The organism is Streptosporangium sp. NPDC049644 (assembly GCF_040675205.1).
Classification (GTDB): Bacteria; Actinomycetota; Actinomycetes; order Streptosporangiales; family Streptosporangiaceae; genus Streptosporangium; species Streptosporangium fukuiense.
In genome coordinates this window covers 1-57,338 of the sequence record NZ_JBFAOJ010000006.1, presented here as the reverse complement: position 1 = coordinate 57,338, position 57,338 = coordinate 1, and the positions used below count along the sequence as shown (strand labels likewise).

General features: G+C 68.4%; 50 protein-coding genes and 1 tRNA gene (1 of these 51 running past the window's edge). 18 read left to right on the top strand and 33 right to left on the bottom strand.

Annotated features, from left to right (window positions below):
* The 4 genes from AB0J58_RS04965 to AB0J58_RS04950 all read right to left on the bottom strand — a co-directional run.
* Positions 1-895, bottom strand: the 5' portion of a protein-coding gene (locus tag AB0J58_RS04965) for a ParA family protein (protein WP_326638505.1). Its footprint begins 53 nt before the window's first position; only the first 895 of its 948 coding nucleotides appear in the window; the start codon lies at positions 893-895; the stop codon falls past the left edge of the window.
* Between the two features lie 99 nt (positions 896-994).
* Positions 995-1,921 carry a tyrosine recombinase gene (locus tag AB0J58_RS04960; protein ID WP_364210673.1) on the bottom strand — a complete coding sequence of 309 codons (927 nt, stop codon included), beginning with the start codon at positions 1,919-1,921 and terminating at the stop codon, positions 995-997.
* A 12-nt stretch (positions 1,922-1,933) separates the two neighbouring features.
* Positions 1,934-2,581, bottom strand: coding sequence for an NUDIX hydrolase (locus AB0J58_RS04955; RefSeq protein ID WP_343968825.1), 648 nt, complete (start codon positions 2,579-2,581; stop codon positions 1,934-1,936).
* Positions 2,578-4,248 (bottom strand): CTP synthase, encoded by a 1,671-nt coding sequence (locus AB0J58_RS04950; RefSeq protein WP_364210361.1) that lies wholly within the window; start codon positions 4,246-4,248, stop codon positions 2,578-2,580. Before AB0J58_RS04950 ends, AB0J58_RS04955 begins: the two co-directional genes overlap by 4 nt.
* A 155-nt stretch (positions 4,249-4,403) precedes the next feature.
* Between AB0J58_RS04950 and AB0J58_RS04945 the strand changes: the two genes are divergently transcribed.
* From AB0J58_RS04945 to AB0J58_RS04930, 4 genes are all read left to right on the top strand, one after another.
* On the top strand, positions 4,404-5,219 hold the full coding sequence (locus tag AB0J58_RS04945; protein WP_364210358.1) for a DapH/DapD/GlmU-related protein: 816 nt from the start codon (positions 4,404-4,406) through the stop codon (positions 5,217-5,219).
* A gap of 88 nt (positions 5,220-5,307) precedes the next feature.
* Positions 5,308-6,441 (top strand): nitronate monooxygenase, encoded by a 1,134-nt coding sequence (locus tag AB0J58_RS04940; protein ID WP_343968820.1) that lies wholly within the window; start codon positions 5,308-5,310, stop codon positions 6,439-6,441.
* A 239-nt stretch (positions 6,442-6,680) separates the two neighbouring features.
* On the top strand, positions 6,681-7,289 hold the full coding sequence (locus AB0J58_RS04935) for a DUF4126 domain-containing protein (RefSeq protein ID WP_364210355.1): 609 nt from the start codon (positions 6,681-6,683) through the stop codon (positions 7,287-7,289).
* 52 nt (positions 7,290-7,341) lie between these two features.
* Complete coding sequence (locus AB0J58_RS04930; protein WP_364210352.1) at positions 7,342-7,956, top strand: hypothetical protein; 615 nt, start codon at positions 7,342-7,344, stop codon at positions 7,954-7,956.
* A gap of 45 nt (positions 7,957-8,001) precedes the next feature.
* Here the strand turns inward: AB0J58_RS04930 and AB0J58_RS04925 are convergent, their stop codons facing one another.
* Positions 8,002-9,267, bottom strand: coding sequence for an APC family permease (locus AB0J58_RS04925; protein ID WP_364210349.1), 1,266 nt, complete (start codon positions 9,265-9,267; stop codon positions 8,002-8,004).
* A gap of 222 nt (positions 9,268-9,489) precedes the next feature.
* Between AB0J58_RS04925 and AB0J58_RS04920 the strand changes: the two genes are divergently transcribed.
* The gene (locus AB0J58_RS04920) at positions 9,490-10,239 is read left to right on the top strand and encodes a hemerythrin domain-containing protein (protein ID WP_364210346.1); all 750 of its coding nucleotides are present in this window, start codon (positions 9,490-9,492) and stop codon (positions 10,237-10,239) included.
* A 28-nt stretch (positions 10,240-10,267) separates the two neighbouring features.
* Here AB0J58_RS04920 and AB0J58_RS04915 read toward each other — a convergent pair whose 3' ends face one another.
* Both AB0J58_RS04915 and uvrB read right to left on the bottom strand, forming a co-directional pair.
* A complete protein-coding gene (locus AB0J58_RS04915; RefSeq protein WP_343968811.1) occupies positions 10,268-10,579 on the bottom strand; it encodes a PadR family transcriptional regulator in 312 nt (103 codons plus the stop codon).
* A gap of 135 nt (positions 10,580-10,714) precedes the next feature.
* The gene (gene uvrB, locus AB0J58_RS04910) at positions 10,715-12,826 is read right to left on the bottom strand and encodes an excinuclease ABC subunit UvrB (RefSeq protein WP_343968809.1); all 2,112 of its coding nucleotides are present in this window, start codon (positions 12,824-12,826) and stop codon (positions 10,715-10,717) included.
* 199 nt (positions 12,827-13,025) lie between these two features.
* On the opposite strand from uvrB, the gene AB0J58_RS04905 reads away from it, so the two are divergent.
* Genes AB0J58_RS04905 through AB0J58_RS04895 form a run of 3 tightly spaced genes read left to right on the top strand, consistent with a single transcriptional unit; the run spans position 13,026 to position 16,681 of the window.
* Complete coding sequence (locus AB0J58_RS04905; protein ID WP_343968807.1) at positions 13,026-14,591, top strand: SPFH domain-containing protein; 1,566 nt, start codon at positions 13,026-13,028, stop codon at positions 14,589-14,591.
* Between the two features lie 48 nt (positions 14,592-14,639).
* Positions 14,640-15,890 (top strand): SPFH domain-containing protein, encoded by a 1,251-nt coding sequence (locus tag AB0J58_RS04900; RefSeq protein ID WP_343968805.1) that lies wholly within the window; start codon positions 14,640-14,642, stop codon positions 15,888-15,890.
* A 17-nt stretch (positions 15,891-15,907) separates the two neighbouring features.
* The gene (locus tag AB0J58_RS04895) at positions 15,908-16,681 is read left to right on the top strand and encodes a sporulation protein (protein WP_364210343.1); all 774 of its coding nucleotides are present in this window, start codon (positions 15,908-15,910) and stop codon (positions 16,679-16,681) included.
* Between the two features lie 133 nt (positions 16,682-16,814).
* Here AB0J58_RS04895 and AB0J58_RS04890 read toward each other — a convergent pair whose 3' ends face one another.
* From AB0J58_RS04890 to AB0J58_RS04880, 3 genes are all read right to left on the bottom strand, one after another.
* Positions 16,815-17,687 carry a GNAT family N-acetyltransferase gene (locus AB0J58_RS04890; RefSeq protein ID WP_364210341.1) on the bottom strand — a complete coding sequence of 291 codons (873 nt, stop codon included), beginning with the start codon at positions 17,685-17,687 and terminating at the stop codon, positions 16,815-16,817.
* A gap of 83 nt (positions 17,688-17,770) precedes the next feature.
* A complete protein-coding gene (locus tag AB0J58_RS04885) occupies positions 17,771-18,190 on the bottom strand; it encodes an ATP-binding protein (protein WP_364210338.1) in 420 nt (139 codons plus the stop codon).
* Positions 18,191-18,307: 117 nt separating this feature from the next.
* The gene (locus tag AB0J58_RS04880) at positions 18,308-18,652 is read right to left on the bottom strand and encodes a hypothetical protein (protein WP_364210335.1); all 345 of its coding nucleotides are present in this window, start codon (positions 18,650-18,652) and stop codon (positions 18,308-18,310) included.
* A 318-nt stretch (positions 18,653-18,970) separates the two neighbouring features.
* On the opposite strand from AB0J58_RS04880, the gene AB0J58_RS04875 reads away from it, so the two are divergent.
* Positions 18,971-19,429: a hypothetical protein gene (locus tag AB0J58_RS04875; RefSeq protein ID WP_364210332.1), complete on the top strand. Its 459-nt coding sequence runs from the start codon at positions 18,971-18,973 to the stop codon at positions 19,427-19,429.
* 426 nt (positions 19,430-19,855) lie between these two features.
* Here AB0J58_RS04875 and AB0J58_RS04870 read toward each other — a convergent pair whose 3' ends face one another.
* Together AB0J58_RS04870 and AB0J58_RS04865 are read right to left on the bottom strand one after the other, a co-directional pair.
* Positions 19,856-20,092, bottom strand: a complete 237-nt coding sequence (locus tag AB0J58_RS04870; protein ID WP_364210329.1) for a hypothetical protein — start codon at positions 20,090-20,092, stop codon at positions 19,856-19,858.
* A complete protein-coding gene (locus tag AB0J58_RS04865; protein ID WP_364210326.1) occupies positions 20,089-20,508 on the bottom strand; it encodes an ATP-binding protein in 420 nt (139 codons plus the stop codon). The genes AB0J58_RS04870 and AB0J58_RS04865 overlap by 4 nt, the downstream gene beginning before the upstream one ends.
* Positions 20,509-20,760: 252 nt before the next feature.
* Between AB0J58_RS04865 and AB0J58_RS04860 the strand changes: the two genes are divergently transcribed.
* Positions 20,761-21,588: a helix-turn-helix transcriptional regulator gene (locus AB0J58_RS04860; RefSeq protein ID WP_364210323.1), complete on the top strand. Its 828-nt coding sequence runs from the start codon at positions 20,761-20,763 to the stop codon at positions 21,586-21,588.
* Complete coding sequence (locus AB0J58_RS04855) at positions 21,570-21,788, top strand: DUF397 domain-containing protein (RefSeq protein WP_364210320.1); 219 nt, start codon at positions 21,570-21,572, stop codon at positions 21,786-21,788. The genes AB0J58_RS04860 and AB0J58_RS04855 overlap by 19 nt, the downstream gene beginning before the upstream one ends.
* A 401-nt stretch (positions 21,789-22,189) precedes the next feature.
* On the opposite strand, the gene AB0J58_RS04850 is transcribed toward AB0J58_RS04855, so the two are convergent.
* Together AB0J58_RS04850 and AB0J58_RS04845 are read right to left on the bottom strand one after the other, a co-directional pair.
* On the bottom strand, positions 22,190-27,769 hold the full coding sequence (locus AB0J58_RS04850) for a LamG-like jellyroll fold domain-containing protein (protein ID WP_364210670.1): 5,580 nt from the start codon (positions 27,767-27,769) through the stop codon (positions 22,190-22,192).
* Between the two features lie 240 nt (positions 27,770-28,009).
* Positions 28,010-28,966, bottom strand: a complete 957-nt coding sequence (locus AB0J58_RS04845; protein WP_364210317.1) for a helix-turn-helix domain-containing protein — start codon at positions 28,964-28,966, stop codon at positions 28,010-28,012.
* A 763-nt stretch (positions 28,967-29,729) separates the two neighbouring features.
* Here AB0J58_RS04845 and AB0J58_RS04840 point away from each other — a divergent pair.
* A complete protein-coding gene (locus tag AB0J58_RS04840) occupies positions 29,730-30,752 on the top strand; it encodes a peptidoglycan-binding domain-containing protein (protein WP_364210314.1) in 1,023 nt (340 codons plus the stop codon).
* Here AB0J58_RS04840 and AB0J58_RS04835 read toward each other — a convergent pair.
* The 7 genes from AB0J58_RS04835 to polA all read right to left on the bottom strand — a co-directional run bounded on the left by AB0J58_RS04835 (position 30,733) and on the right by polA (position 40,407).
* Positions 30,733-31,230 carry a GNAT family N-acetyltransferase gene (locus AB0J58_RS04835; RefSeq protein WP_364210311.1) on the bottom strand — a complete coding sequence of 166 codons (498 nt, stop codon included), beginning with the start codon at positions 31,228-31,230 and terminating at the stop codon, positions 30,733-30,735. The genes AB0J58_RS04840 and AB0J58_RS04835 overlap by 20 nt on opposite strands.
* A gap of 410 nt (positions 31,231-31,640) precedes the next feature.
* A complete protein-coding gene (locus AB0J58_RS04830) occupies positions 31,641-32,828 on the bottom strand; it encodes an SLC13 family permease (RefSeq protein ID WP_364210308.1) in 1,188 nt (395 codons plus the stop codon).
* A 151-nt stretch (positions 32,829-32,979) separates the two neighbouring features.
* Positions 32,980-33,579 carry a dephospho-CoA kinase gene (gene coaE, locus AB0J58_RS04825; protein WP_364210305.1) on the bottom strand — a complete coding sequence of 200 codons (600 nt, stop codon included), beginning with the start codon at positions 33,577-33,579 and terminating at the stop codon, positions 32,980-32,982.
* Positions 33,580-33,825: 246 nt separating this feature from the next.
* The gene (locus tag AB0J58_RS04820; RefSeq protein ID WP_364210302.1) at positions 33,826-34,275 is read right to left on the bottom strand and encodes a GNAT family N-acetyltransferase; all 450 of its coding nucleotides are present in this window, start codon (positions 34,273-34,275) and stop codon (positions 33,826-33,828) included.
* 246 nt (positions 34,276-34,521) lie between these two features.
* Entirely contained in the window at positions 34,522-36,018 is a 1,497-nt protein-coding gene (gene rpsA, locus AB0J58_RS04815) for a 30S ribosomal protein S1 (protein WP_343968763.1), read from the bottom strand.
* 221 nt (positions 36,019-36,239) lie between these two features.
* Entirely contained in the window at positions 36,240-37,361 is a 1,122-nt protein-coding gene (locus tag AB0J58_RS04810; RefSeq protein WP_364210299.1) for a polysaccharide deacetylase family protein, read from the bottom strand.
* A 352-nt stretch (positions 37,362-37,713) separates the two neighbouring features.
* A complete protein-coding gene (gene polA, locus AB0J58_RS04805) occupies positions 37,714-40,407 on the bottom strand; it encodes a DNA polymerase I (RefSeq protein ID WP_364210296.1) in 2,694 nt (897 codons plus the stop codon).
* A 106-nt stretch (positions 40,408-40,513) separates the two neighbouring features.
* On the opposite strand from polA, the gene AB0J58_RS04800 reads away from it, so the two are divergent.
* Positions 40,514-40,894 carry a hotdog fold thioesterase gene (locus AB0J58_RS04800; RefSeq protein ID WP_364210667.1) on the top strand — a complete coding sequence of 127 codons (381 nt, stop codon included), beginning with the start codon at positions 40,514-40,516 and terminating at the stop codon, positions 40,892-40,894.
* A gap of 224 nt (positions 40,895-41,118) precedes the next feature.
* On the opposite strand, the gene AB0J58_RS04795 is transcribed toward AB0J58_RS04800, so the two are convergent.
* The 3 genes from AB0J58_RS04795 to AB0J58_RS04785 are packed head-to-tail and all read right to left on the bottom strand — an operon-like array spanning position 41,119 to position 43,592.
* A complete protein-coding gene (locus AB0J58_RS04795; RefSeq protein ID WP_343968757.1) occupies positions 41,119-41,880 on the bottom strand; it encodes an amino acid ABC transporter ATP-binding protein in 762 nt (253 codons plus the stop codon).
* Complete coding sequence (locus AB0J58_RS04790; protein WP_343968755.1) at positions 41,877-42,725, bottom strand: amino acid ABC transporter permease; 849 nt, start codon at positions 42,723-42,725, stop codon at positions 41,877-41,879. Before AB0J58_RS04790 ends, AB0J58_RS04795 begins: the two co-directional genes overlap by 4 nt.
* A gap of 3 nt (positions 42,726-42,728) precedes the next feature.
* The gene (locus tag AB0J58_RS04785; RefSeq protein WP_343968753.1) at positions 42,729-43,592 is read right to left on the bottom strand and encodes an ABC transporter substrate-binding protein; all 864 of its coding nucleotides are present in this window, start codon (positions 43,590-43,592) and stop codon (positions 42,729-42,731) included.
* 243 nt (positions 43,593-43,835) lie between these two features.
* On the opposite strand from AB0J58_RS04785, the gene AB0J58_RS04780 reads away from it, so the two are divergent.
* A complete protein-coding gene (locus tag AB0J58_RS04780) occupies positions 43,836-44,396 on the top strand; it encodes a DUF4352 domain-containing protein (RefSeq protein WP_364210292.1) in 561 nt (186 codons plus the stop codon).
* 70 nt (positions 44,397-44,466) lie between these two features.
* Here AB0J58_RS04780 and AB0J58_RS04775 read toward each other — a convergent pair whose 3' ends face one another.
* From AB0J58_RS04775 to AB0J58_RS04750, 6 genes are all read right to left on the bottom strand, one after another.
* A complete protein-coding gene (locus AB0J58_RS04775) occupies positions 44,467-45,240 on the bottom strand; it encodes an ABC transporter ATP-binding protein (RefSeq protein ID WP_364210289.1) in 774 nt (257 codons plus the stop codon).
* Positions 45,230-45,994, bottom strand: coding sequence for an ABC transporter ATP-binding protein (locus AB0J58_RS04770; protein WP_343968930.1), 765 nt, complete (start codon positions 45,992-45,994; stop codon positions 45,230-45,232). Before AB0J58_RS04770 ends, AB0J58_RS04775 begins: the two co-directional genes overlap by 11 nt.
* 65 nt (positions 45,995-46,059) lie before the next feature.
* The gene (locus AB0J58_RS04765) at positions 46,060-47,229 is read right to left on the bottom strand and encodes a branched-chain amino acid ABC transporter permease (protein ID WP_364210286.1); all 1,170 of its coding nucleotides are present in this window, start codon (positions 47,227-47,229) and stop codon (positions 46,060-46,062) included.
* Complete coding sequence (locus AB0J58_RS04760) at positions 47,226-48,194, bottom strand: branched-chain amino acid ABC transporter permease (protein ID WP_030919336.1); 969 nt, start codon at positions 48,192-48,194, stop codon at positions 47,226-47,228. Before AB0J58_RS04760 ends, AB0J58_RS04765 begins: the two co-directional genes overlap by 4 nt.
* 158 nt (positions 48,195-48,352) lie before the next feature.
* A complete protein-coding gene (locus tag AB0J58_RS04755; protein ID WP_364210664.1) occupies positions 48,353-49,510 on the bottom strand; it encodes a branched-chain amino acid ABC transporter substrate-binding protein in 1,158 nt (385 codons plus the stop codon).
* A 353-nt stretch (positions 49,511-49,863) separates the two neighbouring features.
* Complete coding sequence (locus AB0J58_RS04750; RefSeq protein ID WP_364210661.1) at positions 49,864-50,451, bottom strand: response regulator; 588 nt, start codon at positions 50,449-50,451, stop codon at positions 49,864-49,866.
* Between the two features lie 134 nt (positions 50,452-50,585).
* Between AB0J58_RS04750 and AB0J58_RS04745 the strand changes: the two genes are divergently transcribed.
* The 4 genes from AB0J58_RS04745 to AB0J58_RS04730 all read left to right on the top strand — a co-directional run bounded on the left by AB0J58_RS04745 (position 50,586) and on the right by AB0J58_RS04730 (position 52,996).
* Positions 50,586-50,658, top strand: a tRNA-Leu gene (locus tag AB0J58_RS04745).
* Between the two features lie 652 nt (positions 50,659-51,310).
* The gene (locus AB0J58_RS04740) at positions 51,311-51,526 is read left to right on the top strand and encodes a hypothetical protein (protein WP_364210282.1); all 216 of its coding nucleotides are present in this window, start codon (positions 51,311-51,313) and stop codon (positions 51,524-51,526) included.
* 70 nt (positions 51,527-51,596) lie between these two features.
* Positions 51,597-52,193 carry a GNAT family N-acetyltransferase gene (locus tag AB0J58_RS04735; RefSeq protein WP_364210279.1) on the top strand — a complete coding sequence of 199 codons (597 nt, stop codon included), beginning with the start codon at positions 51,597-51,599 and terminating at the stop codon, positions 52,191-52,193.
* Positions 52,190-52,996 (top strand): maleylpyruvate isomerase N-terminal domain-containing protein, encoded by an 807-nt coding sequence (locus AB0J58_RS04730; RefSeq protein ID WP_364210276.1) that lies wholly within the window; start codon positions 52,190-52,192, stop codon positions 52,994-52,996. The genes AB0J58_RS04735 and AB0J58_RS04730 overlap by 4 nt, the downstream gene beginning before the upstream one ends.
* 224 nt (positions 52,997-53,220) lie before the next feature.
* Here the strand turns inward: AB0J58_RS04730 and pyk are convergent, their stop codons facing one another.
* From pyk to AB0J58_RS04715, 3 genes are all read right to left on the bottom strand, one after another.
* Complete coding sequence (pyk, locus tag AB0J58_RS04725) at positions 53,221-54,651, bottom strand: pyruvate kinase (RefSeq protein ID WP_364210273.1); 1,431 nt, start codon at positions 54,649-54,651, stop codon at positions 53,221-53,223.
* Between the two features lie 172 nt (positions 54,652-54,823).
* A complete protein-coding gene (locus AB0J58_RS04720) occupies positions 54,824-55,243 on the bottom strand; it encodes a hypothetical protein (protein ID WP_364210270.1) in 420 nt (139 codons plus the stop codon).
* A gap of 246 nt (positions 55,244-55,489) precedes the next feature.
* Positions 55,490-57,163 (bottom strand): S8 family serine peptidase, encoded by a 1,674-nt coding sequence (locus tag AB0J58_RS04715; protein ID WP_364210267.1) that lies wholly within the window; start codon positions 57,161-57,163, stop codon positions 55,490-55,492.
* Positions 57,164-57,338 lie beyond the last annotated feature (175 nt).

Here is a 57,338-nt window from a genome sequence, read left to right as displayed (position 1 = left end):
ACGCGCTGGCGCCGAGCGAGGAGGAGTCGAAGCTGGTGATGGGCTCGCCGGCCACGGTCGCGTCGGGGAAGCGAACCGTCCGATTGATCACTGTGTGGTAGACCTTGTCGTCGAACGCCTCGACGACCCGGGCCAGCACCTCGCGGCCGTGCAGGGTGCGCGCGTCGTACATGGTGGCGAGCAGGCCCTCGATGACCAGCTCGTCGTTGATGCGCTCCTGGACCTTGATGATGGTGTCCATGAGCAGCGCGACACCGCGCAACGCGAAGAACTCGCACTCCAGCGGCACCATTACGCCGTGCGCGCAGGCCAGCGCGTTGATCGTGAGCAGTCCCAGGGAGGGCTGGCAGTCGATCAGGCAGACGTCGTACTCGGGCAGGAGGGGCTTGATGACCCGGCCGAGCACCTGCTCGCGGGCGACCTCCGTGACGAGCTGGACCTCGGCGGCCGACAGGTCGATGTTGCTGGGCAGCAGGTCCATGCCCTCGACACCGGTCTCCAGCAGCACGTCCCTGGCCGTGATCTGCCGCTCCATGAGGAGGTTGTAGACCGTCAGGTCGAGCTGGAGGGGGTTGATCCCAAGACCGACCGAGAGGGCGCCCTGCGGGTCGAAGTCGACCAGCAGAACCTTGAGCCCGGCCTCCGCCAGCGCGGCGCCCAGGTTGATCGTGGTGGTCGTCTTGCCGACGCCGCCCTTCTGGTTGACCATGGCGACGACCCTCGCCGGTCCGTGCACGGTGCGAGGGGGCGGATCGGGGAAAACGGGGCGGGGACGCCCGGTCGGGCCGAGGACTCCCCCACTGCGAGGGGTCCCGGCGGTCTTGGTGTCGCCCCAGGGATTCTCGGGGTTTGCCGGGGCCGCTCCCCGGATAGAACCGTCGGTGGTCACAGTCACCAGTCGAACCTCCCTGACGGCCTCTAACCGGACCGTCCGGACGGACACTATGGCGTCAACACGTATGCGGCAAGGCGGCACGCCCGGACATAAGGAAGGTCAATCCCGCGTGCGCGGATGCGCCACGGCATAGACCTCCCGGAGCCTGTCGACCGTGACCTGCGTGTACACCTGGGTGGTGGTCACCGAGGCGTGGCCGAGTAGTTCCTGAACCACCCTAACGTCCGCACCGCCGTCAAGGAGGTGGGTTGCGAACGAATGTCGCAACATATGTGGCGACACTCCTTCGAGTCCGCCGCGCTCGGCGGCGCCCTGGAGCACCTCCCAGGCGCCCTGCCGGGTGAGCCGGCCACCCCTGGCGTTGAGAAAGAGCCCCGAGGTGCCGCGGCCATGGGAGGCGATGCGGGGGCGGGCACGGGTGAGGTAGGCGCCCAGTGCCTCCCCCGCGAAGCCGCCCAGGGGCACCAGGCGGGTACGCCCGCCCTTACCCCGCAGGCGCACCCGCTGGGCCTCCGCCCCCAGCTCGACGTCGTCGACGGTGAGCCCGACCGCCTCGGAGATGCGCGCGCCGGTGCCGTACAGCAGTTCGAGCAGTGCCCGGTTGCGCAGGGTGAGAGGGGCGCCGTCGGGCCCGGAGGCGGCGATCAGGCGCTCCACGTCGCGGACGCTGATCGCCTTGGGCAGCCGCCTGAGCTGGCGCGGCGGGCGCACCTCGTGGGCGGGGTCGTGGCGGCAGAGGCCCTGGCTCAGCGCGAAGCGGTGCAGCCCGCGCACCGCGGAGACGGCCCGCGCCGCCGAGGCGGCGACGAGGGCCTGATGCTCCCCGTCGCCCTCCCTGAGCGCCGCCACGAAGGCGGCGACGTCGTCCTCGGCGACCTCGGCGAACGTGGCGCGACCGCGGCGCCTGAGGTGCTCCACGTATCGCAGGAGGTCACGGCGGTAGGAGGCCAGCGTGTTGGCTGCCAGGCCCCGCTCCCCCGCCAGGTGGGCGAGGTAGCGCAAGAGGACGGCCTCCGTCTCGCTCAGGGTGTCCTCCTGTCATGCCTCCGGTGCGTCGGCGGGCCGCAACGAGGCGAATCCATCCGCCGAAGCGGCGTATGCGGCGAGAATACCGGCCACGGCTTGGGAATTGTGGATCATTCCCGCCATGGCACGCCGAACCGCGTCGGACAGGGGAATCCAGACCACCGGCATGTCGGCCTCCTCGTGCCGGTGGACGAAGTCCAGCTCCCCCTCGGGAATGGGGGCGACGTCCCTGGCGAGGAAGATCCGGGTGCGCTCGTCGGTCATTCCCGGCGAGGTGAAGGCGTCGACGAGGGTGTGCCAGGTGTCCGCCCGGTAGCCCGCCTCCTCGGCGAGCTCGCGGGCCGCCCCCGCCTGCAGGGACTCTCCGCGGACGTCGCGCAGCCCTGCGGGCAGTTCCCACAGCAGCCGCCTGACGGGGTGGCGGTACTGGCGGATCATCAGGACCCGCTCCCGGTCGTCGAGGGCGACGACGACCACGGAGCCGGGGTGGACCACGTAGTCACGGTTGACGACCTCGCCCTCCGGCATGACCACCGCGTCGGTGACGGCGGTGATGACCCGGGCACGGAAGTGCTCGGTGGAGGAGGTGACCTTCCACTCCTCGGGAACGTCCAGGACCTCCAGGACGCCCTCGCTCCGCCCCTCTCGCGTGTCGCTCACTTGCCCCGCCCGGCCTTGGCGACGCTGCCACGGGTCTCCGCGTACGCCAGGGCGGCGCCGATCAGGCCCTTGAACAGCGGATGCGCGCGGGTCGGCCGGGAGCGGAACTCGGGGTGCGCCTGGGTGCCGATGAAGAAGGGGTGGAGATCGGTGGGCAACTCGGCGTACTCCACCAGGCGGCCGTCCGGCGAGAGACCCGAGAAGACCATGCCGACCTTCTCCAGCTGCTCGCGGTAGGAGTTGTTGACCTCGTAGCGGTGGCGGTGACGCTCGTCGACCTTCGCCATGCCGTACAGCTGGCGGGCCAGGGTGCCCTCACCGAGCCTGGCCGGATAGAGGCCCAGCCGCATGGTGCCGCCCATGTCGCGCTCGCCGGAGACGACGTCCTGCTGGTCGGCCATGGTGGAGATGACCGGGTGGGTGGTCCCCTCGTCGAACTCGGTGCTGCCGGCGTCCTCGATGTCCGCGAGGTTGCGGGCCGCCTCGATGACCATGCACTGCATGCCGAGGCAGATGCCGAGCAACGGGATCTTGTTCTCCCTGACGTGCCGGATCGCGCCGACCTTGCCCTCGATGCCGCGCACCCCGAAGCCGCCGGGGACCAGGACGCCGTCGACGCCGTCGAGCTCGCGGGCCGCCCCCTCGGGGGTCTCGCAGTCGTCGCTCTTCACCCAGCGGATGTTGACGCGGGCGTCGTTGGCGAAACCGCCCGCGCGCAGCGCCTCGGTGACCGACAGGTAGGCGTCGGGCAGGTCGATGTACTTGCCGACGAGCGCGATCGTGACCTCGTTGGCCGGGCGGTGCACCCGGCGCAGGAGCTGCTCCCACTCCTTCCAGTCGACGTCCCTGAAGGGCAGGCCGAGGCGGCGCACCACGTAGGCGTCCAGGCCTTCCGCGTGCAGCACCTTGGGGATGTCGTAGATGCTGGCGGCGTCGGCGGCGGAGACGACCGCGTCCTCGTCGACGTCGCACATGAGGCTGATCTTGCGCTTGATCGCGTTCGTGACCGGACGGTCGGAGCGCAGCACGATCGCGTCGGGCTGGATGCCGATGCTGCGCAGCGCGGCGACCGAGTGCTGGGTCGGCTTGGTCTTCAGCTCTCCGCTCGGCCCGATGTACGGCAGCAGCGAGACGTGCAGGAAGAACACGTTGTCGCGGCCGACCTCGTGGCGCACCTGGCGGACGGCCTCCAGGAAGGGCAGCGACTCGATGTCGCCCACGGTGCCGCCGACCTCGGTGATGACCACGTCCACGTCGGGGCCGGCCATCGACCGGATGCGGTCCTTGATCTCGTTGGTGATGTGCGGGATGACCTGCACGGTGTCACCGAGATACTCGCCGCGTCGCTCCTTGGCGATGACGTTGGAGTAGACCTGACCGGTGGTCACGTTCGCCGAGCCGTGCAGTTCGGTGTCGAGGAACCGCTCGTAGTGGCCGACGTCGAGGTCGGTCTCGGCGCCGTCGTCCGTGACGAAGACCTCGCCGTGCTGGAACGGGTTCATAGTGCCGGGGTCGACATTGAGATAGGGGTCGAGCTTCTGCATGGTGACCCGCAGGCCGCGCAGCTTGAGAAGGCGGCCGAGGCTTGACGCCGTCAGTCCCTTACCCAGACTGGAGGCGACGCCGCCTGTGACGAACAGATGCTTGGTGTGTGCGGCGCTGCGCAAGAAGGCTCCCGTGGTGTTGAAGATCAGTCGGCACACCCTTGTGAATGGCCTACAGGTCCACGGGCTCTCAGAATATCAAACGGTACCGGCGAAGTGCCCGAACAACCCCCACCCGCATTCCTACCAAACCTAACCAAGCAGTAACTTGATCCGTTATGTCACTTCGTGGGGTGGTACGGCGTGCCGCGGGCAGCCTGATCCACCGACTCTGGGCGGCGATCCGCGCGGCCGGCACCGTCAGCCCCGCCAGTCCCGCCGGATACCGGTTCCGGCGCCTCGGCGAGGGCGCCTGCCTGTCGTTCCCGGTCGGGGCCGTCTTCGGCGAGGCCTGGATCGAGATCGGCGACCACACCCTGGTCGGCGAGCGGGTCTCCATCTCCGCGGGCATGGGCCCCGGGGTGGACCTGGGCCCGAACTCGATCGTACGGATCGGCGGAAGCTGCTCCATCGGCCGGGGCAGCCACATCGTGGGCCACCAGTCGATAGACATCGGCGACCACGTCTTCACCGGCCCGTACGTCTACATCACCGACCAGAACCATGTCTACGACGACCCCGAGATGCCGATCGGCCGCCAGTGGCCGCGCAACAACCCCGTCTCCATCGGGTCGGGATCATGGCTGGGCACCGGTGCGATCATCCTGCCGGGCACCCGGATCGGCAGGCAGTGCGTGGTGGCGGGCGGGGCCGTGGTGCGCGGGGAGTTCCCCGACCACAGCGTGATCGCGGGCATCCCCGCCAAGGTGGTACGCCACTACGTGCCCGGCGAAGGCTGGCTGCCACCCCACCTCGGCGGCGCGGAGCCTCCTGTCCCGGAGACTCCTGGCGACCCGGAGACTTCTGGCGACCCGGAGACTTCCGGCGACCCGGAGACTCCTGGCGGCCTGGAGGGCGAGGCCGCGGAGCCGACCGGCGCCCTGGCCGGGCCGGCCGTACCGCCTTCCCCCGCCGACCCCGTCCACACCGCCTGACCCCCTTCCCCGGCGCAGGCCGACCGCACGGTTCCGTACCCGGTCACAACACTGGACCGAACAAGGTTCTGTGACTTACGGTCACCTCATGCGGACCACGATCTGTGAGAGATTCGGCGTCGAGTTCCCGCTCTTCGCCTTCAGCCACTGCCGCGACGTGGTCGCCGCGGTGACCAACGCGGGCGGGTTCGGCGTGCTCGGCGCCGTCGCCTACTCCCCCGGGCAGCTCGACACCGAACTGAGCTGGATCGACGAACACGTCGGCGGCCGCCCGTACGGGGTGGACGTGCTCGTTCCCGGCAAGATCGACGCCTCGGCCGCCAGCCGGAACACCAGCCTCACCGACCACATCCCCCAGCGGCACCGCGACTTCGTGGCACACCTGCTCGGCAAGTACGGCGTGGGCGGGGCCGAGGCGTTCACCCGCGCCACGGCCGGCCGCGCCGACGAGATGGGCCGCCGGGTGACCGCCGAGGGCGCCACCGGGCTGATCGACGTGGCCCTCAAACACCCGATCGGCCTCATCGCCAGCGCGCTCGGCCCGCCTCCGCCGGAGATGACGGCCAAGGCCAGGCAGGCCGGGGTGCCGGTCGCGGCGCTGGTCGGTACCGTCGAGCACGCCCGCCGCCAGGTCGCCGCCGGAGCCGACGTGATCGTGGCCCAGGGCTCCGAGGCGGGTGGCCACACCGGCGAGATCTCCACGATGGTGCTCGTCCCCCAGGTCGTGGACGCGGTGGACGTCCCGGTGCTGGCGGCCGGCGGCATCGCGGGAGGCCGCCAGATGGCCGCCGCGCTCGCGCTGGGCGCCGAGGGGGTGTGGTGCGGTTCGGTCTGGCTGACCACCGAGGAGGCCGAGACCCTGCCCCTGGTCAAGCAGAAGATGCTGGCCGCCACCTCCTCCGACACCGTGCGGTCCCGGTCGCGGACCGGCAAGCCCGCCCGGCAGCTGAGATCCGCCTGGACCGACGAGTGGGACGGGGCCCCGGAGAGCCCGGGCGCGCTGCCGATGCCGCTGCAGATGCTCCTCGCCGAGGGCGCGATGGCCAGGATCGGCAGGGCCGCCGAGAGCGGCTCCCCCGGCGCCGGGGAGCTCGCCACCTACTTCGTCGGGCAGGTCGTCGGGCAGATGAACCAGATCAGACCGGCCCGCCGGGTGGTCCACGACATGATCGAGGAGTTCGCCGCCGCGGTCGAGCGCCTCGACCGCCTCACCGGCACCTGACCGGCTCCCCCTCCTCGGGTTCCTGCTGTTCCAGCTGTTTCAGCGCGCCCCCGGTTTCGGTGGATTTCTCGGCCTCGGTGACGCCCGATGGGCTCTTTCCGTATCCCCTGGTCACCCGGGACCCCTCCGGCTCCCCGGGGCGGCCGCCGAGACCGGAGCGATACCCGGAGAGGGAACCGAGCGGGATCGATCAGCCGCCGTGAGACGTTGGAGGGGGCAGAGAGGACAATGGAGGTGCGATGCTCGCGGCACTGACGGGCCTTGGGCTCTCCACCGCGGCCGGGCTCAACGCCTACATCCCGCTGCTGGTGGTCGGTCTGCTCGCCAACTTCACCGACCAGGTACGGCTGCCACAGGAGTTCGCCTGGCTCGCCAACGGCTGGGTGCTCGGGATCATCGGCGTGCTGCTCCTGGCGGAGTTCGTGTTCGACAAGGTCCCGGTGGTCGACAGCGTCAACGACATGATCCAGACCGTCGTCCGCCCGGCCTCCGGCGGTGTCGTCTTCAGCGCCACCGAGGCCGCGGCCCGGCTGGACGGCTCGACCTGGATGAGCCACAACCCCTGGCTCAGCTGGGTGCTGGGCATCGGGATCGCGCTGGCCGTGCACGTCATGAAGACGACCGCCAGGCCCGTGGTGAACGCCACCACGGCCGGGGTGGGCGCGCCCGTGGTCAGCACCGTCGAGGACGCCGGGGCACTGGGCATCAGCCTGGTGGCGATCTTCCTGCCCGTCCTGGTCATCCTGGTGGTGGCGGGGCTGGCGCTGCTCGCCTGGTGGGCGACCCGCAGAATACGGCGACGGAAGCGGAACCGGGTGGCCGGCCCGCGCCACTCGACGCCCACCTGAGGGGGAAAGTGCGGGATATGCTCGAAACATCTCGTCCAACCCTCGTGGGGAGGTGGTTCCGATCGGCGAATTCCTCATGATCCTGCTGGTGATCCTGCTGTTCTTCCTTCTCCTGGGAGCAGTCGGGATCTATCTGCTGGTCAAGGTCGGCAAGAAGGCCACGAAGAAGGCCAAGAGCGTCTCCACCCGGGTCGCCTCCCACATGGCCGCGATGGGCACCGGTGACGCCGCGGAGACCGAGCGGATGCGTCTCGACCTGCGGCGTGAGGTCTCCCTGACCCGCCAGGCGGTGGACCACGCGCTGCGCGACGGCTGGGGACTGGGCGACCTGCCTCAGCTGGTGGGAGAGATCGCGGCGCACGCCGAGCAGCTCGACGCCCAGCTCGCCCACTACGCCCAGGAGCGGCGGGTCTCGCCCTACATCGACCACACGGCGCTGGGCCGCCTGCGCGAGCACCACGCCAAGCTGACCACGTCCTGCGCCCGGATCAGGGCCGACCTGCGCAACGACCAGATGGCGCACTCGGCCGGGGGCATCGACCAGATCCAGGACCGCACCGACCTGGAGATCGAGGCCCGCCGCCGGGCCCCCGACCCGCTGGACCAGATCGACGAGCTCTACAAACGCACCATGATCAACCGCCCCCTCCCCGACGACCTCCGCTGACCCCGCGCGCGCCGTCGCCGCTCGCGGCGGAGACCCCGGGTGGGGTCAGCGGCGGCTCAGCCTCTGGCGTGCCCCGTACAGAACGGCCCCGATCACCAGGACCGCGCCGCCGGTGAGCACCGCCACCGGCGGGAGGCTGAAGGCCAGCGCGACGCAACCGGCCAGTCCGAGGACGGGAACGGCCCGGGGCGGGCGGCCTTCACCGGGAGGCAGGGTCCAGGCGGAGGCGTTGGCGATGGCGTAGTACACCAGGACACCGAAGGAGGAGAACCCGATCGCGCCGCGCAGGTCGGTGGTCAGCACGAGTACGACGACGATGACGCCGACGGCGAGTTCCGCCCGGTGCGGCACCTTGAAGCGCGGGTGAACGGCGGCCAGGGCGGGCGGCAGGTACCGGTCCCTGGCCATGGCCATGGTGGTGCGGGAAACCCCGAGGATCAGCGCGAGCAGCGAACCCAGAGCCGCGACCGCGGCACCGGCGCGGACGACCGGGCCCAGGGCCGGCAGGCCGGCGGCGGCGACCACCTCGGCCAGTGGCGCGGAGCTCTCGGCAAGGCGCCGGGGGCCGAGGACGGCCAGTGCGGTGACGGCCACGCAGACGTAGACGACCAGGGTGACGCCCAGCGAGATGGAGATCGCCCGGGGAATGGTGCGAGCGGGATCCCGCACCTCCTCACCCAGGGTGGCGATGCGGGCGTATCCGGCGAAGGCGAAGAACAGCAGGCCCGCGGCCTGCAACACCCCGCCCGCGCCGGCCTCGGAGACGATGTCCGGCAGGATGGGCCGCGCGGGCCCGCTCGTCAGGCCCGCCGCCACCACGGCGGTCAACACGGCCAGCACGACCACGACGATGGCGCGGGTCAGCCACGCGGCCTTCTGCACCCCGGTGTAGTTCAGCGCGGTCAACATCGCCACGGCGGCCACGGCCACCTCCCGCTGGTGTCCCGGCCACAGGTAGAGGCCCACGGTCAGGGCCATCGCCGCGCAGGAGGCGGTCTTGCCGACCACGAAGCTCCAGCCCGCCAGGTACCCCCAGAAGGGGCCCAGGCGCATCCGGCCGTACAGGTAGGTGCCGCCGGAGGCGGGGTAGCGTGCCGCCAGCCGTGCCGAGGAGGTGGCGTTGCAGTAGGCCACCGCCGCCGCGAGCGCCAGCCCCAGCAGCAGTCCCGATCCGGCCGCGGCGGCCGCGGGGGCCGGTGCGGCGAAGACCCCGGCTCCGATCATCGCGCCCAGGCCGATCACCACCGCGTCTCCCAGACCCAGGCGACGCTCCAGCCGTTGCTGCCGGGCTCCGGCCGATACCTCCGCCATGGCACACGCTCCGTCCGATATAAAACGAAACTCGATATCGGTTCACGATATCGAGTCGAGCCGTGCAGGGATCCCCCGGGCCCGGAACCGGTTGACAAAGCCGTGACCACGATGTGCGCGGTCGACGGGAGCATTGCCGAGGCCGTCGCGTGAGGCCCTGCCCCACGGGAATGCCCCGGAGGCAGGGACGGTGAGACAGCGGCCAGAAAAAAAGGGGGCCCGATGGGAAGCTCGCAGTCGCCCGAGGTGCGCCGGCGTGACCTACTGGGACTGTCCGCCGCCGCCATGGCGGGAGGTCTCCCCCTTGCCGCCTGCGGCGGCTCGGTGAGCCCGGTCGCAGCCGGGGCGTCCCCATCCGCCTCGGGATCCGCCGCCCAGGAGCAGGAGGCGCCGGTGACACCACCGGAAGATCTCATGCGTGAACACGGGGTGCTCAAACGCGTCCTGCTGATCTATCGGGAGGGGATCCGGCGGATCGAGGGCGGCGAGCCGGTGCCGGCTCAGCCGCTGAACGCCGGGGCGCGCATCATCCGCGGCTTCATCCAGGACTACCACGAGCGGCTGGAAGAGCAGTACGTGTTCCCGCGGCTGCGCGAGGCCGGCAAGCTCACCGACACCGTCTCGGTTCTGCTGCTTCAGCATCAGAGAGGTCGCGTCCTGACCGACCGCATCCTGCGGGCCACCGGCGCATCGGCCACACCGCGAACGGGGGATCGCCGCGAACTGGTCGCCGCCATGGCCGCCTTCATCCGGATGTACGAGCCACACGAGGCCCGCGAGGACACCGTCGTCTTCCCCGTCTTCCGCGACGTCGTCCCCGCAAAGGAGTTCCTCCGGTTGGGAGAGACCTTCGAGGACGAGGAGCACCGCCGCTTCGGCCAGAGCGGGTTCACCGGCGTGGTCGGCCAGGTCGCCGACATCGAAAAGGCTCTCGGGATCTACGACCTGGCCCAGTTCACACCGCGGGTGTGAAACCCGTGCCGGCCGCCGTCCCCGTGGTCTAGGACCGCCACTCGGCCTCGGTGAGGAGTTCGCGGGCCAACTCGGCCAGCGCGGCCCGGTCCTGGGTGAGAGCGGCGCGTCCCGCCTGGGTCGCGCGATACACCCGGCGCACCCGCCCCTCGACGGTGCGCTGCTCAGAGGTCAGCAATCCGTCCGCCTCCAGCCGATGCAGGGTCGGATACAGCGTGCCAGGGCTGATCGCATACCCGTGCCGCTTCAGCTCCTCTGCCATCCACGCACCGTGGATGTCCTGTTCGGCCGCGTGGTGCAGGATGTGCAGCCGCACCGCACCACGCAGAAACTCCCGCATGCGCCCCCTGCCTTCCGCGTCACCGGTGAACGTTCGGTGACAGAGAAATGACGATACCGATAGCCGCCCTCCTGGTGAGCCACCGGTGGTGCCGTGGTCGAGGGACGCGTGCCCGCCACCTCGACCACGGGTGAGTCAGGAGACCCCGGCCTCGCGCATGTCGCGGACCTCCCGCTTGAGCTCCTTGATCTCGTCACGGAGCCGGGCGGCGACCTCGAACTGCAGGTCGGCGGCGGCCTGGTGCATCTGCTCGGTGAGCGACTCCATCAGCGCCTCCAGCTGGGCCCTGGGCATCTCTCCGGCGATCGCCCTGGCGTGCTGGCCCGCCTGTTTGACCGCGAAACCGGGGACGGGTGCCTTGCCGCGCGACTGCTGGCGGCCGCTGCCACCGAGCAACTGGGCGGTGTCGGCGTCCTCCCGGCTGAGCGAGTCGAGGATGTCGGCGATCTTCTTGCGGAGCGGCTGCGGGTCGATGCCGTTGGCCTCGTTGTAGGCGATCTGCTTGGCCCGGCGGCGGTTGGTCTCGTCGATCGCCCGTTCCATGGAGGGGGTGATCCGGTCGGCGTACATGTGCACCTGGCCGGAGACGTTTCTGGCCGCGCGGCCGATGGTCTGGATCAGGGAGGTCTCCGAACGGAGGAATCCCTCCTTGTCGGCGTCGAGGATGGCCACCAGCGACACCTCGGGCAGGTCGAGGCCCTCGCGGAGCAGGTTGATGCCGACCAGCACGTCGAACTCGCCCATCCGCAGCTCGCGCAGCAGCTCGATGCGGCGCAGGGTGTCGACCTCGCTGTGCAGGTAGCGGACCCGGATGCCGAGTTCGAGCAGGTAGTCGGTGAGGTCCTCGGACATCTTCTTGGTCAGCGTGGTGACCAGGACCCGCTCGTCCTTCTCGGTGCGGGTGCGGATCTCGTGGATCAGGTCGTCGATCTGCGACTTGGTCGGCTTGACGATCACCTCGGGGTCGATCAGGCCGGTCGGCCGGATGACCTGCTCGACCACGTCGCCCTTGGAGCGGCCCAGCTCATAGGGGCCGGGGGTGGCCGACAGGTAGACCGTCTGGCCGATCCGCTCCAGGAACTCCTCCCACTTCAGCGGGCGGTTGTCCATCGCGGACGGCAGGCGGAAGCCGTGGTCGACGAGGGTGCGCTTGCGGGAGGCGTCCCCCTCGTACATCGCGCCGATCTGCGGGACGGTCTGGTGGGACTCGTCCAGGACCAGCAGGAAGTCCTCGGGGAAGTAGTCGAGCAGGGTGTTGGGCGCGCTGCCCGGCTCGCGGTCGTCCATGTGCCGCGAGTAGTTCTCGATGCCGGAACAGCTGCCGATCTGGCGCATCATCTCCAGGTCGTAGGTGGTGCGCATGCGCAGCCGCTGGGCCTCAAGGAGCTTGCCCTGGCGCTCCATGGTCTCCAGGGACTCGGCCAGCTCGGCCTCGATGCCCCGGATGGCCTTCTCCATCCGCTCGGCGCCCGCGACGTAGTGCGAGGCCGGGAAGATGTAGAGCTCGGTGTCCTCGGTGATCACTTCGCCGGTCAGCGGATGCATGGTGGAGAGCTTCTCGATCTCGTCACCGAACATCTCGATCCGGACGGCGAGCTCCTCGTACTTGGGAATGATCTCGACGGTGTCGCCGCGCACCCGGAAGGTGCCCCGGGTGAAGGCCAGGTCGTTGCGGGTGTACTGCATGTCGACGAGGCGGCGCAGCAGGCTGTCGCGCTCGATCTCCTGGCCGACCTTGAGCCTGACCATCCGGTCGACGTACTCCTGCGGGGTGCCCAGGCCGTAGATGCACGAGACCGAGGCGACCACGATCGTGTCGCGGCGGGTCAGCAGCGAGTTGGTCGCCGAGTGGCGCAGCCGCTCGACCTCCTCGTTGATCGAGGAGTCCTTCTCGATGTAGGTGTCGCTCTGCGGGACGTACGCCTCGGGCTGGTAGTAGTCGTAGTAGGAGACGAAGTACTCGACCGCGTTGTTGGGCATCATCTCGCGCAGCTCGTTGGCGAACTGGGCGGCGAGCGTCTTGTTGGGCTGGATGACCAGGGTGGGTCGCTGGAGGCGCTCGATCAGCCAGGCGACCGTGGCGGTCTTGCCCGTACCCGTGGCGCCCAGCAGGACGTTGTCCTTGTCACCCGCCTTGACGCGCCGTTCGAGCTCGGCGATCGCGGTGGGCTGGTCGCCCGAAGGGGTCATGTCGGTGACGACCTCGAAGGGGGCCACCTTGCGCTGCAAATCTGTTACCGGCCTCACCTGTTCCACTGTAGGCGGCGTGACCGACAATCCTTCTCCGTACGGTCCCTCACCGGGGCACCCGGCTTAACCGCGAAGCAAGTGAATCGCAAGCGAGGTCCCCTTTACTGGTCGACGTGCCTGCGCTCACAAAGCGTGATATATCGAGCTTTCGACATACGACTACCTCGGAGGTGTGATGTCCCGGCCAAGAGAAGCCATGCAGTACGCGAGGGCCGCGGCCCAGACGATAGGGCAGGGCGGCGACATGCGCCAGGTGGTCGGGCAGGCCGTCGGACAGTTCGCGGGCCAGATGACAGGGCAGCCCAACGGTGGACCGGGTGACTCCGGAGGCTCGGGGAACGCGGGCTTCGCGCTCAACCCCTCCGACTTCGCGGCCGCCCGTGACCAGGGCGCCTCCCCGGGCACGGTCATCGAGGCCCGCAGCGCGCCGCTCAACGAGGCGGGCGAGATCGTCAACCGGAGCTTCGGCGGCAAGGGCCAGCACGGCGAGTCCGTCCACGTCATCTCCCCCGTGGTCATCCCCAAGAGCGGTGCCGCCAAGGTGATCATCCCGCTGGTGGTGCTGGCCGGCCTCGGCCTGGTCGGGCTGGTCGCCACCGGCCTCCCGGACGGGGCACGGGTGCTGTTCGGCCCGCACTACTGGGCCGTGCTGGTGCTGGCCGCGGTGTTCCTGTGGTGGCGCAGGAGCGTGGTCATGGTGCCCGAGGGCTGCAAGGCCCTGATCACCAAGTTCGGCAAGCTCGTGCAGATCGCCGAGCCGGGCCGGGTGACGCTGTTCAACCCGTGGAAACGGGTCAGCTACATCGTCAACACCACCCGCGAGTACCCCTTCAACGCGCCCATCCGCGAGGCTCCCACCCAGCAGGGCGTCAAGGCCAGCGTCGACCTGTTCCTGCAGTTCCGGATCGAGGACCCGGCCGAGTTCATCTTCGTGCTCGGCTCGGTCAGCGGCTTCCAGGCCAAGCTGCAGAACGCCATCAGCGAGGTCACCCGCTCGCTGATCTACTCCCAGCGCGCCGAGGAGATCTACGACCTGGTCGGCGAGAGCACGATGGGCATGCTGGACAACCTCAACCAGCAGTTCCTGCCCGCCGTACGGCTCACCGACGTCAACATCACGCACGCCGAGCCGTCCAGCCAGGAGTACCGGATGGACCTCGCCGCCCCCGAGATGATCAGGGTCGCGAAGGAGGCGTACACCTACGAGTACGAGCTCCAGCTGCGCAAGGAGCAGAACGAGGGTGACCTGATCAAGGAGCTGGCCGGGCTGCAGGAGCAGCTGTCGGCCATCCACGCCGAGATCGCCGGATACCAGGCCCGGATGGACACCGCGCTGGAACGCGCCTCGCACCAGGCGAAGGCCCAGGCGAGCCAGCGGCTGGTGGAGGCGGAGTCCACCGCCAAGGCCAACGCGGCGCTGCTGGAGGCCCAGGCGCTGGACATCCGCGCGCTGAGCGCCGCCGAGGCGCCGGAGATCCTCGACTACCGGTTCCAGCAGGACCTGCTCGACAAGCTGGAGTCCGTCGCCTCGCACCTGCCGCGCCTGGTGCAGGTCGGCGAGGACGTCGACCTCGACCTGCTCGCGCTGGCCAGGCAGCTGGTCGGCAGCCGCGAGGCGCAGCTGTTCTCCGAGGCGGACATGGCCGCGATCAGGGCCCGGATGGCCGAGATCGGCGGCCGCGTCGAGGAGCGCGGGGCGGAGATCACCGCCCTGCTCAACCCCCCCGCCGACGTCGCCGCTCCGGTACGAGACGAGGACTGACGTGCACCGGAACGGACCACGAGGCGAACGAGGAGCGGTGAGGACCCAGTGAGCAACGGAGAATTCTCCAAGATCAAGGAATCTCTGGCCTCCTGGTCGGAGATCCGCCAGCTGCTGCGCGGCGGCGAGTCGGGCCAGCTGGTCCCGGTGGTGATCCCCAAGGACCGGCGCGGCTTCGCCTGGGTGACACTGCTGTTCTTCGCCCTCTACCTGGCGGGCACCGCCGCGCTGGCCGACGGGGTGTTCTCCCTGCTGGCCGCGGTCGGCGCGGTGTTCTTCCTGGTGGTGGCGCTGATCTGGCTCTGGCGCCGGGCGATCATCGAGATCGAGGAGGGCACCACCGGCGTGCGCAGCCGGTGGGGCGCGATCGTCGGCACCCTGCCTCCCGGCCGCCACTACCTGTGGCTGCCGTGGGACCGGGTGGACGCGGTGGTGGACACCTCCACCGAGATCCCCTACTCCGCGCCGATCGTGGCCTGCCCGACCGCGGAGAACGTCCCGCTCAAGTCGATCGAGTTCTTCCTGAAGTTCCGCATCGTCGACCCGGTGGCCTTCGTCCGTACGATCGGCGCCGGCAACTTCGACCTGGTGCTCAGCAGCGCCGTACAGGACGCCATCCGCCAGCGCAGCCGCCTGGTGCGCACCGAACGCGCCTACGACCTGCGCGGCTCCGACGTCGGCGACATGCAGGAACTCCTCACCCGCCAGCTCGGCCGGTACGGCGTGCGGATCACCGGCGCCAACATCCCCGACGTGCAGCTGCCCGACCAGTACCAGCAGCACCTGGCCACCCGGGAGAAGGTCGCCAAGGAGCTGTCGGCCTTCGAGCGCGAGTGGGAGCTCACCCGCAAGCGCAGGATCGACACCCTGCTGATGGAGATCGAACGCGCCAAGAAGACGCGGGACGCGCGTATCGTCGAGGTGCGCGCCGCCGCCAACACGGCGCGTAAGGACGTCGCCCGCATGCTGGAGGAGCACGAGACCGAGGCGCAGCGGGTGCGCTGGGAGATCGAGGCCAGGGGCCGGGCCGAGCTCACCTCCGCCGAGAACGAGGCGAAGGGGCTGCGCAGGCTGGCCGACTCCTACCGCGACAACCGCGCCGTGCTCCAGTACGAGCTGGCCCGCCGCAGGCTCGACGTGGGCGCCAAACTCGCGGAGAGCGCACCTCGTCCCGTCGTCGTCCGCACCACCGGCGCCTCCGGCGACACCTCCGCGCTGTCCACCCTGCTTCTGGCCCAGCTCCTGCCCCAGTTGGGCGGCGGCAACGGCCAGGTCGCCCCGCCGAACCAAATCCCCTGAGAAAACCTGGAGTCAAGATGGTGTTCCGTAAGCTGATGGCCGCGTTCGGGGCGGGTGTCGAGGTCGACACGGTCCTGCAGAACTCGCACGTACGGCCCGGCGAGGTGCTGCGCGGGCAGGTCAACTTCCGCGGTGGCGGCTCCGACTACCGGGTCGAGGGCATCTTCATCGACTTCACCGCGGTCGTCGAGGTCGAGAGCGGCGACAACGAGTACAAGTCGACCTACAGCTTCCTGCGCCAGCAGATCACCGGGCCGTTCCACCTGGCCGCGGGCGCCCCGCAGTCGGCCCCCTTCCAGATCCAGGTCCCCTGGGAGACCCCGATCAGCGCCATCGGCGGCCACCCGCTGCGCGGCATGCAGCTCGGCGTCTCCACCGAGCTCGCCCTGGCCGGCGCGCTCGACAAGGGCGACCTCGACCCGCTGTTCGTCAACCCGCTGCCCGCCCAGGACCACCTGCTCGGCGCGCTGGACCGAATGGGCTTCCGCTTCAAGAAGGCCGACCTGGAGCGGGGCACCCTGCACGGCTCGCGGATGCCGTTCTTCCAGGAGATCGAGTACTACGCGGGCGGCGAGTACCACCGCCACTTCAACGAGCTGGAGCTCACCTTCATCGCCGGCCCCCAGGCGATGGACGTCATCCTGGAGGCCGACAAGCGCGGCGGCTTCCTGTCCTCCAGCCACGACAGCTACAGCCGCTTCACCATCCACTACAACGACCACCCGGGCCAGGTCGAGCAGTCGCTGCGCGCCGGCCTCCAGGCCATGGCCCAGAAGCGCGGCTGGTTCTGACCTTTCTCGCGTTGCCGTCTCGGCCCGGTCACCGCCTACCCGGTGACCGGGCCGCTTCGTCTCCCGCTCTGTCAGCCGGCGGCCCCGTTCGGCGGAAGGGGAGCTCGTGCTCACCCACCGCACGCCGGGGCTGTCACAGATCCAGCTGGTACTGGAATGTCCGGTGGGTGGGCCGGTAGCCGAGCGAGTCGTTGACGGCCCGCATGTGGGTGTTGCTGTCGGCCGTGTCCGCCAGCAGCCCGCCCAGGTCCGGATAGCGTTCACGGGCCTGCCGGATCGCCTCGGCCTTCATCCACCTGGCCAGGCCGTGTCCGCGGTGTTCCGGCAGGACTCCCGTGCCGTAGTGCTGGCCGTCCCCCTTGCCGTCGCCGGGAACGACCAGCTCGGTGAACCCGGCGATCGAGCCGTCGGACTCGTCGATGGCCACGACCGTGTGAAGCGACTCGCCGCGGTCCTCGATGGCCCGGGCGGCCGCCCTGACCCGCTCGACGTCCCAGACCACGACACCGTAGTCGGCGTCGTCCATCGGCATGTCGTCCATGGCCCGGCGAGAGGCGGCGAAGGTGTCGGCCAGTTCGTCCGGCACCGTCCCGTCCCAGGACCGCAGCCGGTACCCGGGGTGCGGCCGGTCGGCGACCGTGTCTACGATGGCGTGGGCCGGCACCAGCCTGGCGTACGTCAGGGCGAGCACCCTCCTGAACCCCCTGGCCGCCAGGAACCGGTCACCCGGCGTATCGGCCCGAACCTGGGCGAGCACACAGCGCCGCCCTTCCCGCCCGGCGCCCGCAATCGTCCGCGCCAGCAACTCGGAGCCGACACCCTTGCGCCGCTCCGCGGGATGCACGTTCAGCTCCAGCTCGGCCAGATGGTCCTGCCCCTCACGGTCGAACAGGCGCAGAAACGCCGATCCCACCGGGACTCCGTCGCCGTCGGAGGCCAGCCACACCAGGCGGCGGCCGGACGCGCCCGGACTGGGATCGGCCAGCGGATCAATGTGAATCGACAAGGTATCTCCATTCCAACTGTTCCAAGGTGGCCGGGCCACCCGCGAAAACCACGATCGCCCGCGTCCGGGGACCGGCAGGCCGGTCATCGTCGCGCCAGTTGGAACCAGACGATCCGGCCCGCCGTGCCCTCGTGCCACCCCCACGACAGGGACAGCTCGCGAACCAGCCAGAGCCCACGGCCGCCCTCCGCGCCCTCGTCCGGCCCGGGCGGAATTTTGGGGGCACAGGTGGCGGACCCGCTGTCGGCCACCGCTATCTGGACGCTCTCCCCGCAGTTCGCCACCACGACCGTCACCAGCCCGCCGGCGCGTCCCGACTCCGAATGCCGCACCGCGTTCGACACGAGTTCACTGACCAGAAGTTCCGCGTCGTAGGTATCCCGCTGACCTGATCTCCTCAGCACGCCTCTGACATATCGCCGGGCCGTACAGATCGACCCGGCCACCCCGGGCAGTTCGACACTGCCCAGCAGGTCGAGCGCGGAAACCGCTTCGGCACTCATTGGATCATCACCATTCCTGCAAGGTGCCAGTCGCTCGAAGAACGCCTGTCACGATGTCTCCGCTTTGCTGTGACGCACGACTGCCCGACGACATCCGATGGGGGCGGGCGGGTGCCGCTAACCCGCCGGGCGCAGGACCCGTCGGCTCTTGGCCTTGGCCTGCTCGACCGTGACGGGCATCGTGTACCAGCCCTTCACCACAGATCCCGCCATGCCCGTCCGGCCGCCCGACTGATCGGCCAGGTGGTCGGCGAACCCGCCGAGGCCCTTGCCCGCGTCGGTGAACAGCTCCCGGAAGAACTGCGGAGGCCTGGGCCCCTCCGGACGGTCGGCGAACTTGCACAGCAGCACCGACCAGGGCAGGTCGCCCTGTACCGGGTACGCCTGGGCCGGCAGGGCGGGCAGGCAGAGCAGAGCGAGCAGCGCGATCGCCGCGGCCAGCAACGATCTTCGTAAGCGCATGAATCCTCCTTGGACACCCCCGAGGCCAGACCAAGGTCTCAACCGCCGCTTGTTGCTCACTTGTACGTGAATGAAGACCCCGCCGACCGGTTCCCGGCTCGCGCCGTCGCCCACGAAGCGGCGGCCAGGCCACCACCTGCGAAGGCGACCCGGACCGCCTGTCCTGAACCCCGTATTCCGGCCTTTCCAGTAATCCACAAGCCGCTTCCCAGCGCCGTGGGCGAGCATGCGACAGCGGGGTGCCCCCGCCCAGGCGGTCGCCGCGGAGAGGCAGCCGGCCGTCCACAGCGTCCAGGCCGATCCCACCTACACCGGGCTGTGCCGGGCAACGAGCCCCGGCCACTCGTCTTCGACGGCCCGGGATCCCGCGAGATCATCGGCGTCCTGCTCCGCACGCGCACGGGTTCGACCAACCACCACCTCGCCGTCACCGCACCCGCCTCGCACCGCGGCCCGAATCGAAGCAGCGTGACGACCTGCGCGGCCCCGCCCGTCGACATCGCCACCGTGAGCGAGCTGAACTACGACGGCGCGTGCGGTCCGGCCCTCTCGACCCCGCTGCGGGCCAAGATCACTTCCGGCAAGGGGACGACGCGCTACCAGTGGGTCGACGAGAACGAACAGCCGCTGCTCGGAAGCGGTGTGCAGACCGTACAGATCACGGAGGACGGCGGCACACAGTACGTCGACGGCCCGCGGCTGCCGCGGCAACGCCCGGCAGGCGGGAAGGTGGCGCTCCTGTTCCCCGACCTGAGCTCCCCCTCATGTCCGGCCTGACCGCTGCCCCGACTAGCCCCGTTTTCCGCGCGTGCCGCGTCGTCCCAGTTCGGCAGCCATACAGCGGGTAATCGCCCCAGGCCAATCGGGATCACGTGCGGAACACAGGACCGGCGGCGAGCCTCCCGCCCCGGCCCCGAACACCGTCGCCATTCCTCGAAGCGGTCCGGGGCATTGATTCGCTCCCCCGACAGGAATATGGATTACCCAGTTTCCTCGCTTGAGGAAAGGACGGCGGCGCGGGCGGTCGTCAACATACTGAGCCGATCATAAGTTCTGGGACTTTCGAGAAGACCGGAAGGCGAGTCATCCCTGCCGGGGCGGCAGGTGGACCGGCGGGATCTCCGGAGAATCTCAATACTTATGATCGCCTCAGCATGACGCCTCGCGATTGATTGAAACAATGGTCTGCTCGACCGCCGAACCTCAGCCCGCGAACGACTGTCCCGGTGGCCGATTCTCGCGCCTACTCTCGGCTGCCAGGCGGCGGGCCATTTCGCCGAGGGTGGTCGTGCACATCACGTTGGACAGGCCGCCCTCCTCGGACAGGCTGTGGCGGCGGACCGCGTAGTAGCCGCCTCCGGCCGCCTCGGAGATGAGCCACTGACCGCCGTACCGGGCGATCAGGGCGGCCATCTCCCCGGGGGCCGGCACGCCGGTCATCGCCGCGCCAGCCGGAACCAGACGATCCGCCCCACCGCGCCCTCGTACCAACCCCAGGACAGGGCGACCTCGCTGACCAGCCAGAGCCCACGGCCATCCTCGGCGTCCTCGTCCGGTTCGGCCGGCGCCCTGGGAGCGCACGTGGCGGAGCCGCTGTCGCCCACCGCTATCTGAACGGTCTCCCCGCAGTTCGCCACCACGACCGTCACCAGCCCGCCGGCTCGTCCCGACTCCGAATGCCGCACCGCGTTCGACACCAGCTCGCTGACCAGAAGCTCCGCGTCGTAGGTATCCCGCAGACCTGACTTCTCCAGCACTCCCCTGACATATCGCCGGGCCGTGCCGACCGACTCGGCCACCCCGGGCAGTTCGACACTGCCCAGCAGACCGAGCGCGGGAACCGCTTCGGCACCCATTGGACCACCGCCATTCCTGCGAGGTGCCAGGCGCCCAGAAAACGCCTGTCACAATGTCTCCGTTAACCAGGCGAATTGTCCATTTAGTTCCTTGACATCGCCCGGATAAAGGCTTGGCACCATAGAGTGCGCAGAGTTAGGCTGCCATTACAGAAAGAATCGACCGACAAATGAACGACGGCCCTCTACATATGGTGTAGCCATTTGTCATTTATTTGACGGCCGACGTCATCAAAACGTTGGAGAGGTGAAATGGGAAACGACCTCGACCCGCGCCTGACACCGGCCCAGCGCTTCGGCCGCGAGCTGGCGCGGGCCCGCAAGGAGGCGGGCCTGTCACAGACCCGGCTCGGCACTCACCTGGGCGTCTCATCGTCGCTCATCGGCCACATCGAGATCGGCAACCGGAACCCCAGCCTTGACCTGGCGGCCCGCTGCGACAGGTTCTTCAAGACGGATGACCACTTCACCCACCTCTGCCGGAACATCACCGCCCCCACCGGGCCACGCTGGTTCCTCAGATGGTCCGAGGAGATCGAACCCCGGGCCCGCGTGCTGCGCTGCTGGGACCCGCTCCTGGTCCCCGGCCTGCTCCAGACGGAGAACTACGCACGAGCCGTTGTCCGTGGCGGCCTGGCAGCCTCCGAGCAGGAGGTCGAAAACCAGGTCAGCGCTCGCATCCGACGACAGCTGATCTTCAAAAGGGAGACTCCGACCATCCTGTGGGCGCTTCTCGACGAGTGGGTGCTCCGCCGCCCTATGGGAGGTCCGGAGGTCATGTACGAGCAACTCGACCATCTCGCCTCCGCCGCCGACTGGCGGAACGTAAAGGTGCAGATCGTTCCCCACGACACCTCCTGCACGACAGGACTGCTGTCCGGATTCGTTCTCGCCGAACTCTCGGACGCGCCGACCGCCGTCTCCATAGAGTCGGCGGGAGAAGGCGAAGTTTCAGCGGAACACAGTCTGGTAAGTGTCGTCTGGGATAGATATGACAGGATCCGAACAGAGGCACTTCGTCCCAGCCAGTCGCTAGAAATGATCAAAGAAGCGAGGGACCAATGGAAGCGACAGATCTGACCGGCCTCGACCTCTCCAAGGCCACCTGGAAGAAGAGCTCCCTCAGCGGCGAGAGCGGCGGAAACTGCGTCGAAGTCGCCCACCTCCCCCGAACCATCGCCATCCGCGACAGCAAAAACCCCACCGGCCCAGCCCTCACCTTCACCCCGACCGAATGGCACACCTTCCTCACCGCCGTGAAGTCAGGCCACTTCGACTGACCAGCCGGACCTCTCTTCGCGGCCGGATCTCAAATTCCTGCTCAGAGACCCACTCTCGCCTGAAAACCGCATGCACCCGACCGTCCCAACGGTCGGGTGCCGTTTTGATATGGTGCGGCTTCCCATAGGTACAACTCACTCGGGCCGTCGCCCGCGCTCAACGATGTGAATGGTGCGGACCTCCGGCTTTGCAAGCAGTTCAAGCACCAGGTCATGGCTATGTAAGGTGGCAATGAAGCCACAGACTTTCCCTCGCGCCGCGTTTAAATCCACGCGCCACAGGTGGCCGGGGGTGTGGGCTACCCACACCCCCGGCCATCTCTTATCGTCCGGTGAACCGCGTGGCCGATCGCGCTCGCGCCCATCGCCTCAATGAGGGCGCACGATGCGCAGCGCCAGACTTACCCATTAATCCTGTCGTCGTAGTTATAAGGCCACACGGTTTTAGCCCACCAGAATTTTCCACCGAACTCATTGATCGAAATCGTCTTGTCTCGACTGGTGCAGTGCGACGGTTTGGTGGCGCCATTCTTGCACAACGCAAGAACCTTGAGCGTTCCCCTCACTGTATGCTTGACCCCGCTAAACCCATCGCAGAACAGATTTCCGCATGTTAGGGAGAACGGCCTGAGAGGCTCCGGGAGCAGCCGTTTCACACCGGTCGGGCCGTCGTAGGAGAGAGTGCCGGTTGTGTCGCTTTGCGCGATGCCCATCCCGGGAGGCCACGAGATGGAGGGAGACCAGAGTGGGGATCTGAACGTCAAGCTCGTATCGACTTTCAGCTGAAGATTATCGAGGATCAGCTTGTCGACCTTGCTCTTGCCGAACGACCCCGATGGTTTGACCTCTGTGTACACGCTCCATTCCTTCACCTGAAGAGGAAGTATGGTGTTTTCGTATTGCCATCTGAGGACGCCGCCGGCCTCAAACGGGAGCCCCTTCGTTACATAGTTCCAGCCGAAGATATCCGACCTACAGGCGGCACCAGAGCAGACTCTGAGGGCGCCCCATCCCTCCGGTCCCACCGGCCCTGCGCTCCCGCCGGCACCACCTGCCGAGTCTTCACACACCTCGTGTTCGCCGCCGCCCGGGTCGACGAACCCAGCGCAGCGGTCGTAACCGTCTGTTCCATCCTGATATTTCGGCATTGGGGCCTGAATCTCGGTCATGTTGCCGCACCGGTCGAACACGTGAATCGAGATGGTGGACTCGATCGGATGGACGACACCCTTCGTGCTGGCCCTCGCCCCTGAACCAGGGGCTGGCGAGGTTTGAGTCCAGGCCCGCGTGACGGAGGCGACAACGTGAACCGATCCCCCCGGACCGGGCTGAATAACCACGTCGTCCAGCGTGACACTGGAGTCGCTGCGTGTCTCTTCCATCTGCTCCATGCTGGCGTCGTACTGCGCAAGGGCCGTGTTCAGCAGCGACAACTTCGCGGTGCTCGGCGCATCAGGGGTCACACCTGACACGTCCCAGATCGTCGCAGCCCGCCCCTCCAGTACAGCGTCCTGCGCCTGGTAGTAGGCCTTGACCCGCTGGATGTACTCCGCCGCCCCTGACTCTTCGGCGGCGGCCTTGGTCTGCGGCTGCTCGCCGTCCAGGAACGGGATGCACGGTTGGGTCGCGTCCTTGACCGGCGGTGGCGGCACGGCCTTCGGCGTGACCGTCGTCGCCTCCCAGTCACTCTGTCCGAATGCGGTCTTGGCGCGAACCTTTACCGTGTGGGATTCCCCGTTCGTCAGCCCGGTGATTGCCCCGTACGGCTCTTTGACGTCGAGAGTCTTCACCACGGTGCCGCTGCTATTGGCGACCTCGATGTCGTAGCCGTCCAGCATCGCAACGCTGCCGTTGGATTCCGGTATCCCCCAACTGGCTATAGCGCTGCCGTCGCCGCCGGATGCGGTGAGATTGAGCACCCTGCTGGGTGGGCCGGCGAGCAGATAGGTGAGGGAAAGCGTCGGTTGCTCGGTGGCTGCCGTGTCGCCGAAGGTTATCGTCGCGTCGGTGTTGGAGGTGAGCAGGATCCATTGGTACTCGCTGCCTGCGATGTCGGCCTGCGGAGTGTTCAACGGCAGAGACAACGGCGTGGCACTGGTGTCGGCGTCAGCCGCCAAATCCGAGCCCTTACTGTCACCGGTGACCGGGCTCCTCAGCGGTGTGGCGGTGATTGCCGCGTCCGCAGGGCACACACCTCCGGCGCAGACCGGGGTGCCCATCTTGAGTATGCCCTCCGATACGGCCGCACCGTCCGGAAGCTCGTCCAGCCGGAATGCGATCACCGCTGCGGTCTTGTCAACACCGCTACCGCCGATCTGCATGACGGTCGAGTCCGTCACCGTACAGGGCGAACCGTCACAGGCGGTCGGGTCGACCTTGGCGGTTTTGATGACGAAGCTGTCCTTGCCCAGTGTCAGGTGCCGGATGTCTTCGGTGGGGGGCGGCGGCGGTGTACCGGGTGTGGTGAAGGAAGCGGGGGCGGTCTTGGGGGTGCAGACTTCTTCGATGCCTGAATCGTCTGATGTGGTGGCGCTGGTCGTCGTCTTCGACACGGCAGCTGAGGGTGTGGTGCCGCCGAGGGGGGTGTTCATGTCGGTGGTGATCTCGGCGGCGGTCTGGGCGCGGTTGTAGATGCGGACGTCGTCGATGGCGCCCTTGAAATATTCGCCGTAGGCGGTGTTGCCGCCGATGTGGAGCTTTCCGGCGTCGTTGGTGATCGAGCCGGTGAAGGTGGTCTGGCCGATTTGGGTGCCGTTGCGGTAGAGGCGGGCGGTGCTGCCGTTGTAGGTGACGGCGAGGTGGGCCCAGGTGTTGGTGGTCAGGGCGGTGGTCGCGGTGACGACTTCAGGTACGTCGTCGATGGTGAACCAGCCGGTGGGGGTTCCTTCGGTGGTGGCGTACAGGCTGTAGGACAGGTCGTTGAAACCGTTGTGGTCCTTGGCGATGACGGTGCGCCAGCCGTCCAGCGCGGTGGGCCTGACCCAGGCCGACAGGGTCAGCGCGTTGGTCAGCCGCAGGGAGGGGGAGCTGTTGACAGTGACCCAGCTGGTGGTGCCGTTGAAGGACAGGGCCTGGCCGAATTTGCCGGTGGTCCACGTGGTGCCGCTTGCGGTGCCGTTGTTGGTGCCGGTCGCGTCGGTGATGGCGGTGCCGGTGCCTTCGTTCATGCCGTAGGCCGCCACCAGTCCGGCAGGCGTCGGGGTCGGAGTCGGGGTGGGTGTCGGGGTGGGTGTCGGAGTCGGGGTGGGTGTCGGGGTCGGGGTGGGTGTCGGGGTCGGGGTGGGGTCGGTGCCGGGGTCGCCCCCGTCCTGCGGGCCGGTGACGCAGGCGGTCATCTGCCACTTGTAGGTGCTGCCGGCTTGCACGGTGTTGGCCGGGAGTTGGAAGGAGGCGCGTTCGCCGCCGTTGACGGTGCGGGTGCCGAGGGGGGCGGAGCCGACCGGTAGCCCGTTGCTGTCGTAGAGGTAGTACTTGGCGGTCACCGCGCGGCCGGATGGGCGGTTGACCATGCCGGACAGGATCGGCTGTTCGGGGTCGGCCATGCCGGTCTCGGTGTCGGAGGGCAGTGTCGGGGCGTCGCTGGTGATGCGGTAGGCCGGGCTCTCGTTGCAGGAGGGCGGGGTGACGCCGCTGCGGCAGGCCTTGACGACGAACTTGAAGCTGGCCGGGTTGTCGAGGGTGAAGACCTTGTCCAGCGGTTGACCGGAGGGGATGTCGTTGTGGGTGGTGGTGCCGGGCACGCCGACCAGGGCACGGATCTCGTCACCGGTCAGGACGCGCTGGTAGGTGTGCACGTCGTCGATGGCACCGTCGAAGGTGGTGCCCTCCTCACCGAAGAGGCTGCCGCGGCCGAGTTCGAAGGCGCCACGGCCGTTCCAGGTGACGGTGTGGTCGCGTTCGGCGTTGAGTTCACCGTCGACGTACAGGCGCATCTTGTACGCGGTCGCGTCGTACTGCGCCGCGAGATGGGTCCAGCGACCGACGCTCGCCAGCTTCTTCGACCCGATGGGGATGGGATCGACGGCGGTGGCGCTGTCGCTGTCCATCACATTGAAGATCCAGCGCTGGTCCAGCTCGGCGGCGTTGGACGTGAGGTAGCCGAGGCTGAAGGCGGGCTGGTTGGTGCCTCTCTGGGAGAACACGGCCTGGTCGGCGGCGCCGCTGTCGAGCCGGGCCCAGGCGGTGACCGTGTAGCTCTGGTTGGTGTTCAGGACGGGGTTGTTCGTGCGGATCAGACCGCCGGGGGACAGCTTGACCGCCTGGCCGAGCTGGCCGGGGATGCGGCTGTAGGTGCCGCTCAGAGTGGCGTTGAAGCCCTTGCCGGTGGTGTCGGCGGCGCTGGTGCCGGAGGTCTCGTCCAGCTTCCACCAGGCCGCCTCCCCGACGGGCAGTTGCGTGGCCGGGGGCGCCATGGTCGAGTCGTTGACGGTGACGGTGTAGTCCAGGTTGGCCGTCTCCGGGACGCTGGACTTGTAGGTGACCTTGACGTTGGTGCTGCGGGCGATGGCGTCGTTGCCGACTATGGAGTCGATCGACTCGGCGGAGACGGTGGGGATCACCGGCGGCAGTACCCAGTCCACGCTCAGCTTGGGCACCTTCGGGCCGCCCCACAGCTGGGCCCAGAAGGAGTAGCTCTCTCCGGTGTCCCTGGGGACCGGGAGCTCGCTGCCCAGCCGCAGTTGCAGGCCGTGGTTGGGGGTGCCGGAGGCCCAGGCGCGGGTCATCGTGGTCAGATCCCAGCTCCAGACCGCGCCGTCTGTGGTGACCTGGGCGCACGGGTCGAGCGAGGAGCGTTCATTGGGGCTGGTGGCCGGCTGGTTCTCCCAGAAGGTGTCATCGGCGACCCACGCCTCGGTGATCCGATGGGCCGCGACCGACTGCAGGGTGCCGCACGTGGCGTTGCCGTTCAAGTACAGCTGCATGGTCGCCTTGACCACATGGCGGCCGGTGATGGCGGCGGTGTCGAACGCCAGGAGTGCGCGGGTGGCCTGCTCGTTGGGGTAGCTGCAGTTGCCTGGCGTCGGGCAGCTTCTGTGGTTGGATCTGGAGACCAGCCCCGGCCCCTGCTGGTAGACGGGGGACTTGACCGACACCTCCTGCGTCACCCCGAGCGTGGTGGTGGGGTCCACCCGCACCGGATACCGGGTGGCCGGGTCGGCCAGCCACTTCGGGTCCGGTTTGAGCACCAGCACGGTGCCGCCGTTCTCGGTCCTCACCTCGGTGTCGACCTTGGCTTCCCGGCCCGGCTGCCTGGCGTCGGCTTTGGCGGCGGTCGCGTCCCACATGCGTGGCGCGGGAGCGGAGGCCACCTTGCGGCCTTTACCCGCTGACAAGGTGAGCATGCCGGACTTCGTCTCACGAAGCGTGAGCCCCGGGGCGTGCACCGGCAGCCGTAACTCCACCGGCCCGCTCGGCCGCTCGCGCAGCACCACATCGTGCCGGAAGCCGGTCGGTAGCGCGGTCACCACCAGGTCCGCCGACGGGCCGGCGGCGCCGGCGTAGGTGGCCACGTTACCGTTAACCTGCGGCTTCGGCAGCGCTGTGGGCCAGGACAGGCCGAAGCTGTCCGTACGGCCCAGCCGCATGGTGGCGAACGGTGCGGCTCCCCCGGCCGACAGCCGCAGATTGGCCTTGGCCAGACGCGGCTTGAGCACGCCGTTCTCTTCGACGAGCGTGGTGTCGATCCACGCCCAGGAGCCGTCCGCCTGCCGCAGTTGGGCAGGGCCGTTGTAGGACTGGGTGGACAGATGCCCGTCCGGATACGCCCAGGTGCGTGAGGTCTCGGTGAAGGCGGCCTCCACCGCCACCGGTTTGTTCTGCTTCCTGGCCTCCGCGACCGCCGCACGCAGCGGCGCGTCCGGGTCCTCCGGACCTGGGAAGGTGGTTGTCGAAGGTGTGGAGGGCGGGGTCGGTTGCGGATCGGCCTGGGCGGACGCTGATACGCCTGCCACCAGCACCGATGCCGTGACTGTGAGCACCATCGCCACAGGCAGGAAAAGACGAGGTGGTTTTGACCGCCTCGCCACGCTGACTGACTTGTTCACTGACACCCTTTTTCGTTAAGGGGCAACCAGCAAACAAGCCTCACCTTTAGCCAAGTTCACATAGCAATATCAGGAGAATCACCATAAATACGGGGTGAGCACAGCCTTCGAGGTGAGGCTTGTCGACAGGTCGCTGATGTTCCGGCACCTTTGTTCCATGATCATGCCGGAAACCGGTCAGGACGTTGTTGACGTTTTCTGCGCGGTTCTTGTCAATCTGTGCACGGCGTCGTCGTGCCGGGCCAGGTGCCGGTAGTCGCGGGGCGAGGTGCCGTACGCGGCGCGAAAGACCCTGCTGAAGTGCGCGCCGTCGATGAAGCCCCAGCGGGTGGCGATGGCCTGGATCGGACGGGAGTCCAAGGCGGGGTCGGCCAGGTCGCGGCGGCATCGCTCCAGACGGCACTGGCGAATCCAGGCCGCGACCGTCATGCCCTGTGCCTGGAACAGCTTGTACAGGTGCCGGGTGGAGATCTGGTGGGCGGCCGCGATGAGGTCCGCGGTCAGGGCCGGGTCGCCGAGGCGGTCGCGGATGAAACGATGGACCTGGGCCGACAGGGCCCGCTGCCGCGCCTCGGGCGACAGGCGGGCGGTGGCGTCGAGCTGGTGGGCGCAGCCGGCCGCGATCAGGTCCAGCGTGATGCCGCCCAGGGCGGCGGTGTCGGCCTCGGTGTAGTCTTCGGCGTTTCTCATCAGTTCAAGCAGGTGGCCGGCCAGCACGGCGCCGATCCCGCCGCGGGCGGAGAACGGCACCGTGGCAAGCCGGCCGACGGTGCTGGAGCGCAGGCCCAGCGAAGCCCGGGGGAACTGGACGACCACGGTCTCGCTCCTGCCGTCCTGCGCCGATCGCCAGGCCCGGTAGGGGTGAGAGGAGTCGATGAGAATGAACTGCCCGGCGCCGAACACGGCTTCCCGGCCGCCCTGCGCCAGCGTGCCACCGCCACTGACGATGAGATGGAGCTGGTACACCTCCGGATCGCACTGCCGGACGAGCTTGGCGGTCCGCTCCGACCACAGCTCCGGATGGGTCAGCACCGACACCTGCGCCTCGCCGAGGTTCAGCACCCGCACCGAAGCCTGAAAATCGGCGTCGCCATCGATGCGAACCCGGGAGGGCAGGTGAGTCTTCGACGCCATCTCGAACCAGGAGGGAAAGCGATCCTCTGGAGCCAGGTTCTCTGTCTGCAATTCCGTGACTACCATGTGTGCCCCCTGTGATTCAGGTCGAGTCCACGGATGTGGTGTACGGGTTCCGCCGGTAACGGCCCCCGTTCACCTCCACTCCGCTCCAGGGGCGTCCATCCATGCGGCGCCGTACCGGGTGCTGCGGCGAGGGTGAGTGGGGTGGCCGGGGGCCGGCCCCCGTTCGTGCGGCGCCGTACAGCGTCTGCAACGACGGCATCGCGGCCGGCACCTGCGGCGGCGTGCCGGGGCGCCCGCCAGGTGAGGGGCAGGTGTCGGTGAACAGTGCGGCCGGGAACGACGCCTCGCGATGCCCGGCCAAGGACCCGAACCCGCTACCCGCCGGGCCGGTTCTCCGCCCCACTCACCTGGCATGACGCCGGCATGAGCCCGCCATCGTCCGAGGCGAGGCCGGAGCCCGCCACCTTCGATGATCCCCTGGTCGGTATCGCGGGCCCCGGGGGCTCAGCAGCAGGGGGTCACTCCCCGGCGGCGACAGCGGTGACCGCGGCGGCAGCGCCCAGGGGCATCGGGACGGCGAAGAGAGCGGCGGCGATACGGCGGCGCAAGGATACTCCTTCATCGAGGTGATCGGCGGGTGCTGGGCCCGACACTGTGCTGGACGCCTCCTTGGCGGCAAGGCATATGGGTGGTCCACTATGGTTTGGTTTGTCCCTGCAGGTAGAGCTGTTCATCGGACCGGCGGAGGGAAGGGACGATGGCCGAGCGAGCGGAGGAGCCGCCCGACCCAGGGCGCGCGGGGAGCGCGGCGGAGTTCGTCGGTGAGATGCGACGGTTGCGTGCGTGGTCGGGACTGACCTTCCGCCAGTTGGAGCGCAACGCGGCGGGGGCGGGTGACGTTCTTCCGCACAGCACCTTGGTGGCCGTGCTGCGCAGGGACCGGCTGCCGCGGGAGGAGCTGCTGCGGGCGTACGCCCGTGCGTGCGGATGCGGGCCGGAGGCCGTCACCGCGTGGGTCACCGCCCGCAGAAGACTCGCGGTCGCCGAGGCCGCACCGGCCGACGTCTCCCCGGCGGTCACGCCCCGCCCGGCACCCCGCCCGCCCTGGCGGCGGCGGTGGCTCGCCGCGGTGGCGGCAGGGACCGCGCTGCCGCTCGCCGTTGCCGGCGGCTCTGCGTACGTCTCCTCGTCCGCCTTCTCCCAAGGGAGTATCGCCGTCGAGGAGTGCCCGCGCCCGCTCATGGTCGGCGCGTACGGCACATGTGTCAGAAGGCTGCAGGAACAGCTGCGACGGCGCGGCCTGGATCTGCCCGCCGACGCGTGGTACGGCCCGTACACCAAGATGCGCGTGGTCGCCTTCCAGACCTTCACGGGGCTGGCGAACACCGGAATGGCGGACGACGAGACGTGGTCCGCGCTCACCTCCGCCGGGTTCGAGGTCGGCGCCCGGTGGCCGGCCTTCCGGGTCGAGCGGCGGCTGCGCGAGGTGTTCACCGCCGACCCCTCGGGGGCGGTCGCCCTGGCGCACTGCCTGTCCAACACCGACCCCCTGTGGATCTACAGCACCGAGCCCGGCGTGCGCAGGTGGGGCCTGTTCCAGTTCACCGACCTGGAGGTTTATCGCGCCGGCGCCACCCAGGCGATGGCCCTCGACCCTGAGTGGAACATCCGCGCCGCCCATGCCCTGTGGCGGCGCACCGGAGACTTCCGGCACTGGTCGTGCCGGCCGGGGGCGCTGCCGGTGACCCCGGACAGAGAGGTCACCCGGAGCACCAGATGACCTCCCCGTCCATCCGGGCATCGGTCGGCACGAGACCGAGGCGGCGGGCCAGGGCCGAGGAGGCACTGTGGTCGGGGTGGATCGTCGCGACGACGTCGGTGACGCCGTGCTCCCTGAGCCAGGAGAGGAGGGCGAGCGCGGCCTCGCCGGCGATCCCCCTGCCCTGCCAGGGGGTGCCGACGACCCAGGCCACGGACGCCTGGCCGGCGGCCACGGTGGCCTGGACGTAGCCGACCAGGCGATCCGGGCCCTCCAGGCGGATCACCCAGTTGAGCCAGGCGTCGTCACCGCCGGGCGGCGGCCCGGCGACCATGCGGGTGTAGCGGTCGCGCAGTTGCTCGGCGGTCGCGGGGGAACCGCCGATGAAGGTGTGGAGGGCCGGGTCGGAGAGTGCCTCGGCCATCTCGGCGGCGTGCTCCACCGCCAGCGGTTCGAGCGTGAGCCGGGGAGTCCAGATCGGTGCGGTGTCCACCGTCATAGCGTCCCATGATCGGCCTCCATGGTCATGGTGCCCTGTGGCCGGCTGCCACAGCGATGAAACAGGATCACGCGGAGATCGACTCATACACCACTTCGGTGGACGTGACCGCAATTAGGACCACCGGCATCACCAGTCACGGCGCTTGTCCGGCAGGCGAGGAAACCTCCCTGGAAGCACACTCGGTGTTCTTTATTCCTGAGCGGACAGGCGTCAGCATTTGTCGGCACCTGGTTGCCATGGTTACGCCGGAGTCGCCATGAGTCACGCTTCGATCTTGTGTGAATTCGTGATGAGAAAGTTTCAGATCGGAAAAAGCGCTCCCTCAAATGCGATCCGCAAGTAGGGTTCCACCACATGGGCCGCTCGTTGGTGTCGCCGTGAAACCGAATGGGTGACCGGTTGACGGTTCAGGCAGTGAGCAGCAGGGCCGCCACAGTCGCGGGGACGGCCACCACGACCAGTACGGTCCCGGTCAGCACGAAGGTGCGCATCGGCACCCGTACTCCCCTGCGGCGGCACCACTCGAACCACAGCAGGGTGGCCAGGGAGGCCCACGGAGTGATCACAGGGCCGACGTTGGTGCCGATGAGCAGGGCGAGGAGGGGTTCCCGATCGTCGGTGGGGACGACCCGCTCCAGCGCGGTGTAGGCGGGCAGGTTGTCGATCAGGTTGGACAGCACCGCGCCGGCGGCCGCCACCCGATAGGCTCCGTCGCCCGTGTCGGCACCGATCAGGGTGCCCATCAGGGCGGCCAGACCGTGCCGGCTCAGGGTGGGCACCACCAGGAACAGAGCCACCACGAAGATGAGCAACTGCCAGGGGACCAGGGCGAGGGTGAGCTTGGCGCGGTCGCGCCAGGCGAAGGCGGCGACCATCAGGGCCGCCCCGGCCAGGGCGGCGAACTGGATCGGCAGTTCCAGCAGGATCGCGGCGATGAACAGTACGCACACCCAGGTCGCGGTCCGGAACAGCACCGGGTCCGCGATCGGCTCGGGGATCGGCGGGGCGTAGCGGTCGGCGCCGCGGCGGCCCCGGCGCCAGAAGAAAACCCACAGGAAGACCATGGTGATCGCGATCGCGACGAGCTGGGGGAACCAGAGCCTTCCGGCGAACTCGCGGGCGGACATCCCGACCCGCCCCACGACCAGCAGGTTCGTCAGGTTCGAGACCGGCAGCAGCAGGCTGGCGGTGTTGGCCAGCCAGAGTGTCGTCATGGCCAGCGGCAGCGCGGCGATCCCGGTCCTGGCCGCGAGGGCGAGCATGACGGGCGTCAGCAGCACCGCGGTGGTGTCCAGGTTCAGGAAGACGGTGACCAGCGACGCGAAGACCGTGCAGAGCAGGAACAGCGCGGCATGGTCTCCCCGTCCCAGCGTCGCCAGCCGGGTCGCGATCGCGTCGAAGAGCCCGGCCTCCTTGACCAGGTCCGCGAGGACGACCACGGCGGCCAGGAAGAGCAGGATCGACGCGATCCGCTCCATCTCGCTCCACGCCTCCCGTACGGGAAGCAGACCGGTCGCGACGAACAGGAGTCCGAGGCCCAGCAGTCCGAGGCGGATCCAATCCAGGATGCCCAGTCGTCGCAGCACATCGGCCATGATCGCACGCCTCACCTGGGCGGACCGGCCCAGGAGGGATGATCGTGCTCGGTCGGTGGCACGGGCGACGCAGATCACCCGGATCCGACCAGGCCGGAGACCGCGGACCATCCCACCGGCGCACGCGGGGTGGGATCAGCCCCGACCTCGTTCAGGCGGCGGCGCGGGCGGTGAGGTCCTTCCAGAGGCCGTCCATCCTGGCCTCCAGTTCCTCCAGGGTCCCCTCGTTCGGTACCACGATGTCGGCGATCTCCAGGCGCTCCTCGCGGGTCGCCTGGGCGGCGAGCCTGGCCCTGGCGTCCTGCTCGCTCATGCCGCGCAGCTCGACCAGCCGGGCCACCCGCACCTCGTCGGCGGCGTCCACGACGATCACCACCTCGTACATGGGGGCGAGCCTGTTCTCCGCCAGCAACGGGACGTCGTAGATCACGATGCTGCCGGGGGCCGCCTGCTCCTGCAGCTCGGCGACCCTCGCGCCGACCAGCGGGTGGACGATGGCGTTGAGCGAGGCCAGCTTCTCCGGGTCGGCGAAGACGATCGAGCCGAGTCTCTCCCGGTTGAGCGAGCCGTCCTCGTGCAGGATCTCGGTGCCGAAGACCCCGATCACGCGCGCCAGGCCCGGGGTCCCCGGCTCGACCACCTCACGGGCGATCTTGTCGGCGTCGATGACCACGGCGCCTCGGGAGGACAGCCGCCGGGAGACCTCGCTCTTGCCCGACCCGATACCGCCGGTAAGACCCACCTTCAACATGATCCGCAGCATACGCGGTACGGGCCGCCCACCGGCAGCGCGGTCCGCACATCACTGCGGGCCCGGGGCGAGAGCCTCGACCGCGCGGGAAGGCCACCTCGCCGCTTACGCCCCCGCCCACACGGGGCGGTCGGCGTCTCCCCCGTCCCGCGCACCCGTGTAGCGGGCCTGAGGTGGCCTCTGTTGCCCTTTCGTACGGATACGACCCTTTGGCCGTTTTGCCGTATGGAGGGCGCCTGAGCGCCCCTACAGCTCCCTGCGCATGTGCACCAGTGTCAGGTGGTCGCTCATCCGCTCCCTGCGGGTCTCGCGGTAGCCGTGACGGCGGTAGAGCCGCTGGTTGCCCTCCGACAGGTGCCCGGTGAACAGATCGAAGGCGAGTGCCGCGGCGGCCTCGTCGTGCAGTGCCGCCAGCAGCTCGCCGCCGATCCCCGCGCCCTGCCTGTCCGGGGCGACCGCCAGGCGGCCGACCAGGCAGGTCGTGCCGGACATCCGGCCCCGGATCGCGCCCACGATCCGGGTCCGGTCCCGGGCGACGAGCACGATGGCCGTCTCGACCGCGCTGCGGACCTGGTCGACCGACTCCACCAGGGGTGCGATGAATGGATCGCCGTAGAGCTGGGCCTCACCCACGTGGGCGGCGCGCTGTACGGTCAGGATCTCGCCTACGTCCTCGGGCTCCGCCCACTCGATCATGACCACGGCACCTACCCTAGCGGGCGATCAAGGTTCGCAGAGGCCTCCTGAGGAGCGCCCGGGGCTACGCGGAACACCGGGTCGTACCCAGGAGACACGACGGAGGGCGGTTCCCAAGACGCCGCGTCGGCGGGGAGGCATCGGGTCTAAGGGCTCGAACAGCCTTGTCGTACCGAAAAGACGCCGGGAACGCGGGAAGGGCCCCGCCGGAGCGGGGCCCTTCCGTTGGAACTTCTACCGCACAGGTCAGCTCTGGCCGCCCGCGAGCTTCTCGCGCAGGGCCGCGAGAGCCTCGTCGGAGGCGAGGGCACCCGACGCCGGAGCGGAGGAGCCACTGGTGGAGCTGCCGGCACCCGAGGACGGGGTCTCGCCGGAGTAGGACGTGGGGGCAGCCTCGCCCGCCTCGGCCTCGGCCTTGCGGGCCTCCTCGACCTGCTTCTTGTGAGCCTCGAAGCGGGTCTGAGCCTCGGCGTACTGCCGCTCCCACTCCTCGCGCTGCTTGTCGAAGCCCTCGAGCCATTCGCCGGTCTCGGAGTCGAAGCCCTCGGGGTAGATGTAGTTGCCCGACTCGTCGTAGGTCGCCGCCATGCCGTACAGCGTGGGGTCGAACTCGACGTCGGCGCCGATCGCACCCTCGTTCGCCTGCTTGAGCGAGAGCGAGATCCGGCGACGCTCCAGGTCGATGTCGATGATCTTCACGAAGATCTCGTCGCCGACCTGAACGACCTGCTCGGGGATCTCGACGTGGCGCTCGGCCAGCTCGGAGATGTGGACCAGGCCCTCGATGCCCTCCTCGACGCGGACGAACGCACCGAACGGCACCAGCTTGGTGACGCGACCCGGGACGACCTGACCGATCTGGTGGGTACGGGCGAACTGCTGCCAGGGGTCTTCCTGCGTCGCCTTGAGCGACAGGGAGACGCGCTCGCGCTCCATGTCGACGTCGAGCACCTCGACGGTGACCTCCTGGCCGACCTCGACGACCTCGGAGGGGTGGTCGATGTGCTTCCAGGAGAGCTCGGAGACGTGAACCAGACCGTCGACGCCGCCGAGGTCGACGAACGCACCGAAGTTGACGATCGAGGAGACGACGCCCTTGCGGACCTGACCCTTCTGCAGGGTGTTGAGGAACGTCTGGCGAACCTCGGACTGGGTCTGCTCAAGCCAGGCGCGGCGGGACAGAACCACGTTGTTGCGGTTCTTGTCGAGCTCGATGATCTTCGCCTCGAGCTCGCGGCCCACGTAAGGCTGGAGGTCGCGGACGCGCCGCATCTCAACCAGGGACGCCGGCAGGAAGCCGCGCAGGCCGATGTCGAGGATGAGACCACCCTTGACGACCTCGATGACGGTGCCGGTGACGATGCCGTCCTCGTCCTTGATCTTCTCGATCGTGCCCCAGGCCCGCTCGTACTGAGCGCGCTTCTTGGACAGGATCAGGCGGCCTTCCTTGTCCTCCTTCTGGAGAACAAGAGCCTCGACGTGCTCGCCAACCTCGACGACATCCGCCGGATCGACATCGTGCTTGATCGAGAGCTCACGCGAGGGGATGACGCCCTCGGTCTTGTAGCCGATGTCGAGCAAAACTTCGTCTCGGTCGACCTTGACGACGGTGCCCTCGACGATGTCGCCGTCGTTGAAGTACTTGATGGTCAGGTCGATCGCTGCGAGGAACTCTTCCTCGGAGCCGATGTCGTTGACCGCTACCTGCGGGGTGCTCGAGGTGGCCTCAGTGCTGCTCGTCATGTGTGGAGTTGCTCCGAACGCGGACAGATGTCGATGTGGCGAACGCGCGGCAGGCTTCTTACCGTCAGCCGAATGAATTCACATCGGCGTGATCGAGCGCGAGCCCACTCCGTCCGAGACACGCGCGAGCCCACAACGCAGCGATCAGCATATGAGACCAGACGGGTGTGGTCAATCCGACGACACTACGCTCCCGCGTGCCGAAAGGATAACGATCTCGCCTAATAGGCGTTGATCATCTCTCTCCGATCAACCCTGATACTACCCCGAAGCGCCCGTGGGACGGAGATGCGCCCGGGGTCGCCGTCCGCCGTGTAGCGCTGCCGGGGGTGCTTGTTCAGCCACTCCAGCCAGTATTGGGAGCACCATTTCCGGCACTCGCCTTTTTTACCATTGCTCTGGATCCGCTGGACCGATCGCCGGTCGTAGTTCTTGGCGAACGGCGAGACCGACGGCTCGGCACCGGCCAGGAAGACGGCCTTGAACCGGTAGGAGACACCCTGCCACCTTCCCGACTGCACCGTGGACCTCTTGCGGGGCATCGCGCCGAACGGCAGCGCCATCGTCTCGGAGGGGGGCACGCCGAGCTGCTTCAGCAGCCGCTCGACCCGGGCGAGCTGCTCGGCGATCTTCTTCCTGGGCAGGCTCGGCAGGTGGGGATGGCCCCAGGTGTGGTTGGCCACCTCGAAACCCCGCGAGTTAAGCCACTGCACGGCCCGCGCCTGATCCTTGGCGTTCCGCAAGCCGAAGGGCTGCTGGTTGACCCAGAAAGTGGCGACGGGCCGGAAATCCGGGTGTTTCTTTGCCACCTGATAGATGATTCCGACCGCGGTGTTCCTGGCCGGGGTGCCGTCCGCCTCCAGCGCGAAGTGGCTGGGATGACCGTCGTCGAAGGTCAGCACCACCGGGTACTTGCCCGCGGGGATGTCCATCCTCCCGGTGGCGAACTCCCGCGCGGTGACCGGCACGTAACCGTCCCTGGCGAGCATCTCCAGCTCCTTGCGCAGCTGGGCGGGCGTACGGTCGATCGACGCCAGCCGCTTGCCGATGATCCGGTGGTACATCAGGATCGGGACCATGCCGGCCTCGTTGGCCTTCACCTGCCGCGCGAACTCCGGCGTGGCGGTGACCGGCGGCGGCAGCTCGGCCGAGGGAAGATCAGGTGTCGGCGAGGGGGTCGCGGACGGCGGTGGCGGACTGGACACCCGGCCCGTCCCGGAGACCCCGGCCGCGCCCGGCGGACCGGGTGGTGCCGGGAGCACCAGGAGCACCACCACCGCCACCGCGACGACCACCACATTGGTGAGCATGATGATCTGCGTCAGGGGGATTGGACTCCGCACAGCACTCCCGCGCCCGTTGAGCTTATCGACTGGATCACCAGCCTAGAACAGACTCGGACAGGCCCGACCAATCGGCGGAGTTCAGCCCCCCGGGGAGGTCAACCGCCCACTCGGAGGCGCCGTCAGTGCCCGCCCCTCCCCCGGCAGGACACTCCTCGGAGCCCTGAGCGGGGCACCGAGCAGTCGGCCGTCGGTGACCGCCCAGCGGGGCGCCGAACAGGCAGGCGGCCCTCATCCGGCCGGTGAGCGGCTCCCGGCGGCCCCCGGCGCCTCGGGGCGGGTCGGTACCCGGCCTGGGTGGCCCGTGTCAGCGGCCCGTGGCAGTGACCCGCGCCGGCGTCGGTGTCCGGCGTCAGTGTCCGGCGTCCTCCCAGGTGCGGCCGACGCCCACCGAGACGGCCAGCGGGACGCGCAGGGCGTAGGCGGCGTTCATCCGGTCCGTGACCAGCTCGCGCAACGTCTCCAGCTCACCGGGGGCCACCTCGAAGACGAGCTCGTCATGGACCTGCAGCAGCATCCGGGAACCGAGCGCCGCCTCCTTGAGCGCGCCCTGCACGTTGAGCATGGCGACCTTGATGATGTCGGCCGCCGAGCCCTGGATGGGCGCGTTGAGCGCCATCCGCTCGGCCATCTCACGGCGCTGGCGGTTGTCGCTGTTGAGGTCGGGCAGGTAGCGACGCCGACCCATGATCGTCTCGGTGTAGCCGTCGTTCCTGGCCTGCGCGACGATCGCGTTGAGGAAGTCGCGGACGCCGCCGAACTCCTCGAAATACCCCTCCTTGAGCGCTCTGGCCTCGGAGACGGGGATGTTGAGCTGCTCCGACAGCCCGAAGTCGGACAGTCCGTAGGCCAGGCCGTAGTTCATCGCCTTGATCTTGGCCCGCATCTCCCCGGTGACCTGCTCGGGCTCGGTGTCGAAGACCCGGGCCGCGGTGGCCTTGTGGAAGTCGTGCCCGGACTCGAAGGACGCGATCAGGGCCTCGTCGCCGGACAGGTGAGCCATGATGCGCAGCTCGATCTGGCTGTAGTCGGCGGTCAGCAGGGTCTCGAAGCCCTTGCCGACCACGAAGCCCTGCCGGATGCGGCGGCCCTCGGCGGTGCGGATCGGGATGTTCTGCAGGTTGGGCTTCTCCGAGCTGAGCCGGCCGGTGGCCGCCACGATCTGGTTGAACGTGGTGTGGATGCGGCCGTCGTCGGCGATCTCCTTGATCAGGCCCTCGACCGTGACCTTCAGCTTGGCCTGGTCACGGTGGCGCAGCATGATCGTCGGCAGCTCGTGCTCGGTCTGGGCGGCCAGCCAGGCCAGCGCGCCGGCGTCGGTGGTGTAGCCCGTCTTGGTCCTCTTGGTCTTGGGCAGGTTGAGCTTGACGAACAGGATCTCCTGAAGCTGCTTGGGCGAGCCCAGGTTGAACTGCTCACCGCCCACGGAGGCGTGCGCCGCCTCGACCGCCTGCTTGACCGCGGCGCCGAACTCGGCCTCCAGGCCGCTGAGATACTCCTTGTCGGCTGCGATGCCGGCCCGCTCCAGCTCGGCCAGCACGGTGACGAGCGGCAGCTCCACGTCGCGCATCAGTCCGATGCCGCCCAGCGGCTCCAGGAACGCCTCCAGCGCGTCGGCGAGCTCGCCGACCGCCAGTGCCCGCAGGGCCAGGTCTCGGGCGGCGTCCTCGTCCTGGTCGTCGAAGAGGCTGGCCTGGCCGCCGTTGTCGGCCTCGCCGCGCAGCTCGCGCCGCAGATAGACCCGCACGAGGTCCTCCAGCGGGAACGAGCGCTGCCCGGGCGTCGCCAGGTAGGCGGCGAGCGCGGTGTCACAGGTGAGGCCGCACAGCTCCATTCCCTGCGCCCACAGCGCGAGCATCGGGCCCTTGGCGTCGTGCACCGCCTTGGGCTTCGAGGCGTCGGCCAGCCACGCGCGCAGGGCCGCCTCGTCGGCCTCGGTCAGCGTGGTCGGGTCGATGAACGCGGCCCCGGCTCCGGCCGCCGCGATGGCGATGCTGTCGACGCGGCCGGTGCCGCTGCCGTACGTGCCCTTGAAGGCCAGGCCGGCGCGGCCCTCGGGCAGCGCGCGCAGCCACGGGTCCACCTCGTCGGGGCCGAGGGTGACGACCTCGACCTCGAAGCCCTCCTCGGTCTCCGCCTCGGGCGAGCCGATCGTCTTGAACAGCCGGTCGCGGATCTCGCCGCGGAACTCCAGCGTGTCGAGGATCTTGTTGATCTCGTCGCGGTCGGCCGCGCCGACCGTCAACCCGGAGATCTCCTGCTCCAGCGGGACGTCGCGGATCAGCTGGGTCAGGCGCCGGTTCATCAGCACCTGGTCGAGGTGGTCGCGGAGCTTGTCGCCGACCTTGCCCTTGACCTCGTCCACCCGGTCGACCAGCTCCTCCAGCGAGCCGAACTCGCGGATCCACTTGGCCGCGGTCTTCTCCCCGACACCGGGGATGTTCTTCAGGTTGTCGCTGGAGTCGCCGCGGATGGCCGCGAAGTCGGGATACTGGGCCGGGGTCAGCTCGTACTTCTCCAGGACCGCCTCGGGGGTGAAGCGGGTCATGTTGCTGATGCCGACACGGGTCATCAGCACGGTCACCCGCTCGTCGACGAGTTGCAGCGCGTCACGGTCGCCGGTGACGATCAGCACGTTCATGCCCTGCTCGGCGGCGCGGGTGGCGAGGGTGGCGATCAGGTCGTCGGCCTCGTATCCGGCCAGCGACAGGTGCGGCACGCGCACCGCGTCGAGCACCTCGTGGATCAGGCTCATCTGGCTGCGGAAGCTGTCCGGACTCGCACTCCGGTTCGCCTTGTAGTCGGCGTACTCCTCGTGGCGGAACGTCGGCTCGGAACGGTCGAAGCAGACCGCCACGTGGGTCGGCCGCTCGTCGCGGAGCACGTTGACCAGCATCGAGGTGAACCCGTAGACCGCGTTGGTCGTCTGGCCCGTGGTGGTGGAGAAGTTCTCCTCCGGCAGGGCGTAGAAGGCCCGATAGGCGAGTGAATGCCCATCCAGCAGCAGGAGACACGGACGAGTGGGGGTCGCTTCGTTCTTCGGCACAGCGAAAGCCTAGTCTCCTGGTACGACAGAACGTCTGACTCACCTGACAGGAGACGTCCCCTTGACCATGACCGACCCCGACGAGACCCGGTCCCTCCAGGAGCAGATGAGCGTCGCCCACGCGAACACGCTGGTGGAGCGGATGGGCATCGAGATCACCGAGGCCACCCCGGAACGGGTGGTCGGCACGATGCCGGTCGAAGGCAACAGCCAGCCGTACGGCCTGCTGCACGGCGGCGCCTCGTGCGTGCTGGCCGAGACCCTGGGCTCGGTCGGCGCGGCGATGCACGCGGGCCGCGAGCGGATCGCGGTGGGCATCGAGATCAACGCCACCCACCACCGCTCGGCCACCTCCGGTCTGGTCACCGGCGTGGCCACCCGGCTGCACGGCGGCCGTACCCTCGCCACCTACGACATCGAGATCACCGACGACCGGGGCCGCAAGGTGTGCACCGCGCGCCTCACCTGCATGCTGCGCGACGCCTGAACACACCCGGGCCGCCTTTTTGCCATCATCGAGCGACGATTCCGCTACCGTGGGTGACGGCGATGCCCGCGGGGAGGCCGAGTAGAAAACGTACGGGGTCGGGGAAGCTCCGTACGGCGCCAAAGGCCTCCCCCGGGCTCCCTGACCTCGGCCCACCTCGCCCCTCATCGCGCGAAGGCCCGCACCGGGCGGGTGCGGGCCCTGTGGTACGAAACTGACGAAACTCAGATGTCCGTGTGCGTCGGGTCGAGCACCCGGCTCAGGAAGGTCTTCGTGCGCTCGTGCCGCGGAGCGCCGATCACCTGCTCCGCCGGGCCGTCCTCCACGATCACGCCGCCGTCCATGAAGACCACCCGGTCGGCCACGTCGCGGGCGAACGCCATCTCGTGGGTGACCACGAGCATCGTCATCCCCTCCTCGGCGAGCTTGCGCATGACCGTGAGCACGTCACCGACGAGCTCGGGGTCGAGCGCCGAGGTGGGCTCGTCGAAGAGCATCAGCGCCGGGCTCATGGCCAGCGCCCTGGCGATGGCCACCCGCTGCTGCTGGCCACCGGAGAGCTGAACGGGGTAGGCGTCACACTTCTCACCGATGCCGACCTTGTCCAGGTTCTCCCTGGCGATCCTCTCGGCCTCGGCCTTGCCCCGCTTCAGCACCCGGCGCTGCGAGATCATCACGTTCTGCAGGACCGTCATGTGCGGGAACAGGTTGAACTGCTGGAAGACCATCCCGATGCCGCGGCGGGCGGCGTCGATGTCGACGTCGCGGTCGGTCAGCTCCACCCCGTGGACGACCACCCTGCCCGACGTCGGCTGCTCCAGCAGGTTCACACAGCGCAGCAGGGTGGACTTTCCCGACCCCGAGGGGCCGATGACGCAGACCACCTGGCCGGGGTCGACGGCGAAGTCGATGCCCTTGAGAACCTCGAGCTTGCCGAAGCGCTTGTGCAGGTCACGGATCTCAACCGCGTGGTTCACCGGAGTCACCGTCCCTTCGCCTGGCGCTTCTCCAGCCGGGACGCGAGATAGCCCAGCGGGATGGTGACCAGAAGGTATGTCACGCCCACGACCAGGATGGGCGTGGCGTTGGCATGGGTCGAGGCCATGTCGTTGCCGAACTTCGTGAGCTCGACGTAGTCACCGGAGACGCCGAGGAACAGCACCAGCGAGGAGTCCTTGAGCAGGGAGACGAACTGGTTGGTCGTCGGCGGGATCACGATGCGCACGGCCTGCGGGATGACGATGGAGACCATGGCCCGCGTGTACGACATGCCCAGCGAGCGCGCCGCCTCCATCTGCCCCTTGGGCACCGCCTGGAGGCCCGCCCTGAGCGTCTCCGCCATGTAGGCCGAACCGACGATCGTCAGACCCAGGATGCCCTCGCCGTAGGTGCCGCCCGGCACCTGGAAGCCGCTCAGGGCCAGGGGCAGGAACAGGATGAGCAGGAAGATCAGCAGCGCGGGCAGGCCGCGGAAGATCTCAATGTAGGCGATCGCGATCCACCGGTAGGGCCGCACCGACGACATCCGCATCAGCGCGAACAGCAGACCGAGCAGGAAGGCGAAGACGAAGCCACCGACCGAGTAGATGATGGTGTTCTTCAGCGCGATCGTGAACAGCTCGGGAAGCGTCTTCTCCGCGACGTCGAGCCTGGCGAAGTTCTTTCCGAGCTCGCCCCACTCGATGGTCAGGGCCAGGAAGACGGCCACGGCCGCCAGTACGACGTACTGGACGGCCCGGCTGATCTGCTGTCTCTTACGGGGACTGAGCCCACTCCCGGCGGGGGCGCCCCCGCCGGGAGTGGGCTCGGTCGTCGTTGACTGGTCCGTCATCGGTTAGCCGAGCTCCCCGGGCTTCTTACCGAACCACTTGACGAAGATCTGCTCGTAGGTGCCGTCCGCCTTGGCCTCGGTGATCGCGTCGTTGATCGCCTTGAGCAGGACCGGGTCGGCGCCCTTCTTCAGGCCGACGCCGTACTGCTCGCCGGTGTCGAGGCTGGCGACCAGCTCGAACTTCTCCGCGATCTCGGGCTTCTTCAGCCAGGTCAGGACGACGGGAAGGTCCTGGACGATCACGTCGACCTGGCCGGACTGCAGGCCGAGCAGCTCCTTGGGAGAGTCGGCGAACTCCTTCGGGTCCAGGCCCTTGCCCTTGACGTAGTCGAGGCCCGTGGTCGAGGCCTGGGCGCCGAGCTTGAGGCCCTTGGCCTTGACCTCGTCAAGGGTCGCCACGCCGGCTCCCTTCTTGGCCAGCAGTGCCTGCGTGGCGTCGAAGTAGGGCTCGGAGAAGTCGATGTTGGCCTTGCGCTCCTCGGTGATCGTCATACCGGCGGCGGCCACGTCGCACTTGCCCGCCGCCATCGCCGCACCACTCTTGATGACGGCGAAGTCGATGTCGACGATCTCCTGGGTCAGGCCGAGCTTCTTGGCCGCCAGGTCGACGATGTCGACGTCGAAGCCGACGACCTTCTCGCCCTCCTTGAACTGGAAGGGCTCGTAGGGCAGGTTGGTGCAGGTGGTCAGCTTGCCGGGGGTGATCACCTGCGGGCCGGCCGCGGCCGCGGGAGCGCTTGCCGAGGCACCATCGCTCGGGCTCGCGCTGGTGGTCTCGCCACCGCCGCAGGCCGTGAGGCCGAGCGCACCGGCGACGACCATGGCGCCCACCGTGATCGCACGACGGGAAACAAAACTCAGGCCCACAAAGGCCTCCTTACGGTCAAATGTCGCTTCTTTTATGGATACCTCAATGCAGGTCATGCTCCATCACCTGCGTAATCGTGCAGATCACCGGTATGACACAATTCGGACAACAACCGTGTCAGGAGCCCCACCCCGATCCACCCTGCTCCCGCCGCGGACCGGGATACGGGCACTTGCCGGATCGTCAACGCCGGCCGGGCCGGTCGTTGAACTTCGGGGTCCGACTCGGTTACGTTGCCCGATGTGCGCGCCCCCCTGATCCTGTTCACCGGTGTCGTTCTCGCCGTCACCGTCCTGTCCGGCTGCACCGCGGGGAGACCGGCCGCATCCGCCTCCCCCTCCGCCTCCCCCACCCCGACCTACGAGCTCCCGCCGCGCCCGGTACGACCGGGCGAGAGCCCCATCAGGGCCGCGCCGGTGACCGACGGCGACACCCGGCTCCAGGTGATCGGCCTGCAGAAGGGCCTGAGCGGCTTCTTCGGCAGCCACGCCGAGTGGCAGGCCAAGGGCCAGTACGTGGTCGTGCGGATTCTCGTGGAGAACCCCGGGCGCACCAACTCACGCTTCGACGCCAAACGGCAGCGGCTCATCACCGCCGACGGCACCGGCCACACGATCGACAGGTTCGCGCAGGCCACCAAGCGGCAGCCGGACACGCTCCCGCTCGGTGCCGGAGTCAGGATCGAAATGGACCTGTGGTACGACATCCCCGCTGACGCGAAGGTCACCGCGATCAGGCTGTTCGGCGACCCGCCCCTCGGCGTGGGGGGCACCACCGACGGCGTGCAGGTGCCGCTGTCCTGAGCCTCCCCGACATGGGTGGGCCCGCCGCGCCGACGCGCGGCGGGCCCGGCCCTGCCGTGAAAGGCACCGATCAGGTCGGCTCCTCCGGCGCGGAGGCGGAGCCGGGAGCACCCGCCGCCTCCTCGACCAGGTCGTGCGCCGCTCCACCGCCCAGATAGGCGGCCTGCACGGCCGGGTCGTTGAGCAGCTCGTCCGCGGGTGCGCTCTTGACCACCTGCCCGGTCTCCAGGACGTAGGCGCGGTGGGCCAGCTTCAGCGCCTGCTGGGCGTTCTGCTCCACCAGCAGCACCGTGGTGCCCCGGCGGTTGATCTCCTCGATGATCGAGAAGATCTGCTGCACGATCAGCGGCGCCAGACCCATCGACGGCTCGTCCAGCAGGAGCAGCTTGGGCTTGGCCATCAGCGCGCGGCCGATGGCGAGCATCTGCTGCTCACCTCCGGACATCGTGCCGCCCATCTGGGTCCTGCGCTCCAGCAGGCGAGGGAAGAGCTCGTAGACCTCGTCCAGGTCGGTGCTGAAATCACCCGAGCGGGTGTAGGCGCCCATGAGCAGGTTGTCCTGCACCGTCATGCCCGGGAACACGCCCCGGCCCTCGGGCGCCTGCCCCAGACCCGCGACGACCCGCTGGTGGCCGGGCATCTTGCTGATGTCGTTGCCGTCGAAGGTGATGCTCCCCGACGACAGCGGGCGCAGGCCGGAGATCGTCTTCAGGGTGGTGGTCTTACCCGCCCCGTTCGCCCCGATGAGCGTGACGATCTCGCCCTCGTTCACCTCGACCGAGATGCCCTTGAGCGCCTCGATCTTGCCGTAGTGGACATGGATGTCCTTGACCTCAAGAAGCATCGGCGGGAGCTCCCAAATACGCCTCGACGACCCGGGGGTCGGTCCGCACCTCGTCCGGCAGGCCATCGGCGATCTTCTGGCCGAAGTCCAGCACCGCGATGCGGTCACTGATGCCCATGATGAGGCTCATGTCGTGCTCGATGATCAGAATCGTCCGCCCGGCGTCGCGGATGTCCCGGATCAGCTGCTGCAGCGCCACCTTCTCCGCCGGGTTCATACCGGCGGCGGGCTCGTCCAGCAGCAGCAGCTTCGGGTTGGTCGCCAGGGCGCGGGCGATCTCCAGACGGCGCTGGTCACCGTAGGGCAGGTTCTTGGCGTGGTCCTGCGCGCGGTGCGAGATGCCGACGAAGTCGAGCAACTCCATCGCCAGTGCGCGCCCCTCGCGCTCGGCCTTGCGGTGCCAGGGAAGCCCCAGCGCCACGCTGACCATGCCCGACCTGTGGTGCGCGTCCGCGCCCACCATGACGTTCTCGATGGCCGTCATGTTGTGGAACAGGCGGATGTTCTGGAACGTGCGGGCGATACCCCGCTTTGTGATCTTGAAGCGTTTGACGCCGCTGATCTTCTCGTCCAGGAAGCGGACCTCGCCCTCGGTCGGCTGGTAGACCCCGGTCACCACGTTGAAGACCGTGGTCTTGCCGGCGCCGTTCGGGCCGATGAGCGCGAAGATCTCCCCTTCCTTGATGGTCAGGTCGACCTCGCGCAGCGCCGTGACACCGCCGAACCGCATCACGAGGTTCCGCAGCTCCAACATGGTGCGACCGCTCCGCTCCGCCTGTGCCACCTCCGAGGTCACAGTGGCCGGATTCACCTCGGCGCTCACTTGGAGGCCACCTCCTCAACCTGCGAATCGGGCCCGGGGACCTCGGCCCCGAGCGTACCCATCCCGCCTGTTCCCTCCTGCAACTCCGCCTTGCGTTGACGCGACGGCAGCAGACCCTCCGGACGGAAGATCATCAGCGCCACCAGCACCGCACCGAAGATCAGCATGCGGTACTCCTGCAGACCACGGAACCGCTCGGGCAGCCAGGCCACCAGGAAGGCGCCCAGCATGACACCCGGCAGGTTGCCCGAACCACCCATGACCACCGCGGCCAGGATCGTCGCCGACAGCAGGAACTGGAAGTCGTTCGGGTTGATCGAGATGGCCTTCGCCGCCCACAGCACGCCCATCGCGCCACCGATGGAGGCACCGATCGCGAAGGCGAGCATCTTGAAGCGGAACGTCGGCACGCCCATGACCTCGGCCGCGTCCTCGTCCTCACGGATCGCCGCCCAGGCACGCCCGACCCGGCTCTTCTCCCAGCGCTTCACCAGGATGATCACGATGACGGCCAGCGCGACCAGCAGGTAGTAGTAGGGGCGCGGGTCCAGCACGCCGTACTTGAGCGGATCCACCCCGAACACCTCGGAGAAGTTGATCCCGAAGAGACTGAAGTCCTCGATGCTCGGCGGGTGCGGAATGCCGCGGATGCCGTTCGGGCCACCGATCTCGTCGGTGTTGCGGGCGGTGATACGAATGATCTCGCCGAAACCCAGCGTGACGATCGCCAGATAGTCACCGCGCAACCGCAGCGTCGGAGCGCCCAGCGTGAGACCCGACAGGGCACAGATCCCGATGCCGACCACCAGGATGAGCCAGAAGTTCCAGCCCAGCCGGGTGCCGATCAGCGCCATCGCGTAACCGCCCACGGCGTAGAACGCGACGAAACCCAGGTCGAGCAGACCCGCCTGGCCGACCACCACGTTCAGGCCGATCGCCAGGACCACGTACGTCCCGATCGGGAAGAACAGGATGCTAGCCCAGTCGGTGTAGGGCGACATGATGGGGGCGAGGCTCTCCGACGGCAGCAGCAGTGCCCCGATGATCAGGAACACGTACAGGATCCAGCGCTGCCAGCCGGGAGTGCTCAGCCAGCGATCGTGCACGGCGTCGCCGAAGCGACCGAGACCGTTACGGAAACCTGCCAGGGAATTCTTCTGGTTCATGCGCGCGCCTGCTGGAGTGATTCACCGAGGATTCCGGTGGGGCGGAACATCAGGACCAAGACGAGGATGGTGAAGGAGATCACGTGCTTCCAGTCGGAGCCGAAGAAGATGGCTCCGTAGTTCTCCACCAGCCCGAGCGTGATTCCACCGACCAGGGCGCCGCGCAGGTTGCCGATGCCACCCAGGACCGCCGCGGTGAACGCCTTGATACCGAAGAGGAATCCGACAAAGTAGTGCGTGTTCTCGTACGAGATCAGATAGAGCGCACCCGCCACACCGGCCATGCCACCGCCGATGAGGAAGGTCATCCGGACGATCCTGTTGATGTCGACGCCCATCAGCACGGCCGCCTCGGGGTTCTGCGCGGTAGCGCGAATACCCCGGCCGATCTTCGAGCGGTTCACCAGGGCGTCCAGCGCGATCATCATGCCGATCGCCGCGAGGATGACGAATATCTGGTCGATCCGGACAGGATGCCCGAAGATCGAGAAAAGTTCGCTCCGCTCCATCAGCCGGGGCAGAGCCATCTGGATACGACCCTGCTCCGGACGGTTGAAGACCTCCGGGATCACCAGGAGCGCGAACAACTCCTGGAGGAAGATCGAGGCGCCGATCGCCGAGATCAGCGCCGCCAGTCGGGACGCGCCGCGCTTGCGCAACGGCCGGTAGGCGATCCGCTCCAGCGCGATCGCGGTACCCGCCGAGGCGAGCATGCCGGCCAGGATCATCGCCACCACGACACCGACCAGCGCGATGCCGGTGAGCGGGGAGTTGATGCCGAACACGAACGGCACCAGCATCGCACCGAACGTACCGATCATGAAAACTTCTGAATGCGCGAAGTTGATCAGCCGCAGCACGCCGTACACCATGGTGTAGCCGAGCGCGATCAGGGCGTAGATCGAGCCGAAGGCCAGGCCGTCGATCGTCGCCGGCCAGAACTGATTGATGAAGTCATTGAGCACTAGGGTTTACCACTTCTAGCGGGGGTCGCCTGCACTTCCGGGTAGCACACCGCCTCCAGCAGAACCTCGTGGACTCTCTGGAAGTACGCGAGAAGCGGGAACGCACTGCGCGTTCCCGCTCCCCGCGCGCCGACTACCTAATCTCCTTCAGCGCCGGACTAACCCAGCTTGGCCTCGTTGGCCTTGCCCAGCAGGCCGATCGCGCCGTCCTTGACCTGGTAGATGTAGATGTCCTTCGCAGCGACCTCACCGTTGGCCTCGAACTTGACCTGCTTGGAGACACCCGCGAAGTCCACCGTGGCGATGAACTCGTTGATCTTCTCGGCCGTGGTGTTGCCCGCCTTGATCGCCTCGACGAAGACCGTCGCGGCGTCGTAACCCTCGGCCGCGTAGATGGCCGGGTCGGCGCTGTAGGCGGCCTTGTAGGCCTCGGCGAACGCCTTCACCTTGGCGTCGGTCACATCCGGGGTCGCGATGTAGCACGGGCAACCGACCAGCGCGCCCTCGGCGTTCGCGGCACCGGCGCCGTCGATCAGACCCTTGTCCAGCGAACCGTCACCGGACAGGAACTTCGCGTCCTTGACACCCTTGTCGCGGAGCTGCTTGAGCAGGTTGCCGCCCGCGGCGTAGTAACCACCAAAGAAGATCGCGTCAGGCTTGGCGGCCGCGACCTTGTTCACCACCGAGGAGAAGTCGCTCTCGGTCGGGTCGAGCGAGTCGGTCGTCAGCTTCACGCTCTTGGCCTCAAGCGCGCCCTTGACCGCGTCGGCCAGCGGCTTGCCGTACTCGGATTTGTCGTCGATGACGAAAACGTTCTTCGCGGCGAGACCCGTCGCGATGAAGTCACCGATGCCGGGACCCTGAACGTTGTCACTCGGCAGCACGCGGTGCCAGTACTTCCAACCGTTCGCCGACAGCGCGGCGTTGGTGGCGGACGCCGAGACGCTCGGCAGCTTCGCCTCCTCCAGCACCGGCGCCACCTGGGCGGACTCACCGGAGAACGCGGGACCGATCAGGCCGACGATCTTGTCGGTCTTGATGGCCTGCTGGGCCAGGGCGACCGCCTTCGACGGGTCCGCCTGGCTGTCGTACTCGACCAGCTCGATCTTCACAGCCGGGTTGGTCTTGTTGTACTCGTCGATGACGAGCTTCGCACCGTTCCGGGGGGGAATGACGATGCCGGCGTTGGCGCCGGTCAGGTCTCCCATGAAGCCAAGCTTGACGGTACCGGGGGCGGCAGCACTGGAGCCACCCTCAGCCGGCGTGGCTTCCGTACCACCGTCACCGCAGGCAGCGAGACCGAGGGTGAGCGCCACACCGGCGGCAAGCACTCCACCGAGGCGTGCAGTCTTAGGCCGCAAGGTTGCCTTCCTTTCGCCCGTTCCCTCGTCAGGACCGGGTTCACAGATGCCCTTCCCTGGCGGGTGGCCAGGGGGTTGTGTCGGTTAGTACAGCCAGCCGATGTCACGGGTCGATACAGGACGGCCTACCGTTACCGTTTCTTTACAACACCGATCCTTTTCGGCTATCAGATGCAAAAGCCATGGTCACTGGCAACCTCGCCACCTCCACGACCCGTCGTCCCGGCCCCCAGAAAGCCCACATCGCCTCCCCCGCGGGCCACACCCCCGACAGGCACGGACTTGCGGAAAGGGGCGCAGAGTCCGATTCAGGGCTCCTCCGCCCCCATCTCCGAGCCGCCCGCGTCCGCGTCCGCGACCACGAGCTGCGCGACCTGCCGCATGCTCAGCCTGCGATCCATCGACGCCTTCTGAATCCACCGGAACGACTGCGGCTCACTCCACCCGTGCCGCGCCATCAACAGACCCTTCGCCCGCTCCACCAGCTTGCGCGTCTCCAACCGCTCGGAGAGCGTCCCGACCTCCCGCTCCAGCGCGGCGATCTCCTGGTGCCTGCTGACCGCCATCTCGATCGCCGGCACCAGATCCGACTTCGTGAACGGCTTCACCAGGTACGCCATCGCCCCGGCGTCCCTCGCCCGCTCCACCAGGTCACGCTGCGAGAAGGCCGTGAGAATGAGACACGGCGCGATCCGCTGCGACACGATCTGCTCGGCCGCCGAGATCCCGTCCAGGACGGGCATCTTCACATCCAGGATCACCAGATCGGGCCGCCGCTCCATGGCCAGCTTGACCGCCGACTCCCCGTCCCCGGCCTCCGCGACGACCTCGTATCCTTCTTCCTCTAGCATCTCCTTGAGGTCGAGACGGATCAGTGCTTCATCTTCCGCGATCACCACTCGCCGCTGCGTACTCACGAGCAAGAGAGTACCGACGTCCGCTAGATTGGGACCACGTCGGCTACCGAAAGCGATCTACTTCTAGGTAAGCTCTTAGCTGGCACACAAGAACCGGACAAGTCCGGAAATATGCCCCGATAGACCAACGGCAGAGTCGATGGCCTCAAAATCCATTCAGTGTGGGTTCGAATCCCACTCGGGGCACAGTTAGCTGGGCCGGTCGATGAGATCGACCGACTCAGCCACCTCCAACGCGATCTGTAGTCACGCGAAAACTGTCGGTAGCGCCTGGCATGGTGATCCCATGCACCCCCGCGAAACCGTCGACCGCGCTCTCCACCTCTCAACACTCGGCCTCATCGACCGGCAAGTCGCCGAACTCTGCAAAGTTTCCATTGGAGCGGTCCAGAAATGGAGAACCGGAGCGCGAAGAGCCCATTAAGACGAGGACCGCAGGCGACACCGCTCCTGTCCCCGCTGCCACGAGCGACCACTCGACGAGGCAGCCTATGCCTATCTTCTGGGGCTGTACCTCGGTGACGGCCACATTGTGCTGTGCCGCAAAGGCGTCTATCGGCTTTCCCTAGCCTGCTGCGAAACCTGGCCAGGGCTTATAGAAGAAGCGGCCGACGTGATGACTGCTGTGATGCCCACCTCTTCGGTAGGCCGACGACAGAAAAGTGGCTGTGTGGAGATCCAGAGCCACTCAAAACACTGGACATGTCTCTTTCCTCAGCATGGTCCTGGACGCAAGCATCTACGAAAGATCTCACTGGAAGACTGGCAGAGGAAGATCTTCGAGATGCATCCAGGCCGATGTGTCCGGGGCCTGATGCACTCGGATGGATATCGAGGTATGAACCGTGTTCGTCATCACCTCAACGGCAGCGATCACTGGTACGAGTACCCGCGTTACCTCTTCAAGAACGAGTCGAAGGACATCCTCGAACTATGCGGTGAAGCACTTGACCTCCTTGACGTGGCCTGGCGCTATTCGCGCTACAACACCATCTCCGTAGCCAAGCGGGCCGCCGTTGAGCGGTTGGACGAGTTCGTGGGGCCGAAGTACTGAGGTGGTGCGGTGGGGGGCACCCCGGCGGGCGAGTAGGTTGCTCGCAAGACGGCGTGACAGAGGGGGATGTGTGGAGATCGTGGAGAACGGCCAGGCGGAGCCGAGCGGTTCCGGTGCCGGGCGGGTGTGTCTTCCGGAAGGGGTGCTGCTTCGCGGGCACGGAGTGGTGCTGCGGGAGTGGGAGGAGGGTGATCTGGGGGCGATGGTGAAGCTGTTCGACGACCCCGAGGTGGCGTACTGGACGCCGCTGGTCTCGCCGTTCGATCCGGAGGCGGCGCGGGCCTATCTGGATCGGGCCCGGCAGCGGCGGGCGGCCGGGGAGCGGCTGCAGTTGGCGATCACCGTGGACGGGGGGGAGCCCATGGGCGAGGTGTTGCTGATGTTGAGCGGTCTTGGCCTGGACGTCGCGGAGATCGGTTACAGCGTGGGGGCCGCTTTCCGGGGGCGGGGGCTGGCGCGGGGGGCGGTACGGGTGATGACGGAGTTCGCCCGTGACACGGTGGGGGTGTCGCGGTTGCTGCTGGAGATCGAGGCGGGTAACGCGGCGAGTGTGGCGGTGGCCCGTTCGGCGGGATACCGGCTGACGGACGCGCCGCCGGTTCCCTCCGAGGAGAAGGGCCGGCCGATAGCGCTGCAGACGTGGGAGTACGGGGATGGAGAATCATGAGCACACTCGCTGAGCGGACCATCGCGGCCCTGCGTACCACCCATGACGGGCTGGCGGCCTTCGTCCGCGGCCTGGACGGCGCCGATCTGGCCCGGCCTTCGGCCTGTTCGGAGTGGAGTGTCGCCCAGGTGCTCAGCCATCTCGGCAGTGGCGCGGAGATCGGTCTGGCGACGTTGCGGGCGGCGCTGGGCGGTCAGGAGGCTCCGGGCCAGGATTTCAACCACGAGGTCTGGGATCGGTGGAACGCGAAGGCTCCCGAGGCGCAGGCCGGGGATTTCCTCGTCGCGGACGCGGAGATCGTCTCGGCTTTCGAGGGGCTTGACGCGGATGCCCGCGAGCGGCTCCGGGTCAAGCTGGGATTCCTGCCCGCGCCCGCTGATGTCGCTCTGGTGGCCGGGATGCGGCTGAACGAGGCCGCCCTGCACTCCTGGGATGTGATGGTCGCCTTCGATCCGGCGGCCGTCGTGGCGTCGGACACGGCCGGGGTGCTGACCGATCTGTACTCGGGGCCGCTTGATTTCATGGTCGGTTTCATGGGCAGGCCCGACGCCCTCGATCCGCGTCTTGCCACGACTCTCCGGGTCGAGACGAGTGATACCGAGCGGGTGCTGGGTCTCACTCTCGGCGAGACCGTCGGCTTCAGTGAGGTTCCCGACCCGGCCGACGTCCTTTCGCTCCCGGCGGAGGCGTGGGTGCGGTTGCTCGGCGGCAGGCTCGCTCCCGAGCACACTCCGCCGTCGGTGACCGTCACCGGTGACGGTGTCACCCTGGACGATCTCCGCCAGGTGTTTCCGGGGATCTGACGCCCGGGGGCCCGAGGTGCCCGCTCAGGCCTCCGTCATGGACCTGAAGGACGATGCGCGGCCCCGGCGGGCCGGTCCGTGCTCTGGGCGGATGTGGCCGAGGCCGGCCCGCTCACGGCGTGGTGAACCGGTAGCGGGTCGAAGGCGGTGCGCGGTACCTGGAGATGCCCCTCGAAGACGGGTACGGCCACCGCCGGAGCGGTGGCCGTACGCGCGTGTGTCGTTCAGGTGGGGTTGGAGACCGCCGCTCCGATGGTGTGCACGCGCAGGGCGTTGGTGGAGCCCGCGGTGCCGGGAGGGGCGCCGGCCACGATGACGACCTTGTCGCCCTTCTGCAGGCGGGAGTGGGCCAGTAGTGCGGCCTCCACCTGGCGGACCATGTCGTCGGTGTGGTGGACGAACGGTACCTCGAAGGTCTCCACGCCCCAGGTCAGCGCGAGCTGGTTGCGGACGTGGCTGGCGGAGGTGAAGGCCAGCAGCGGGATCGGGGAGCGGTAGCGGGCCAGGCGGCGGGCGGTCTCACCGGACATGCTGAACGCCACCAGTGCCTTGGCGCCCACGATGGCGCCGACCTCGGCGGCGGCGCGGGCGATGGCGCCGCCGGTGGTCTCCGGCAGCCGTTCGAGGCTGTGGGTGGCCTGGAGCGAGCTCTTCTCCGCGGTGGTGGCGATGCGGCTCATGGTCTCGACGACCTCGATGGGGTAGTTGCCGACCGAGGTCTCCCCGGAGAGCATGACCGCGTCGGCGCCGTCCATGACGGCGTAGGCGACGTCGGAGGCCTCGGCCCGGGTGGGGCGCGGTGCGGTGATCATCGAGTCGAGCATCTGGGTGGCGACGATGACGGGGCGGGCCTTCTCGCGGCAGAGCTCGATGGCCCGCTTCTGCACGATGGGCACCTCTTCGAGGGGCAGTTCGACGCCGAGGTCGCCGCGGGCGACCATGATGCCGTCGAAGGCCTCGATGATCTCGGGGAGCCGCTCCACCGCCTCCGGCTTTTCGATTTTGGCGAGCAGCGGGAGGCGGATGCCCTCCTGCTCCATGATGTTGCGCACCACGTCGGCGTCGGAGGGGCGCCTGACGAAGGAGAGGGCGACCAGGTCGAAGCCGGTGCGCAGGGCCCAGCGCAGGTCGGTCTCGTCCTTGTCGGTGAGGACGGGGGCGCTGACCTTGACGCCCGGCAGGTTGAGGCCCTTGTTGTCGGAGATCATGCCGCCGATGATCACGCGGGTGGTGACGCGCTGGCCCTCGACCCGGGTCACCTCCAGGCGGACCCGGCCGTCGTCGACCAGGATGTTGTCTCCGGGGTGGACGTCCTTGGGGAGTCCCTGGTAGGAGGTGGAGACCTGCTCACGGTCGCCGGGGACCTCCTCGGTGGTGATCGTGAAGACGTCACCGAAGCCGAGGCGGACGGGGCCTTCTTCGAACTTGCCGACCCGGATCTTGGGGCCCTGGAGGTCGGCCAGCAGACCTACGCCACGTCCGAGCTCGGCGGCAGCCTCCCTCACCCTGTCGTAAACCTCCTTGTGCAGCTCGTGGCTGCCGTGGCTGAGGTTGAAACGGGCCACGTCCATCCCGGCCGCGATCAGTTCGCGGAGACGTTCGGGAGAGGAGGTGGCGGGGCCGAGAGTGCAGACGATTTTCGCGCGACGAGTCACGGATCCCACCCTAATTGGTACAGACCACTTGGTCGTGACGTTGGTCATGGCGGCGATGAAAAATTCGGTGACATCAACGCTACCGTCAGTGAACGGGAGGTTGCGAATCGCCCCTCGCCTCACGCTCACCGCACTCTGTCTTATCGGTGACCTAAAGCTCGGAGGCCCGTGGTCACTCGTAGATGAGTTCTTCGATGACCAGTCCGGCGCCGATGCCCAGCAGCCAGAGGTCCTTGACGATGGGGAGGCCCTGCTGGGTGGGGCGCAGGCCGCCTTCCTCCCGCATGCCCGGTGTCTTGAGGTAGAGCCCGAGCAGTCCTCCGGCGAAGGCGGTCAGCCCGGCGCCCGCCAGCAGCGAGGGCACCGCGGGGACCAGCAGTGCCGTACCCAGGGCGATCTCCGCTGTGGAGAGCAGTTTCACGAACCGTGTCGCTTCGATCTTCTTGAGGAACGGGTAGGTCCCCGCCGCCATCCCGTGGACTCCCGCGGCGGTCTCCTCGTCGGCGGACCACTTGCTCAGCCCCGAGTTCAGGATGATCACACCGGCGGCGGCCCGGGGTGGAAGCTGGTGGGGGCGCGCTAGAAGTCTCATGGATCCTCACAGTGGCGAGATGAGGCCGGAAAATCGTTCTCCTTCCCCGGCCTGACCGCTCCACCCGCCTGTTGATCCTCTTTTGAACGTGACAAAACGAACATAACGGAGCGCCGTTTCCGTCGCGGCCGGTGTTCTCGTCGGGTAGCCGCGTTGGCCCCGGCCTCTGTCGGCGGCACCTCACAGCCGGAGCGGCGCGGACCCCTGGGGCGACACCGACGGGACCTCAGGGAGCTCGGTGCGGCCTCAGGGGGTGACGGAGGCCGCCTGGGCGGCGTTGACGATGCCGTGGCCGTAGAAACCGTTGCGCGCCTTCGACCCCTCGCACTTGTGAACCTCGTCCGCCAGGAGGTCGATCTTGTAGACGTACTTGCGGGGTGAGGGGCAGGCCTTGCTCGTGGCGGTGGCGTACAGCAGGCGCTGGACGTCGGCGGGGGGCATGGTGAGGCCGCTCTTGTCCGGCTTGCCGAAGCGGCTGATCAGGATGGCGGCCACGCCGGTGGCGTGCGGGGCGGCCATGGAGGTGCCGACCAGGTACTGGTAGTAGGCGCAGACGTTGTCGCGGCACTCCCGGATGATCGACCTGTCCTTCGGCGTGCCGTCGGCGCTGATCTGTCCCTTGGCCCGCAGCGCGTTCTCCGGGGCGGCGGCCAGGATGCCCTTGGTGGTGTCGTAGCGGGCGCTGCCGTCGAACTCGTCGCCGCCGGGTGCCGACAGGTCGGTCTGCTCGAGGCCGTAGTCGGAGTAGTAGGCCTTGCGCTTGCTCGGGCCGACCGAGGAGACCGAGATGACGCCCTTGGACTCGGCCGGGACGTTGAGGCAGGAGTTGTCGACCTTGCGGGTGCGCTCGGCCTCCTTGGGGTAGTCCGGGCTGGTCTCGTCCGTCTTGGGCCTGCCGAGGTCGGTGGAGCCGTTGCCGATGGCGCTGATGAGGGTGACGCCCCGCTTGCGGGCGTAGTCGAGGGCGCGCTGCATGCCGGTGATGACGCCGCGCTGCTCCAGTTGCTCGGCCTTGGAGTCGGCGGGGTTGGCCTTGCAGTTGAACAGCCACGGGTCGACGTAGAAGCTCATGTTGACCACGTCGATCCCGGCGTCTGCGGCGTAGGTGAGCGCCTCGATGCTGGGCTTGAGGAAGAACAGGCCGGAGTCCCGGCCGGCGCGCAGGTTCACCAGGGAGACCCCGGGGGCGACGCCGGCGACGCCCCGGCCGTTGACCGGCGAGGCGATGGTGCTGGCCACGTGGGTGCCGTGGCCGTCGTCGTCCCAGTCGACCGGGTCCTTGCAGTTCTTGAACTCGCAGGGCCCGTCGAGGGTCTTGCCGTTGGGGTCCTTGGGCCGGTCGGTCACGAAGTTGCGGCTCAGGGCGTAGTTGAAGTTGGGGGCGATGTCGGGGTGCCTGCCGTCGATGCCGGTGTCGATGACGCCGACCAGCACCTTCTTGCTGCCGGGGGCGGTGGCGTGGGAGCCGTCCGCGGTGGCGCCGATCATCTTCATGTCCCACTGGCGTTCGGCCAGCGGCTCCGGGGCGCCGGTTCCGGCCTCCCTGGTGCCCGGAGTACCGCTCTGCCCGAGGGCTCCGGAGGGGGGAAGGGCCGCGGGGATCGCGGCGGCGGAGCCGATCCTGCGGTCGGAGGAGACTCCCACGACGGCGTCGCTGCCGACGAGGTTCTCCACGAACCGGGAGCCTGGGCCGCTGGCGACGACGTAGCCGAGTCGCGTCTCCGTGGACAGCGCGGTGCCGCCGCTCGCGTCGATCGCGTCGATCGCGCGGTCGTGGGCGCCGTCGGCGTAGAAGACCAGGTACTCGCGGGCCTGGCTCGCGACCGGGCCGGCTCCGCCGTCCAGGGCTCCCGCCGTGAGGGTGGCCGCCAGGGCGAGAACCGTTCCCGCGCCCGTCAGCCTTCTGATCCCGCGTCTCATCGATCCTCCGCACCTGGCCTGATCACGAAAATCTATCCTTCAGGGATACGCACGACAAAGCGAACTCAATATCCGCTCTGCGCGTTCTTCCGTGAAGGGGTCGGTGAGACGGCCGGTACACAGGCGTTCCCGGGTGCGGTTCCGCACCCGGGAACGCCCGGACGTGGTCCAAACG

Bases quoted from the DNA above. Each gene is read 5' to 3' on its own strand.
- AB0J58_RS04870 (WP_364210329.1), bottom strand. From the start codon at position 20,092: ATGACCGGCGTGCCGGCCCCCGGGGAGATGGCCGCCCTGATCGCCCGG.
- AB0J58_RS04715 (WP_364210267.1), bottom strand. From the start codon at position 57,163: ATGAGACGCGGGATCAGAAGGCTGACGGGCGCGGGAACGGTTCTCGCC.
- AB0J58_RS04740 (WP_364210282.1), top strand. From the start codon at position 51,311: ATGAACCGTGTTCGTCATCACCTCAACGGCAGCGATCACTGGTACGAG.
- AB0J58_RS04830 (WP_364210308.1), bottom strand. From the start codon at position 32,828: ATGGCCGATGTGCTGCGACGACTGGGCATCCTGGATTGGATCCGCCTC.
- AB0J58_RS04840 (WP_364210314.1), top strand. From the start codon at position 29,730: ATGGCCGAGCGAGCGGAGGAGCCGCCCGACCCAGGGCGCGCGGGGAGC.
- AB0J58_RS04775 (WP_364210289.1), bottom strand. From the start codon at position 45,240: ATGCTTCTTGAGGTCAAGGACATCCATGTCCACTACGGCAAGATCGAG.
- AB0J58_RS04850 (WP_364210670.1), bottom strand. From the start codon at position 27,769: ATGGTGCTCACAGTCACGGCATCGGTGCTGGTGGCAGGCGTATCAGCG.
- AB0J58_RS04720 (WP_364210270.1), bottom strand. From the start codon at position 55,243: ATGAGACTTCTAGCGCGCCCCCACCAGCTTCCACCCCGGGCCGCCGCC.
- AB0J58_RS04885 (WP_364210338.1), bottom strand. From the start codon at position 18,190: ATGAGTGCCGAAGCGGTTTCCGCGCTCGACCTGCTGGGCAGTGTCGAA.
- AB0J58_RS04940 (WP_343968820.1), top strand. From the start codon at position 5,308: ATGCGGACCACGATCTGTGAGAGATTCGGCGTCGAGTTCCCGCTCTTC.
- AB0J58_RS04915 (WP_343968811.1), bottom strand. From the start codon at position 10,579: ATGCGGGAGTTTCTGCGTGGTGCGGTGCGGCTGCACATCCTGCACCAC.
- rpsA (WP_343968763.1), bottom strand. From the start codon at position 36,018: ATGACGAGCAGCACTGAGGCCACCTCGAGCACCCCGCAGGTAGCGGTC.
- AB0J58_RS04765 (WP_364210286.1), bottom strand. From the start codon at position 47,229: ATGAACCAGAAGAATTCCCTGGCAGGTTTCCGTAACGGTCTCGGTCGC.
- AB0J58_RS04855 (WP_364210320.1), top strand. From the start codon at position 21,570: ATGGAAGCGACAGATCTGACCGGCCTCGACCTCTCCAAGGCCACCTGG.
- AB0J58_RS04880 (WP_364210335.1), bottom strand. From the start codon at position 18,652: ATGCGCTTACGAAGATCGTTGCTGGCCGCGGCGATCGCGCTGCTCGCT.
- AB0J58_RS04865 (WP_364210326.1), bottom strand. From the start codon at position 20,508: ATGGGTGCCGAAGCGGTTCCCGCGCTCGGTCTGCTGGGCAGTGTCGAA.
- AB0J58_RS04925 (WP_364210349.1), bottom strand. From the start codon at position 9,267: ATGGCGGAGGTATCGGCCGGAGCCCGGCAGCAACGGCTGGAGCGTCGC.
- AB0J58_RS04770 (WP_343968930.1), bottom strand. From the start codon at position 45,994: ATGTTGGAGCTGCGGAACCTCGTGATGCGGTTCGGCGGTGTCACGGCG.
- AB0J58_RS04730 (WP_364210276.1), top strand. From the start codon at position 52,190: ATGAGCACACTCGCTGAGCGGACCATCGCGGCCCTGCGTACCACCCAT.
- AB0J58_RS04945 (WP_364210358.1), top strand. From the start codon at position 4,404: ATGTCACTTCGTGGGGTGGTACGGCGTGCCGCGGGCAGCCTGATCCAC.
- AB0J58_RS04820 (WP_364210302.1), bottom strand. From the start codon at position 34,275: ATGATCGAGTGGGCGGAGCCCGAGGACGTAGGCGAGATCCTGACCGTA.
- AB0J58_RS04845 (WP_364210317.1), bottom strand. From the start codon at position 28,966: ATGGCGTCGAAGACTCACCTGCCCTCCCGGGTTCGCATCGATGGCGAC.
- AB0J58_RS04790 (WP_343968755.1), bottom strand. From the start codon at position 42,725: ATGACGGACCAGTCAACGACGACCGAGCCCACTCCCGGCGGGGGCGCC.
- AB0J58_RS04860 (WP_364210323.1), top strand. From the start codon at position 20,761: ATGGGAAACGACCTCGACCCGCGCCTGACACCGGCCCAGCGCTTCGGC.
- AB0J58_RS04800 (WP_364210667.1), top strand. From the start codon at position 40,514: ATGAGCGTCGCCCACGCGAACACGCTGGTGGAGCGGATGGGCATCGAG.
- AB0J58_RS04895 (WP_364210343.1), top strand. From the start codon at position 15,908: ATGGTGTTCCGTAAGCTGATGGCCGCGTTCGGGGCGGGTGTCGAGGTC.
- AB0J58_RS04935 (WP_364210355.1), top strand. From the start codon at position 6,681: ATGCTCGCGGCACTGACGGGCCTTGGGCTCTCCACCGCGGCCGGGCTC.
- coaE (WP_364210305.1), bottom strand. From the start codon at position 33,579: ATGTTGAAGGTGGGTCTTACCGGCGGTATCGGGTCGGGCAAGAGCGAG.
- AB0J58_RS04905 (WP_343968807.1), top strand. From the start codon at position 13,026: ATGCAGTACGCGAGGGCCGCGGCCCAGACGATAGGGCAGGGCGGCGAC.
- AB0J58_RS04920 (WP_364210346.1), top strand. From the start codon at position 9,490: ATGGGAAGCTCGCAGTCGCCCGAGGTGCGCCGGCGTGACCTACTGGGA.
- AB0J58_RS04835 (WP_364210311.1), bottom strand. From the start codon at position 31,230: ATGACGGTGGACACCGCACCGATCTGGACTCCCCGGCTCACGCTCGAA.